55 protein-coding genes (2 of these 55 cut by a window edge) are annotated in these 56,652 nt (G+C 68.0%); 26 read left to right on the top strand and 29 right to left on the bottom strand.

Annotation, left to right across the window (positions count from 1 at the left end; all coding sequences use genetic code 11):
- From QZM67_RS28235 to QZM67_RS28220, 4 genes are all read right to left on the bottom strand, one after another.
- Positions 1–347 carry the 5' portion of a phosphatidylserine decarboxylase gene (locus QZM67_RS28235; protein WP_301808444.1) on the bottom strand. 298 nt of this gene lie to the left of the window's left edge, so only the first 347 of its 645 coding nucleotides appear in the window; its start codon is at positions 345–347; its stop codon lies off the left edge, out of view.
- A 127-nt stretch (positions 348–474) separates the two neighbouring features.
- Positions 475–1,491: a ketol-acid reductoisomerase gene (gene ilvC / locus QZM67_RS28230; protein WP_043188872.1), complete on the bottom strand. Its 1,017-nt coding sequence runs from the start codon at positions 1,489–1,491 to the stop codon at positions 475–477.
- A gap of 95 nt (positions 1,492–1,586) precedes the next feature.
- A complete protein-coding gene (gene ilvN / locus QZM67_RS28225) occupies positions 1,587–2,078 on the bottom strand; it encodes an acetolactate synthase small subunit (protein ID WP_160926171.1) in 492 nt (163 codons plus the stop codon).
- Between the two features lie 111 nt (positions 2,079–2,189).
- Entirely contained in the window at positions 2,190–3,953 is a 1,764-nt protein-coding gene (locus QZM67_RS28220) for an acetolactate synthase 3 catalytic subunit (protein WP_043188873.1), read from the bottom strand.
- Between the two features lie 354 nt (positions 3,954–4,307).
- Here QZM67_RS28220 and QZM67_RS28215 point away from each other — a divergent pair, with 354 nt between their 5' ends.
- From QZM67_RS28215 to QZM67_RS28165, 11 genes are all read left to right on the top strand, one after another.
- Positions 4,308–4,871, top strand: a complete 564-nt coding sequence (locus QZM67_RS28215) for an RNA polymerase sigma factor (protein ID WP_043188875.1) — start codon at positions 4,308–4,310, stop codon at positions 4,869–4,871.
- Positions 4,868–5,293, top strand: a complete 426-nt coding sequence (locus QZM67_RS28210; protein ID WP_043188876.1) for a DUF3619 family protein — start codon at positions 4,868–4,870, stop codon at positions 5,291–5,293. The genes QZM67_RS28215 and QZM67_RS28210 overlap by 4 nt, the downstream gene beginning before the upstream one ends.
- Positions 5,294–5,319: 26 nt before the next feature.
- Positions 5,320–6,078 carry a DUF3106 domain-containing protein gene (locus QZM67_RS28205; RefSeq protein ID WP_301808441.1) on the top strand — a complete coding sequence of 253 codons (759 nt, stop codon included), beginning with the start codon at positions 5,320–5,322 and terminating at the stop codon, positions 6,076–6,078.
- 6 nt (positions 6,079–6,084) lie between these two features.
- Positions 6,085–6,591 (top strand): RDD family protein, encoded by a 507-nt coding sequence (locus tag QZM67_RS28200; protein ID WP_301808440.1) that lies wholly within the window; start codon positions 6,085–6,087, stop codon positions 6,589–6,591.
- 225 nt (positions 6,592–6,816) lie between these two features.
- Positions 6,817–7,755, top strand: coding sequence for a UDP-2,3-diacylglucosamine diphosphatase (locus QZM67_RS28195; protein WP_043188880.1), 939 nt, complete (start codon positions 6,817–6,819; stop codon positions 7,753–7,755).
- Positions 7,756–7,784: 29 nt separating this feature from the next.
- Positions 7,785–8,819 carry a glycosyltransferase family 1 protein gene (locus tag QZM67_RS28190; protein WP_043188882.1) on the top strand — a complete coding sequence of 345 codons (1,035 nt, stop codon included), beginning with the start codon at positions 7,785–7,787 and terminating at the stop codon, positions 8,817–8,819.
- Positions 8,816–9,352 carry a diacylglycerol kinase gene (locus QZM67_RS28185; RefSeq protein ID WP_043188884.1) on the top strand — a complete coding sequence of 179 codons (537 nt, stop codon included), beginning with the start codon at positions 8,816–8,818 and terminating at the stop codon, positions 9,350–9,352. Before QZM67_RS28190 ends, QZM67_RS28185 begins: the two co-directional genes overlap by 4 nt.
- Positions 9,353–9,558: 206 nt before the next feature.
- Positions 9,559–10,302: a TetR/AcrR family transcriptional regulator gene (locus QZM67_RS28180; protein ID WP_043188886.1), complete on the top strand. Its 744-nt coding sequence runs from the start codon at positions 9,559–9,561 to the stop codon at positions 10,300–10,302.
- Positions 10,299–10,880 (top strand): TIGR00730 family Rossman fold protein, encoded by a 582-nt coding sequence (locus QZM67_RS28175; protein WP_301808436.1) that lies wholly within the window; start codon positions 10,299–10,301, stop codon positions 10,878–10,880. The genes QZM67_RS28180 and QZM67_RS28175 overlap by 4 nt, the downstream gene beginning before the upstream one ends.
- Before the next feature lie 22 nt (positions 10,881–10,902).
- Complete coding sequence (locus tag QZM67_RS28170; RefSeq protein ID WP_301808435.1) at positions 10,903–11,664, top strand: SDR family oxidoreductase; 762 nt, start codon at positions 10,903–10,905, stop codon at positions 11,662–11,664.
- Between the two features lie 229 nt (positions 11,665–11,893).
- A complete protein-coding gene (locus QZM67_RS28165; RefSeq protein WP_301808432.1) occupies positions 11,894–13,783 on the top strand; it encodes a glycosyltransferase family 39 protein in 1,890 nt (629 codons plus the stop codon).
- 163 nt (positions 13,784–13,946) lie between these two features.
- On the opposite strand, the gene QZM67_RS28160 is transcribed toward QZM67_RS28165, so the two are convergent.
- From QZM67_RS28160 to QZM67_RS28080, 17 genes are all read right to left on the bottom strand, one after another.
- Entirely contained in the window at positions 13,947–14,564 is a 618-nt protein-coding gene (locus QZM67_RS28160; RefSeq protein WP_301808428.1) for a DUF924 family protein, read from the bottom strand.
- Positions 14,561–15,292, bottom strand: coding sequence for an alanyl-tRNA editing protein (locus QZM67_RS28155; RefSeq protein ID WP_301808425.1), 732 nt, complete (start codon positions 15,290–15,292; stop codon positions 14,561–14,563). The genes QZM67_RS28160 and QZM67_RS28155 overlap by 4 nt, the downstream gene beginning before the upstream one ends.
- A 105-nt stretch (positions 15,293–15,397) precedes the next feature.
- The gene (locus QZM67_RS28150) at positions 15,398–15,808 is read right to left on the bottom strand and encodes a group II truncated hemoglobin (RefSeq protein ID WP_174961653.1); all 411 of its coding nucleotides are present in this window, start codon (positions 15,806–15,808) and stop codon (positions 15,398–15,400) included.
- 43 nt (positions 15,809–15,851) lie between these two features.
- Positions 15,852–18,467, bottom strand: a complete 2,616-nt coding sequence (locus QZM67_RS28145; RefSeq protein ID WP_301808422.1) for an ABC transporter permease — start codon at positions 18,465–18,467, stop codon at positions 15,852–15,854.
- Positions 18,464–19,081, bottom strand: a complete 618-nt coding sequence (locus QZM67_RS28140; protein ID WP_043188903.1) for a DUF4126 domain-containing protein — start codon at positions 19,079–19,081, stop codon at positions 18,464–18,466. Before QZM67_RS28140 ends, QZM67_RS28145 begins: the two co-directional genes overlap by 4 nt.
- A 212-nt stretch (positions 19,082–19,293) precedes the next feature.
- A complete protein-coding gene (gene sugE / locus QZM67_RS28135) occupies positions 19,294–19,614 on the bottom strand; it encodes a quaternary ammonium compound efflux SMR transporter SugE (protein ID WP_175023695.1) in 321 nt (106 codons plus the stop codon).
- 145 nt (positions 19,615–19,759) lie between these two features.
- On the bottom strand, positions 19,760–20,044 hold the full coding sequence (locus tag QZM67_RS28130; RefSeq protein ID WP_043188908.1) for a DUF333 domain-containing protein: 285 nt from the start codon (positions 20,042–20,044) through the stop codon (positions 19,760–19,762).
- A gap of 158 nt (positions 20,045–20,202) precedes the next feature.
- Positions 20,203–20,901, bottom strand: a complete 699-nt coding sequence (kdpE, locus tag QZM67_RS28125) for a two-component system response regulator KdpE (protein ID WP_043188911.1) — start codon at positions 20,899–20,901, stop codon at positions 20,203–20,205.
- On the bottom strand, positions 20,894–23,737 hold the full coding sequence (locus QZM67_RS28120; protein ID WP_301808417.1) for a DUF4118 domain-containing protein: 2,844 nt from the start codon (positions 23,735–23,737) through the stop codon (positions 20,894–20,896). The genes kdpE and QZM67_RS28120 overlap by 8 nt, the downstream gene beginning before the upstream one ends.
- Before the next feature lie 151 nt (positions 23,738–23,888).
- A complete protein-coding gene (kdpC, locus tag QZM67_RS28115) occupies positions 23,889–24,470 on the bottom strand; it encodes a potassium-transporting ATPase subunit KdpC (protein ID WP_301808414.1) in 582 nt (193 codons plus the stop codon).
- 25 nt (positions 24,471–24,495) lie between these two features.
- Positions 24,496–26,607, bottom strand: coding sequence for a potassium-transporting ATPase subunit KdpB (gene kdpB / locus QZM67_RS28110; protein WP_301808411.1), 2,112 nt, complete (start codon positions 26,605–26,607; stop codon positions 24,496–24,498).
- A gap of 54 nt (positions 26,608–26,661) precedes the next feature.
- On the bottom strand, positions 26,662–28,467 hold the full coding sequence (kdpA, locus tag QZM67_RS28105; protein ID WP_301808408.1) for a potassium-transporting ATPase subunit KdpA: 1,806 nt from the start codon (positions 28,465–28,467) through the stop codon (positions 26,662–26,664).
- Complete coding sequence (kdpF, locus tag QZM67_RS28100; protein ID WP_006752209.1) at positions 28,464–28,556, bottom strand: K(+)-transporting ATPase subunit F; 93 nt, start codon at positions 28,554–28,556, stop codon at positions 28,464–28,466. The genes kdpA and kdpF overlap by 4 nt, the downstream gene beginning before the upstream one ends.
- The gene (locus tag QZM67_RS28095) at positions 28,553–28,675 is read right to left on the bottom strand and encodes a hypothetical protein (RefSeq protein ID WP_256093628.1); all 123 of its coding nucleotides are present in this window, start codon (positions 28,673–28,675) and stop codon (positions 28,553–28,555) included. Before QZM67_RS28095 ends, kdpF begins: the two co-directional genes overlap by 4 nt.
- Before the next feature lie 192 nt (positions 28,676–28,867).
- On the bottom strand, positions 28,868–29,842 hold the full coding sequence (locus QZM67_RS28090; protein ID WP_175023690.1) for a quinone oxidoreductase: 975 nt from the start codon (positions 29,840–29,842) through the stop codon (positions 28,868–28,870).
- Positions 29,843–30,019: 177 nt separating this feature from the next.
- The gene (locus QZM67_RS28085; protein ID WP_043188929.1) at positions 30,020–30,412 is read right to left on the bottom strand and encodes a methylglyoxal synthase; all 393 of its coding nucleotides are present in this window, start codon (positions 30,410–30,412) and stop codon (positions 30,020–30,022) included.
- Between the two features lie 48 nt (positions 30,413–30,460).
- The gene (locus QZM67_RS28080; protein WP_043188931.1) at positions 30,461–31,240 is read right to left on the bottom strand and encodes an SDR family oxidoreductase; all 780 of its coding nucleotides are present in this window, start codon (positions 31,238–31,240) and stop codon (positions 30,461–30,463) included.
- A gap of 230 nt (positions 31,241–31,470) precedes the next feature.
- Between QZM67_RS28080 and upp the strand changes: the two genes are divergently transcribed.
- From upp to QZM67_RS28010, 14 genes are all read left to right on the top strand, one after another.
- Positions 31,471–32,121, top strand: a complete 651-nt coding sequence (gene upp, locus QZM67_RS28075) for a uracil phosphoribosyltransferase (RefSeq protein ID WP_043188934.1) — start codon at positions 31,471–31,473, stop codon at positions 32,119–32,121.
- Positions 32,122–32,338: 217 nt separating this feature from the next.
- Entirely contained in the window at positions 32,339–33,067 is a 729-nt protein-coding gene (locus QZM67_RS28070) for a YebC/PmpR family DNA-binding transcriptional regulator (RefSeq protein ID WP_011352741.1), read from the top strand.
- Positions 33,068–33,171: 104 nt separating this feature from the next.
- On the top strand, positions 33,172–34,449 hold the full coding sequence (gene purD / locus QZM67_RS28065) for a phosphoribosylamine--glycine ligase (RefSeq protein WP_175023689.1): 1,278 nt from the start codon (positions 33,172–33,174) through the stop codon (positions 34,447–34,449).
- A 117-nt stretch (positions 34,450–34,566) separates the two neighbouring features.
- Positions 34,567–35,490, top strand: coding sequence for an oxygen-dependent coproporphyrinogen oxidase (gene hemF / locus QZM67_RS28060; protein ID WP_175023688.1), 924 nt, complete (start codon positions 34,567–34,569; stop codon positions 35,488–35,490).
- A 28-nt stretch (positions 35,491–35,518) separates the two neighbouring features.
- Positions 35,519–36,220 (top strand): nicotinate-nucleotide adenylyltransferase, encoded by a 702-nt coding sequence (locus QZM67_RS28055; RefSeq protein WP_301808499.1) that lies wholly within the window; start codon positions 35,519–35,521, stop codon positions 36,218–36,220.
- Positions 36,221–36,224: 4 nt separating this feature from the next.
- Positions 36,225–36,671 (top strand): ribosome silencing factor, encoded by a 447-nt coding sequence (gene rsfS / locus QZM67_RS28050; RefSeq protein WP_043188944.1) that lies wholly within the window; start codon positions 36,225–36,227, stop codon positions 36,669–36,671.
- Positions 36,672–36,696: 25 nt separating this feature from the next.
- Complete coding sequence (gene rlmH / locus QZM67_RS28045; RefSeq protein ID WP_011352746.1) at positions 36,697–37,167, top strand: 23S rRNA (pseudouridine(1915)-N(3))-methyltransferase RlmH; 471 nt, start codon at positions 36,697–36,699, stop codon at positions 37,165–37,167.
- Between the two features lie 51 nt (positions 37,168–37,218).
- Positions 37,219–37,851 (top strand): nucleoside triphosphate pyrophosphatase, encoded by a 633-nt coding sequence (locus QZM67_RS28040; protein ID WP_301808401.1) that lies wholly within the window; start codon positions 37,219–37,221, stop codon positions 37,849–37,851.
- Positions 37,852–37,858: 7 nt separating this feature from the next.
- On the top strand, positions 37,859–39,328 hold the full coding sequence (gene rng, locus QZM67_RS28035; protein WP_043188949.1) for a ribonuclease G: 1,470 nt from the start codon (positions 37,859–37,861) through the stop codon (positions 39,326–39,328).
- A gap of 127 nt (positions 39,329–39,455) precedes the next feature.
- A complete protein-coding gene (locus QZM67_RS28030; protein ID WP_043188955.1) occupies positions 39,456–39,791 on the top strand; it encodes a YggL family protein in 336 nt (111 codons plus the stop codon).
- Positions 39,792–40,258: 467 nt separating this feature from the next.
- Positions 40,259–41,488, top strand: coding sequence for a collagen-like triple helix repeat-containing protein (locus QZM67_RS28025; protein WP_301808398.1), 1,230 nt, complete (start codon positions 40,259–40,261; stop codon positions 41,486–41,488).
- 368 nt (positions 41,489–41,856) lie between these two features.
- A complete protein-coding gene (locus QZM67_RS28020; RefSeq protein ID WP_301808396.1) occupies positions 41,857–42,825 on the top strand; it encodes a PRC-barrel domain-containing protein in 969 nt (322 codons plus the stop codon).
- A complete protein-coding gene (locus QZM67_RS28015) occupies positions 42,822–44,090 on the top strand; it encodes an MFS transporter (RefSeq protein WP_301808393.1) in 1,269 nt (422 codons plus the stop codon). The genes QZM67_RS28020 and QZM67_RS28015 overlap by 4 nt, the downstream gene beginning before the upstream one ends.
- A 41-nt stretch (positions 44,091–44,131) precedes the next feature.
- Positions 44,132–44,698 carry an aromatic acid exporter family protein gene (locus QZM67_RS28010; RefSeq protein WP_043188968.1) on the top strand — a complete coding sequence of 189 codons (567 nt, stop codon included), beginning with the start codon at positions 44,132–44,134 and terminating at the stop codon, positions 44,696–44,698.
- A 56-nt stretch (positions 44,699–44,754) separates the two neighbouring features.
- Here QZM67_RS28010 and QZM67_RS28005 read toward each other — a convergent pair whose 3' ends face one another.
- Positions 44,755–45,135 carry an RcnB family protein gene (locus QZM67_RS28005; RefSeq protein WP_301808391.1) on the bottom strand — a complete coding sequence of 127 codons (381 nt, stop codon included), beginning with the start codon at positions 45,133–45,135 and terminating at the stop codon, positions 44,755–44,757.
- Between the two features lie 142 nt (positions 45,136–45,277).
- Here QZM67_RS28005 and QZM67_RS28000 point away from each other — a divergent pair, with 142 nt between their 5' ends.
- Positions 45,278–46,042: a glycosyltransferase family 2 protein gene (locus QZM67_RS28000; protein ID WP_205824196.1), complete on the top strand. Its 765-nt coding sequence runs from the start codon at positions 45,278–45,280 to the stop codon at positions 46,040–46,042.
- Positions 46,043–46,063: 21 nt separating this feature from the next.
- On the opposite strand, the gene QZM67_RS27995 is transcribed toward QZM67_RS28000, so the two are convergent.
- From QZM67_RS27995 to dnaE, 7 genes are all read right to left on the bottom strand, one after another.
- Entirely contained in the window at positions 46,064–47,245 is a 1,182-nt protein-coding gene (locus QZM67_RS27995; protein WP_301808388.1) for a glycosyltransferase family 9 protein, read from the bottom strand.
- 69 nt (positions 47,246–47,314) lie between these two features.
- The gene (locus QZM67_RS27990) at positions 47,315–48,553 is read right to left on the bottom strand and encodes a glycosyltransferase (RefSeq protein WP_301808385.1); all 1,239 of its coding nucleotides are present in this window, start codon (positions 48,551–48,553) and stop codon (positions 47,315–47,317) included.
- Positions 48,550–49,779, bottom strand: a complete 1,230-nt coding sequence (locus QZM67_RS27985; RefSeq protein ID WP_301808497.1) for an O-antigen ligase — start codon at positions 49,777–49,779, stop codon at positions 48,550–48,552. Before QZM67_RS27985 ends, QZM67_RS27990 begins: the two co-directional genes overlap by 4 nt.
- A gap of 53 nt (positions 49,780–49,832) precedes the next feature.
- Complete coding sequence (locus QZM67_RS27980; RefSeq protein WP_301808494.1) at positions 49,833–50,963, bottom strand: glycosyltransferase family 9 protein; 1,131 nt, start codon at positions 50,961–50,963, stop codon at positions 49,833–49,835.
- 289 nt (positions 50,964–51,252) lie between these two features.
- Positions 51,253–52,323 (bottom strand): glycosyltransferase family 4 protein, encoded by a 1,071-nt coding sequence (locus tag QZM67_RS27975; RefSeq protein ID WP_301808383.1) that lies wholly within the window; start codon positions 52,321–52,323, stop codon positions 51,253–51,255.
- A 34-nt stretch (positions 52,324–52,357) separates the two neighbouring features.
- Positions 52,358–54,145: a lipid A export permease/ATP-binding protein MsbA gene (gene msbA / locus QZM67_RS27970; RefSeq protein WP_301808380.1), complete on the bottom strand. Its 1,788-nt coding sequence runs from the start codon at positions 54,143–54,145 to the stop codon at positions 52,358–52,360.
- 32 nt (positions 54,146–54,177) lie between these two features.
- Positions 54,178–56,652 carry the 3' portion of a DNA polymerase III subunit alpha gene (dnaE, locus tag QZM67_RS27965; protein WP_301808377.1) on the bottom strand. Its footprint extends 1,059 nt past the window's final position, so only the last 2,475 of its 3,534 coding nucleotides appear in the window; its start codon lies off the right edge, out of view; it ends in the stop codon at positions 54,178–54,180.

Raw genomic sequence — 56,652 nt, 5'->3', positions numbered from 1 at the left:
GGGAAGTACTCGACCTTGGAGATCGCGCCATCGACCGGCGAACGCTGCGAATGGACGTTGAAGACATTCATGAACACGCTGATCTTCAGCGCTTCGCGGTTCGCGTACGGGTCCTGCGCGGTCTCGACCGCCACGATGCGGCCGTCTGCCGGGCACAGCACCGCATTCGGCTGCGCCGGGATCGGGCGCTGCGGATCGCGGAAGAACTGGACGACGAAGACGAGCAGCAGCCAGAACGGCCACGCGAAGCCGAAGCCCCCGACGGCATGGATCAACAGCGCGACGACGGCTGCAATCGCGATGAACGGCCAGCCTTCGCGCGCGATGATCGGATGAGGATAGTTCATGGATTCGTTCTGTGTTCGGTGAATTGCAAAGCCCGTAGGATAGCAAAAGCCGCCCGGGGCACTGCTGCCTTCGGGCGGCTTTTTGGTACCGGCCCTCTATTCGAGGGGCCGGAACAGCTCACGGTGCTTAGTTCTTCGTCTGGTCGACGAGCTTGTTCTTCGCGATCCACGGCATCATTGCGCGCAGCTTCGAGCCGACCTGCTCGATCTGGTGCTCGGCCGTCAGGCGGCGGCGCGACTGCAGCGTCGGTGCGCCTGCCTTGTTCTCGAGAATGAAGCTCTTCGCGTACTCGCCCGTCTGGATGTCGGTCAGGCACTGCTTCATCGCCTTCTTCGTCTCTTCCGTGACGATGCGCGGGCCCGTCACGTACTCGCCGTACTCGGCGTTGTTCGAGATCGAGTAGTTCATGTTCGCGATGCCGCCTTCGTAGATCAGGTCGACGATCAGCTTCAGTTCATGCAGGCACTCGAAGTACGCCATTTCCGGCGCGTAGCCTGCTTCGACCAGCGTCTCGAAGCCAGCCTTGATCAGCTCGACGGTACCGCCGCACAGCACGGCCTGCTCGCCGAACAGGTCGGTTTCGGTTTCTTCACGGAAGTTGGTTTCGATGATGCCTGCACGGCCGCCGCCGTTCGCTGCCGCGTACGACAGCGCGATGTCGCGTGCCGCGCCCGACTTGTTCTGCGCAACCGCGATCAGGTGCGGCACGCCGCCACCTTGCGAGTACGTGCCGCGAACCGTGTGGCCCGGTGCCTTCGGCGCGATCATGATCACGTCGAGGTCGGCACGCGGGATCACCGCGCCGTAGTGGACGTTGAAGCCGTGCGCGAATGCCAGCGCCGCGCCCTGCTTGATGTTCGCGTGGACTTCCTTCGCATACACGTCGGCGATCTGCTCGTCCGGCAGCAGCATCATCACGACGTCGGCGCCCTTCACCGCTTCCGCGACTTCCTTGACCGACAGGCCGGCGTTTTCGGCCTTGCTCCACGACGCGCCGCCCTTGCGCAGGCCGACCGTCACGTTTACGCCGCTGTCCTTCAGGTTCAGCGCGTGTGCATGGCCTTGCGAGCCGTAGCCGATGATCGTGACTTGCTTGCCCTTGATGAGGGAGAGGTCAGCGTCTTTGTCGTAGAAAACGTTCATGATGGTTCCTTCGCTAATTCAAAAATTCAACAATTCGTTCGGATGGAGTACTGCGGGCCGGGACATGACGGCGCACCCGGCGTGCCTGTCTGGCATCACACCTTCAGGATGCGCTCGCCGCGTCCGATGCCGGAGCTGCCGGTGCGCACGGTCTCTAGGATCGCGCTCGCGTCCAGCCCCTGGATGAATGCGTCGAGCTTGTCGCTCGCGCCCGTCAATTCGATCGTGTAGGTCTTTTCGGTCACGTCGATGATGCGGCCGCGGAAAATGTCCGCCATCCGCTTCATTTCTTCGCGCTCCTTGCCCACTGCACGTACCTTGATCAGCATCAGCTCGCGTTCGATGTGTGCACCGTCGGTCAGGTCCACCACTTTCACCACCTCGATCAGGCGGTTCAGATGCTTCGTGATCTGTTCGATCACGTCGTCGGAGCCAATGGAAACGATGGTGAGCCGCGACAGCGATTGGTCTTCGGTCGGCGCCACCGTCAAGGTTTCGATGTTGTAGCCGCGTGCGGAAAACAGACCGACGACGCGCGACAACGCGCCCGGTTCGTTCTCCAGCAGGACGGAAATGATGTGTCTCATGTTCGCTTCTTCCAGAATGTGTCCGTGTCGATTCACCCGCGCCGCGCGCCGCCGCATGCCGCTCCGCCCTTCGTGAAGGCGGGCCGCAGGGGCCGGGCGCGCGTCGCGCCGTTACAGATCTTCCGATCCGAGCAGCATCTCGGTGATGCCCTTGCCGGCCTGTACCATCGGCCAGACGTTTTCGGTCGGATCGGTCTGGAAGTCGAGAAACACGGTGCGGTCCTTCAGGCGCAGCGCTTCCTTCAGCGCCGGCTCCACATCCGAGGTCTTTTCGATCCGCATGCCGACGTGGCCGTATGCCTCGGCGAGCTTCACGAAATCAGGCAGCGCATCCATGTACGAATGCGAATAGCGCTTGCTGTATTCGATCTGCTGCCACTGGCGGACCATGCCGAGATAGCGGTTGTTCAGCGAAATGATCTTCACGGGCGTGTCGTACTGCAGGCAGGTCGACAGTTCCTGGATGCACATCTGGATCGAGCCTTCGCCCGTGATGCACAGCACGTCGTCGTCCGGGTGCGCCATCTTGACGCCCATCGCTGCCGGCAGGCCGAAGCCCATCGTGCCGAGGCCGCCGGAGTTGATCCAGCGACGCGGCTTGTTGAAACGGTAGAACTGCGCCGCCCACATCTGGTGCTGGCCGACGTCCGAGCACACGAACGCATTGCCGTCCGTCAGCTCCCACGCCTTCTCCACCACGTACTGCGGCTTGATGATCTCGCTTTCGCGGTCGTACTTCAGGCAGTCCTTCGAGCGCCAGCCCTCGATGTCCTTCCACCATTGCGCGAGCGCCTCGGTGTCGGGGCCATGCTCGGCCGTCTGCAGCTGCTCGATCAGCTCCTTCAGCACTTCCTTCACGTCGCCGACGATCGGGATGTCGACCTTCACACGCTTCGAGATCGACGACGGGTCGATGTCGATGTGGATGATCTTGCGCGGACGCGACGCGAAGTGCGCCGGATCGCCGATCACGCGGTCGTCGAAGCGGGCACCGATCGCGATCAGCACGTCGCAGTGCTGCATCGCCATGTTCGCTTCGTAGGTGCCGTGCATGCCGAGCATGCCGAGGAATTTCTTGTCCGACGCACGATAGCCGCCGAGGCCCATCAGCGTGTTCGTGACCGGGTAGCCGAGCAGGTCCGCGAACTGGTTCAGTTCACGCGACGCGTCGGCGAGGATGATGCCGCCACCCGTGTAGATGTACGGACGCTTTGCCGTCAGCAGCAGCGACACGGCCTTGCGGATCTGGCCCGAATGGCCCTTCGTGACGGGATTGTACGAACGCAGCGACACGCTCTTGACGGGCTCGTACTGGCACGGCGTCTTCGAGATGTCTTTCGGGATGTCGATCAGCACCGGGCCCGGACGGCCGGTGCGGGCGATATAGAACGCCTTCTTGACGGTTTCCGCGAGGTCGCGCACGTCCTTCACGAGGAAGTTGTGCTTCACGCACGGACGCGTGATGCCGACGGTGTCGCACTCCTGGAAGGCATCCTGGCCGATCGCGGCCGTGGGCACCTGGCCGCTGATCACGACCATCGGGATCGAATCCATGTAGGCCGTCGCGATGCCGGTCACCGCATTGGTGACACCGGGGCCGGACGTCACGAGACAGACGCCGACATTGCCGGTGGAACGCGCATACGCATCGGCTGCGTGCACGGCCGCCTGTTCGTGGCGCACCAGCACGTGCTGAATCTTGTCCTGCTTGTAAAGCTCGTCGTAGATGTAGAGTACCGAGCCGCCGGGGTAGCCCCAGATAAATTCGACGTTTTCATCGGCCAGTGCCTTCATGAGCACGGTACCGCCGATGGAGTCGCTATCGGGAGGGGAAAGGGGTTCCGACGTGGAGAATTCCGCGCTGGGCATGTTCATTTTGACCTTTCGAATTTTCGGCAAAAAATTGATCGGGTGCTCTCTGCCGGGCTTGTGGCTCGGGTTCAAGCGGCGCGTCCAGTTTGAAGGGCAGGCTTCTTGGGCCAGCCTCAAATGAGACCATCACTTCATGTTGCGAATCATTGACGATAGCGGGTCGCGATTGGGTCGTCAAGCAAAATATCCCGCAGCGCATCATGGGTACCGCCCGGCACCCGTCGCCGCGGCTCGCGCGCAACGTGCGGCGCCCAACCCGGTGCCAAGCGGCACGAAAATTTGATAGCATCCGCGGGTTTTACGAAATTTTTCGACCTTTTACACCACGCAGCGGTCCGCAGCGCATACCTTCACGGAATGGCATCAGACAAGGAACTCGCCGACTTTCTGGCGGGCGTCGAAAGGCGCGCGTTCAAGCAGGCTGCGTACGCCGTGCGTGACGACGATGCGTCGCTCGACATCGTGCAGGACGCGATGATCAAGCTTGCGGAGAAGTACGGCGACCGGCCGGCGGCCGAATTGCCGCTGCTTTTTCAGCGGATCCTGCAAAACGCGATCCACGACTGGTTCCGCCGGCAGAAAGTCCGCAACACGTGGGTCACGCTCTTCTCGTCGCTAAACAACACCGACGACGACGACTTCGACCCCCTCGAAACACTCGAATCCGCGAACGACAACGTGGGCGTCGAGAGCAGCGAGCACCGCCTCGAACGAGAGCAGGTTCTGGCCCTGATCGACGAAGAAATCCAGAAACTTCCGGCGCGTCAACGGGAAGCGTTCCTGATGCGTTATTGGGAAGATATGGATGTCGCCGAGACTGCCGCCGCAATGGGGTGCTCCGAGGGCAGCGTGAAGACGCACTGCTCGCGAGCCACCCATACGCTGGCGCACGCGCTCAAGGCCAAAGGAATCACGCTATGAGCTCCGCTCCCGCAAATCGAGAACACGAATTCGCGCTGAAGGTGCGCCGCGCGCTGGACGAGCGCGCGGCCGACCTGCCTGCCGCGACCACCGACCGTCTGGCCGTCGCCCGCCGGGCTGCGCTCGCGCGCAAGAAGCCCGAACCCGCGACCGTGCCGGTGTTCGTGCCGGCCTTCGCCGGCGCGGCCGGTGCGTACGGCACGGCGCCCGCGAGCCGCCCGCAGGCGTCGTTCGCGCGCCGCCTGCTGCGCGCGTGGCCGCTGGCGCTGCTGCTCGCGGGGCTCGTCGGCATCGCCTACTGGGAAGACATGCAGCGCACCGCCGAACTCGCCGACATCGACGCGGCGATGCTCAGCGACGACCTGCCGCTCAACGCGTATCTCGATCACGGGTTCAACGCGTATCTGTCGCGCGCTCACTAACAGACAATAACGAGGGGATCGTACGGGTGAGTCAGAAGCGCGGCCTGGCCGTATTTTTCGGATGCGTAATCGCGATCGCCGTTTCCTACGTCGCCACGTACCCACGATTCCACCCGGCCCCCGCGACGCCCGCCGCCGCGGCCAGCAGCCCTGTCGCGCCCGCCTCGGCTGCGACCGGGCTGACCACCGAACTCCCCCCGCTGCCCCTGCCGTTGCCGGCCGCTACCGGCCCGCTGTCGTGGGCGCGCCTCACGCCGGCACAGCACGCGGCACTCGCGCCGTTCGCCGACCAGTGGGACGGCTTCAGCGACGCCCGCAAGCGCAAATGGCTCAAGATCGCGTCGCGTTTCGCGAAGTTGACGCCCGATGATCAAAAGCGCCTGCAGGACCGGATGACCGAATGGGCGCGGATGACGCCCGAGCAGCGCCGCGTCGCGCGCGAGAACTACCAGAGCGCGAAGGAGCTTTCCGCACAGGCGCGCGAGCGTGCGTGGAAGGCGTACCAGCAACTCCCCGAAGAGCAGAAGCAACGTCTCGCGGCCGCCGAGCGCCGCCGCCGGCCGAGCGTCGTCAGCGCACCGCCGACCGTCGCCGACCGTGACGTCCGCCGCCTCGTCAATTCGCGCGAACACGCGGCAAGCGGCACAGCCACCGCACCGGCGCCCGTCTCGGCCGCCGTCGCGCCGCCGGTGCCCGCGTCGTCGACGGCCGGCACCGCATCCGCACCGGCTGCCGTGGCGCCGGTGTCGCCCGCCGACGCACCCTCGCTGTTCAAGGGCTCCTGAGCGCCCGTGGCGAACGCCCGCGCCCCCGACACCCCGGCCGCCGCGCCGACCGTGCGGCGACGCCTCGCCGCGCTGCTCTACGAAGGCGTGCTGCTGTTCGGCGTGGTGTTCTTCGCCGGGCTCGCGTTTGGCCTCGCGACGCAGCAACGCAATGGCCTCGTCCATCACAACCTGCTCGCCGCCTGGATCGCGCTCGTGGTCGGCGCGTACTTCGTCTGGTTCTGGACGCACGGCGGCCAGACGCTGCCGATGAAGACCTGGCGGCTGCGGCTCGAATCGTCGAGCGGCCGGCCGCTGAGCGCGGGCCACGCGCTCGTCCGCTATGCGCTCGGCTGGCTGTGGTTCCTGCCGCCGCTCGCACTGCATCCGCTCCTCGGCCTGTCGGTGCCCGTCACGCTCGCACTCACTGCGGCGTGGATCGTCGCGTGGGCCGGCGCCGCCCGGCTACATGCCGGCCGGCAGTTTCCGCACGACCGGATCGCACGCACGCGCGTCGTCGCGATACCACGCTGACGCACCGCATTCGCCAGACGAAAACACTTTCCTGGGGCCACACCCACCCGCCCCGACAGCCTTGCCGGACAACGATCGGACGTTCCGTACGGCAGGTTACGCAACGTCCCGTCATTCACTGCTAAACACCCTACAGCGGTCGTAATAAGAACGTCTCGTGACTGTCACGGCACAGTCACGCCCGCATGGCGGAATGCCGGTAATGTCAACCGGCGCGAGTCATGCATGGGCCAGAAAACGTCCGCGACCTCCCTGTTCCGTCACCCCATCGGCGCCCGCGCCGCCACCGCTTTTCTGTCCGGTTCTGCCGCAACCGACGGGCTGGTGTCGCAAGACCCGCCTGCCGGGCACGCCACGCAGCATGAGGACCCCGATTCGTCCACCCATCGCTACCGCACCATCTGGCTGTCCGACATCCACCTCGGCTCGAGCGGCTGCCAGGCGCCGTACCTGCTCGACTTCCTGCGCCACAACGATTCGGAGTACCTGTACCTCGTCGGCGACATCATCGACGGCTGGCAGCTGAAGAAGGGCTGGTACTGGCCGCAGGCGCACAACGACGTTGTGCAGAAGATCCTGCGCAAGGCGCGCAAGGGCACGCAGGTCGTCTACATCCCCGGCAACCACGACGAAGGGGCGCGGCAGTTCTGCGACCTCGCGTTCGGCGACATCCAGGTGCGCGGCGAGGCATTCCACACGACGCTCGCCGGCAAACGTTTGTGGATCGTGCACGGCGACCTGTTCGACGGCGTGATTCAGCATGCGAAATGGCTCGCGTACCTCGGCGACACGCTCTACACGCTGATCCTCGTGCTGAACCGCTGGTTCAACCGGATCCGCAGCCGGCTCGGCTTCCAGTACTGGTCGCTGTCGCAGTACCTGAAGCACCAGGTCAAGAACGCCGTGAACTTCATCTCGCAGTTCGAGACGGTGATGACCGACGAGGCGCGTCGCCGCGGCTGCGACGGCGTCGTGTGCGGCCACATCCACAAGGCGGAGATCCGCGACATCGACGGCGTGCTGTACTGCAACGACGGCGACTGGGTCGAAAGCCTGTCCGCGCTCGTCGAGACGATGGAAGGCGAACTGAAGATCGTCTACTGGACGGTGATGCGCGCCGCACCGTCGGAGACCACGTCGCGCAAGGCCAAGGCCACTGCCTGACACACCCCTACTTACAGGACAAAGCCGCGATGAAGATCATGATCGTCACCGACGCGTGGGAACCGCAGGTCAACGGCGTCGTGCGCACGCTGAAGAGCACGTCGCGCGAACTCACCGCGCTCGGCCACCGCGTCGAAATGCTGACGCCGCTGGAATTCCGCACGGTGCCCTGTCCGACCTACCCCGAGATCCGCCTGTCGATCCTGCCGTATCGCAAGCTGCGCGCGCGGATCGATGCATTCGCACCCGACGCGCTGCACATCGCGACCGAAGGCCCGCTCGGCCTCGCCGCGCGACGCTATGCGCGTGCGCGCAAGCTGCCGTACACGACCGCGTACCACACGCGCTTTCCGGAATACGTGCAGGCGCGCTTCGGCATCCCGCTCGCCGCGACCTACCGCTTCCTGCACTGGTTCCACGGCCCGTCGCTCGCGGTGATGGCGCCGACGCCGGTCGTCAAGCAGGACCTCGAGAAATTCGGCTTCACGAACGTCGTGCTGTGGACCCGTGGCGTCGATCTCGACGTGTTCCGGCCGATGGAATCGAAGGTGCTCAATACCGCGCGGCCGATCTTCCTGTACGTGGGCCGCGTCGCGATCGAAAAGAACGTCGAGGCGTTCCTGCGCCTCGACCTGCCCGGCTCGAAGTGGGTCGCGGGCGAAGGCCCCGCGCTCGCGGAACTGAAGTCGCGCTATCCGGAAGCGAACTATCTCGGCGTGCTGTCACAGGCCGAGCTCGCGAAGGTGTATGCTGCGGCCGACGTGTTCGTGTTCCCGAGTCGCACCGACACGTTCGGCCTCGTGCTGCTCGAGGCGCTCGCCTGCGGCACGCCGGTGGCCGCCTATCCCGTGACGGGGCCGATCGACGTGCTCGGCGAAAGCGACGCCGGCGCGATGCACGAGGACCTGCAGGAAGCCTGTCTCGAGGCGCTGAAGATCGAACGCACGACTGCGCGCGCGTGGGCCGAACGCTTCTCCTGGCGCGCGGCATCCGAACAGTTCGCGTCGCATCTGAAGCCGCTGCCGAAGACCGCGTACTCGCCAGCCGAAGGTGCCGCCGTTTGAAACGAGACCTGAACGACAAGACCCCGCCCCCCGACGCCACGCCGCAACGGCACCGCCCGTTCGACGAGGACGAGCCGCACGCCGAAGCGGACGTGCACGCGCACGAGCCGCTCGGCCCCGACGATCAACTGACGCCGCTGCCGCCGAACCCGTACAAGCGCCACCGCGGCATCACGCGCGCCTGGTACGCCCTCAAGCATTCGCTGAACGGCTTTCGCGTCGCGATCCGCGAGGAGAGCGCGTTTCGCCAGGAACTCACGCTCGCCGCGCTGATGCTCCCGATCGGCGCATTCGCGCCGGTGCCGGCCGCCTCGCGCGCGCTGCTGATCGCGTCGGTGCTGCTGGTGCTGATCGTCGAGCTGCTGAACTCGAGCGTCGAGGCCGCGATCGATCGCATCTCGCTCGAGCGCCACGAACTCTCCAAGCGCGCGAAGGACCTCGGCAGCGCCGCCGTGACGGTCGCGCTGTTCGCGTGCGTGACGACGTGGGGCTTCGTGCTCGGCCCGGTCGTCGCACGCTGGCTCGGTTTCTAGACGGCTGCCCTGCGGGCACCCGGCGCACCGCCCGCGTGCGGCGCTGCACCATGCGCCGCGCGGGGGCGATGAATACGAAATGCCCCGATGTGGCGAAACCCCGGTTTATAATCGTCCGCTAGACATAGAACAGCAACCCGCGCCGGACGAATCACGCAGCATCGATTGCAGCGCCCGCCAGTCCGGCACACACAGGGCCGGACGACATGGAAGCGAAACCTCCCCGCCGCACCCGCGAACGGATTCTCGAGTTGTCGTTGAAACTCTTCAACGAGATCGGCGAGCCGAACGTCACGACCACGACGATCGCCGAGGAAATGGAAATCAGTCCAGGCAACCTGTACTACCATTTCCGCAACAAGGACGACATCATCAACAGCATCTTCGCGCAGTTCGAGCAGCAGATCGAACGGCGGCTGCGCTTTCCCGAAGATCATCGTCCAACCATCGACGAAACCTGGTCGTACCTGCAGTACATGGCCGATTTCATGTGGACCTACCGGTTCCTGTATCGCGACCTCAACGACCTGCTCGCCCGCAACCGCACGCTCGAGACACATTTCAAGCAGATCATCAGCCACAAGGTGCGCTTCGCGCACGACATGTGCGAGCTGCTCGTGTCCGACGCCGAGATGGTCGCGACGCCCACCGAGATCGAGGTCATCGCCACCAACATGGCCGTCATTTCGACGTACTGGCTGTCGTATCAGTACGTGATGCATCCGCGCAAGTACAACGACCAGGACGCGATCCGCGAGGAACTGCACCAGGTCAGCATGCACGTGATCTCCGTGATGGCGCCGTACCTGCGCGGCCGGTCGCGCCAGCTGTTCGACGACCTGGTCTCCGGCAAGCTGCCGAAGCGCCAGTTCACCGACTACCTGCCGCCGCGCGATGGTTCGCCTCGCGCCGCCGGCGGGCACACCCCCGCCAAGGATTCCAAGCAATGAAGGCAGTCTGCGTTTACTGCGGCTCGTCGTCCGGCGTGCGGCCCGTCTATGCCGACGCCGCGCGTGCCTTCGGTCGCGCGCTCGTCGACGCGGGCCTCACGCTCGTCTACGGCGGCGGCCGGGTCGGCCTGATGGGCGTGATCGCGGACGAAGTGATGGCGGCCGGCGGCCGTGCGGTCGGCGTGATCCCCGAACTGCTCGTCGACAAGGAAGTCGGCCATACGGGGCTGTCGGAACTGCACGTCGTGCCCGACATGCATCACCGCAAGAAAATGATGGCCGACCTCTCCGACGCGTTCGTCGCGATGCCCGGCGGCGCCGGCACGCTCGAGGAGCTCTTCGAGGTCTACACGTGGGCGCAGCTCGGCTATCACCGCAAGCCCGTCGCGCTCTACAACATCGATTCGTTCTACGATCCGCTGATCGCGCTGCTGCGCCATACGGTCGACGAGGGCTTCATGCGTCCGGCCTACTTCGACGCACTGTGCGTCGAGTCGGAACCCGCCGAGCTGATCGAGCGACTGCGTCGCTACCAGCCGCCCGCCCGCGACAAGTGGGCACCCGACGCAGCCAAGTAACCGTCACCGGAACCCGCACACGATGACCGCACCGTCCGACCGCAAGGCCGTCCTCATCACCGGCGCAAGCCGTGGCATCGGCCGCGCGACCGCCGTGCTCGCAGCCGAGCGCGGCTGGGACGTCGGCATCAACTACGCGCGCGACGCCGCGGCGGCCGAGCTCACCGCGCAGTCCGTCCGCAACGCGGGCGGCCGTGCGTGCGTCGTCGCGGGCGACGTCGCGAACGAAGCCGACGTCGTTGCGATGTTCGACACCGTCACGTCCGCATTCGGACGCTTCGACGCGCTCGTCAACAACGCGGGCATCGTCGCGCCGTCGATGCCGCTCGCCGACATGCCGGCCGACCGGCTGCGGCGGATGTTCGACACCAACGTGCTCGGCGCGTACCTGTGCGCACGCGAAGCCGCGCGCCGGCTGTCCACCGACCGTGGCGGCCGCGGGGGCGCGATCGTCAACGTATCGTCGATCGCCTCCCGGCTCGGATCGCCGAACGAATACGTCGACTATGCGGGGTCGAAAGGCGCGGTCGACTCGCTGACGATCGGTCTGGCGAAGGAACTCGGCCCGCACGGCGTGCGCGTCAACGCGGTACGCCCCGGCCTGATCGAGACCGAAATCCACGCGAGCGGCGGCCAGCCGGGCCGAGCGGCCCGCCTCGGGGCAAGCACGCCGCTCGGCCGCGCGGGCGAAGCACTGGAGATCGCCGAAGCGATCGTCTGGCTGCTTGGCGACGCGGCGTCTTACACGACGGGCGCCCTGCTCGACGTCGGCGGCGGCCGGTAATTCCGCACGGCGGGGCATCAAAAGCCGCCACCCGAAACGATCCGTCGTCACGACACCACAAATCTCCACAATTCCGTGACACGATCGGTAAACCACCGTAACAATTCCGTGGTCTACTAGCGGACATTCAGACCGGTGTCATCAACACCTGTCCGTGACCCCTTGATGTGCCCCTAATCGGTCCAGCCCATGTCGCCGGACCGGCTCGACTCGACCCGAGATTCCTTCCATGCCTGGAACCGCAGCGCCCAGCCGGCGACGCACGTCCGTGCCCGCTCCGGCCCCGCACACCCGCTCGCCCGCCGACGCCGATCACACTGCAACGCTCGACGCCGCCGGCACGCCGATCGCCGCCTCGACCGCTGCAACCAGCGCCATGCGCGAGCGTTCGCTCCTGCTTGGCTGGCGCGCGTGGCTGCTCGTCGCCGCCCTGATCTGCGCGTATACGCTGCCGGGCGTGCTCGGTCACGATCCGTGGAAGCAGGACGAAACCTACACGTTCGGCATCATCCAGCACATGCTCGAGACCGGCGACTTCGTCGTGCCGACCAATGCCGGCCTGCCGTTCATGGAAAAGCCGCCGATTTACGCGTGGGTCGCGACCAGCCTCGCCTGGCTGCTGCAGCGCGTGATGCCGCTGCACGACGCGGCGCGACTCGCGAGCGCACTGTTCGCCGCCCTCGCATTCGGCTTCATCGCGCGCGCGGCGCGCGTCGCCAGCCGCGCGGACTCCTGGTTCGACCCGCGCGTGATCGGCCCCGCCGTGTTGAGCGCGGGCACGCTCGTCGTCATCAAGCACGTGCACGACATGATGACCGACACCGCGCTGTTCGCCGGTACCGCAATCGGCTTCTGCGGGCTGCTCGAACTCGTGATGCAGCATGTCGCGCGCGCCCAGCAGATGCGGCACGGGCTGCCGGCCCGGCCGTCGGGCCGCTGGGCCGCGCCGCTCTTCGGCGCGGGCGTCGGCATCGCCTTCATGGCGAAGGGCCTGTTCGTGCCGCTCGTATTCGCAGCCACGCTCACGGCCGCACTCGTGATCTACCCGGCCTGCCGCACCCGCTCGTTCGCACGCGCGCTCGGCGTTGCCGCGCTCGTATTCGCGCCGTTCGCGCTGGTCTGGCCGACCGCACTGTTCCTGCGCTCCGAGACGCTGTTCATGACGTGGTTCTGGGACAACAACGTCGGTCGGTTCTTCGGCTTCTCGGTGCCCGAGCTCGGCGCGGAAAACGACAAGCCGCTCTTCATCGTCCGCTCGTTCCTGACCGTCGGCTTCCCGGTCGCGCCGCTCGCGATCGTCGCGCTCGCGCGCGGTGCCTGGCGCGACTGGCGCACGCCGGCGATCGCGCTGCCGGTGCTGTTCGCCAGCGTCGGGCTCGCGGTGCTGCAAGTGTCCGCGACGTCGCGCCAGCTCTACATCCTGCCGTTCTTCGCGCCGCTCGCGCTGGTCGCCGCGCAGGCGATCGAACGCCTGCCGAGCCGGCTGCATCTCGCATGGGATTACCTGAGCCGCGCCCTGTTCGGCACGGTCACCGTGCTCGCCTGGGCGATCTGGGCGGTGATGGCCGATCCGGCTGCATCGCACGCCTATCTCGCGCCGCTCGGCCGCTGGCTGCCGCTCGACTGGACGATGCCGATCGCCCCCCCGCTCGTGATCGGTGCGCTCGTGCTGACGGTCGGCTGGTTGACGCTGTTGCCGAAGCTGCGCACGACCGGCCTGTGGCGCGGCGCGCTGTCGTGGGGGGCCGGCGCACTCGTCGCGTGGGGGCTCGTCTATACGCTGCTGCTGCCGTGGCTTGACGTCGCGAAGAGCTACCGCTCGGTGTTCGACGACCTGAACGCGCATCTCGCGCTCGAATGGAACGACGGCGACTGCATGGCAAGCGTCGGTCTCGGCGAGTCGGAAGCGCCGATGCTGTACTACTTCTCCGGGATCCAGCACACGCCGATCGACGATGCGCAGGCTGCCCGCTGCACGTGGATGATCGTCCAGGGCAAGCAGACCATCGGTCCGGCGCCCGGCAGCGAGTGGAAACCGTTCTGGTCCGGCGCCCGCCCGGGAGACTCCGCGGAACTGCTGCGCGTCTACGTGCGCACGCCCGAACTGCACCTGCAGTGAAGCACGACGGCGCAACGCGCCGTCTCGTGCTGGCCTGGATACCTGGCGAAGGTTGAGCACAGCTGCCTGAACCCGGTGCGCGCCCTCCGCCAGCCGGTTTCCACGGTACCCGTGAATCCGCGGGTTCGCGCCCTCCCCCGCGTCACGCCGCCGGCCCGGATCGTCAGAACGAGGAACCGGGCTCGCGAAGAAACGCCGTCTCCTCGTCGCTCGACGCACGACCGAGAATCACGTTCCGGTGCGGAAAGCGACCGAAGCGCTCGACGACGGCCGCGTGCAGCAACGCAAAGCGGTGATAGCTCTCGCACCCTGCCTCGTCGCGGATGCCCGCGCACAGGCGCACGGCCTCGCGCTGGCTGTCGACCGACTCGTCGTGCTCGAACGGCAGATACGCAAACGCGCGGTGATGTCCGCTCGGCAATTGTGCGTCCCAGCCGGCCGCAACCATGCGGCGCGCGAGCGCGAGCGCCTTCGGATCGGCGGCAAACGCGCGAGGCGTACCGCGATGAATATTGCGCGAGAACTGGTCGAGCACGACGATCAACGCAAGCGCCCCCGACGGCGAGCTTGCCCAGCGATCGCATGCGCCGTCGCACGCGGCGTCGAGCACGGCGCCATAGCGCGTGCGCAGCACGTCGTCGAACGCCGCGCCGCCGTTGAACCAGACCTTGCGGGCCTGCCCGAATTCGGCCGAGCCTGGCTCGCCGAACCAGAAATCCAGAATCTCCCGCGCTTGCGGATCAAGCGCCGCCGCGCCCGCTTGGGTGGTGTCAATCGTCATGCAAACTCCAGTACGAGGCGCCGGGTGCGCGCGCTCTTCTTTTCCAGTTTCGCGACCCGCAGCGCGCCGATTTCGGACGTGTTGCGCACATGCGTGCCACCGCACGGCTGCAGGTCGACCTGCTCGATGCGCAGCAGCCGCACGCGGCCGAGGCCCATCGGCGGCTTCACGCTCATCGTGCGCACGAGTTCCGGCCGCTCGGCCATCTCGTCGTCGGTGATCCATTCGGTCGTGACCGGGTGCGCGCCGACCACCAAGCCGGCAAGGCGTCGCTCGACGTCGTCGCGGTCGATCGCGTCGGATGTCGCGAAATCGAGCCGCACGTAGTCGGCCGTCACGCTGCAGCCGTCCACCGCGTACGGCAGCACCGCGCACATCAGGTGCGCGGCCGTATGCAGGCGCATGTGGCGGTAGCGGCGCAGCCAGTTGATCTCCGCGACCACGCGGGTGCCGGGCACGAGCGCCGCGACGCGCGCCTCCTGCCCCGATGCGGGCACGTGCATGGCGTCGTCGGGCGTCGCGCCGTCGAACTTCGCCTTGCGCGTATCGGCAATCGCGATCGTGCCGCCGTCGGGCAGCGTCAGCGTGCCGGTGTCGCCGGCCTGGCCACCGCCGAGCGGATAGAACACGGTGCGGTCGAGCCGGATGCCGTCGTCGCCGACGGCCAGAACGACCGCGTCGCATTGCGTGAGGTACGCGTCTTCGCGAAACAGCGCTTGTGTCGTCATCGGGCGAGCCTCGTATCGATTGGGGGAAGCGGCCAGTGTCGCGCCGCGCGGCGCGCGCGCCCAGACGCAGATCGTCCCGCGCGCGGACGGCGGCGTACCGGTCGATCAACCGGGCCGGTTGCGCATCCAGTCGGCCGTGTCGTAGAACGAGTGCATGAGCCGCTCGCGCAGCGGCTCGGGCAGTCCGATGTCGTCCATCGCCCACGCCATGCAGCGCAGCCACTGGTCGCGCTCGACCGACGCGATCGGGAACGGCAGGTGCCGCGCGCGCAGCCGCGGGTGGCCGAACCGGCTGATGTAGTGGTCGGGGCCACCCATCCAGCCGCACAGGAACCAGAACAGCTTGTCGCGCGAACCGTCGAGCGAAGCCGGGTGCAGCGCGCGAATCTGCGCGAACTCGGGCTCGAGGTCCATCAGGTCGTAAAAGCGGTCCACCATTTCGCGCACGCGGGCTTCGCCGCCCACGAGCTCGAATGCCGTCGGCTGCGACGGCGCATCGTCATTCACATCGGTCATACGGATAGTCGGAAAACGGGATATTCAAGGCCGCCGGCAATGCTCAGGCATCGCGCAGCGACTGCAGCGCGGGGCGCCGCAGCACATTATGCAGGCTCAGCCAGCCGGCCGCACCGGCGCACGCGACGCCGGCCGCGATGCCGGCCGGCACGAGCCACGGATCGACGGCAAGCTGGAAGTCGAACACGCGCGACGCGAGCACCCAGCCGACCGCGATCGCGCCCGCCGATGCCAGCGCGCCGGCCAGCGCGCCGACCACGACGAATTCCGCGCGCTGCACCGCGTTGACCTGCGCGCGCGACGCGCCGAGCGCACGCAGCAGCGCCGCCTCGCGCACGCGCTCGTCGCGCGTGCCGGCAAGCGCGGTGTACAGCACGAGCACGCCGGCCGCGAGCGTGAACACGAACAGGAACTGCACCGCACCGACCACCTGCAGCATCATCCGCTGCAACTGCGCGAGGATCGGCGCGACGTCGATCGCGGTCAGGTTCGGGTAGCGCGCGATCAGCGGATCGAGCAGCGCGGCGTTCGAGGCCGGCAAATGGAAGCTCGTCAGGTACACGGCCGGGAAATCCTTCAGCGCCGGCGGCGGCATCAGCACGAAGAAATTGACGCGGAACGAGCCCCAGTCGAGCTTGCGCACGCTCGTGATCGGCGCGTCGACCGTGAGCCCCGTCACGTCGAAGCGCAGCACGTCACCCGGCTTCACGTTCAAGGTCTTCGCGAGGCCGGCCTCGATCGAGATCTGCGGCGTGGCCGAGGTGCCGAACCAGTCGCCTTCGACGATCCGGTTGTCGGACGGCAGCTCGGTCGTATAAGACAGGTTGAACTCGCGGTCGACGAGCCGGCGCGCCTCGTCGGACGGGTACGCGTCCGGATTCACCGGCTTGCCGTTGATCGCGACGAGGCGGCCGCGCACCATCGGCGCGGGCACCGCGTCACGCACGCCGTGCGCGGCCAGATAGGCCGCGACGTCGGCGCGCTGGTCGGGCTGGATATCGATCAGGAACTGGTTCGGCGCATCGGGCGGCGTCGACTGCCGCCAGCCCGCGACGAGATCGTTGCGCGTGATCGCGATCAGCAGCAGGCACATCAGGCCGAGCGCAAGCGCGGTGATCTGCAGTGCGCTGGCCGTGCCGCGCCGGTGCAGCGACGCGAGCGCGTAGCGCCAGCCGACGCCCGCGGCCACGCGCGCGTTGCGCACCGCACGCGCGGCGGCGAACAGCACGAGCCGCGCGATCAGCGCGAAGCCGACCAGCGCGCCGGCGAAACCGCCCGCGACGATCAGCCCGAGCTTCAGGTTGCCGGCGGCCACGATCAGCAGCCCCGCGAACAGCACGACGCCGATCGCATACGCGGCCCACGCGGTGCGCGACGCGTCGCCCCACTCGCGTCGCAGCACGCGCACCGGCGGCACGCGCGTGAGCGGCACGAGCGGCGGCAGCGCAAAGCCGAGCAGCAGCACGAGCGCGGCGCCCATGCCGATCAGCGCCGGCCACAGCGTGGGCGGCGGCAACGCGACATCGATCAGGCTGCCGAGCGCGGCCAGCAACGCCCAGTGGCCGCCGTAGCCGAGCACCGCGCCGGCGGCGCCGGACACGATTCCGATACCGGCGAATTCGAGCGCGAACAGCGCACCGAGCGTGCGGCGGCTCACACCGAGGCAGCGCATCGTCGCGCAGCCGTCGAGGTGGCGCCGCATGTAGCGCTGCGCGGCCATCGCGATCGCGACCGCCGCGAGCAGCGCGGTGAGCAGCGCGACGAGCGTCAGGAAGTGGCGTGCGCGATCCAGCGTCTGCCGCACCTGCGGCTGGCCTTCCTGCAACGACTCGAGACCGGCGCCGCGCAGCTTCCCGCCGTCGACGCGCGCGTGCGCATACGCTTCGAAGCGCGCGACGGCCGGCTGCTCGCCGGCGACCAGCAGCCGGTACGTGACGCGGCTGCCGTAACCCGTGAGTCCCGTCGCGGCAAGCTCGTCCGCGCGCATCATCAGCCGCGGCGAAAAATTGACGAACGAAAAACCGCGATCGAGTTCGCGGGAGATCGATGCGGCGACCTTGAACGTGCGCAGCCCGACGCGCACCGTATCGCCGGCCTTCAGGTGCAGCGCGTCGAGCAACGCTGGATCGGCCCACACGGTGCCGGGCGCGGGAATCTCGGCGGCCTTCTGCGCGGTGGCGGCACCGGCCGGCAGGATCTCGACCGCGCCGCGCAGCGGATAACCGGGAGACACCGCCTTCACGGCCGCGAGGCGCGATGGCGCCGCGTCGGTCGCCTGTCCGCCCGTGGCGGACGCGATCATGCTCGGGAAGATGGCAGTCGTCGCGGTACGCAGGCCGAGCGCGCGGGCCTGCCGGTCGAACGACGGATCGACGGGGCGATCCGCCCGCACGACGAAATCGGCGCCGAGCATCTGGCGCGCGTCGCGCTCGAGCCCCTGGCGCAGCCGATCAGCGAGGAAGCCGACGCTCGTCAGCGCCGCGACCGCGAGCACCAAGGCGAGGACGAGCAGCGTCAGCTCGCCCGCGCGCCAGTCGCGCGCGGTCATGCGCGCGGCCTGGCGAATCAGGTCGCGCAGGCCGAAGCGGCCGGCATGCGCGGACACGTCATGGCCGGGTTGCCCGGCGGGCGGCTGCGCCGCGTGTTGCCGCCCCTTCAATCGTGTTTTCCCCCGATCGAGTTGAGCCGCGACACCATGTGGTTCGCCATGCCGCGAAAGCCGCCCGAGACGCCGCGCCACAGGCGCGGGAGCGCCCATGCCGACGCCGCGATGAACGCAGCGAGCAGCACGAGGAACGCGAGGGGAACGAAGAACGCGAGCGCGAGCCCGCCGACCACGAGACCGTCCTCGGTCGACGATGCGATCCAGTTAGAAATCGGTTCGGGAGACAGGTTGATCATCGCGCGCGTGCCGGCCTTCGCCACGTGCGCGGCGCCAGCCAGCGAGCCGCCGGCGAGCCCCGCGACCGCGAGCACGGTCGGATCGGCATGGCCGAGCGCGCCGGCTGCGAGCACGGCACCGGCCGGGATACGGATGAAGGTATGCACGGCATCCCACAGCGAGTCGAACGCGGGGATCTTGTCGGCAAGGAATTCGGTGACGGTGAGTACGGCCGCGGCGCCGATGACCCACGGCGACATCAGGACGGCCAGCGTGTCGGGCAAGTGAAGCCAGCCGAACCGCGCCAGCACGCCGGCGATCAGCACCGTCAGGTACAGGCGCAGGCCGCTCGCCCACGCGAGCCCCGCGCCGAGCGAAATGGCTTCGATCATGGCCCTCTCCTTGCACTTTCCGTGCGCTTTGCCGATTGATCGGATCGGGTCGGACAGACTGGCCGCGCGGCGCGTGGCGACCGGCTCCGCGTGCCGCGAGAAGCACGACGGAATTCAGGCCCGAATGCGTTCCATTATAGACAGGCTATCCGGGTGACCGGCGCAATTCCGCGGTGCGGCACACGGGGCGTGTGCGCACCCGGATGCCGTCGTCAGGCGGCCGACGACAGCTTGAGGCCGATCAACCCCGCGACGATCAGCGCCGCGCTCGCGACGCGCGCGATGGTCAGCGCCTCGCCCATCATCACGATGCCGAACACGAACGCACCGACCGCGCCGATGCCCGTCCACACCGCGTACGCGGTGCCGAGCGGCAACTGTCGCATCGCGACCGCGAGCAGCCCGAAGCTGGCCAGCGCCGTCACGATCGTAAACGCCGACGGACCGAGCTTCGTAAAGCCGTCCGACGATTTCATGCCGGCCGCCCAGGCCACTTCCAGCAATCCGGCAATGAACAACAATCCCCACGCCATCTCGACGCACTCCGTATCGGATGGGGCCGTCCCCGTTGAATCGAATGACCCGGGGTCGTCCCCGGGCGGCGCCGAGTATAACAAGATGCTTACGGACGCGGCGCGTCGCCGGCGGCCGATCGGGGGCCCGATCGGCCGGGCCCGGTCAGTTCGATACGCGCTTCGGCGTCACGCCGCCGACGCAGCGATCATCGCGGTACAGCGCCCACTCCTCGCACACGCGGCCATCCTTGAACACGCACATGCCGACCTGCCCGCTCGACAGGTTGCGGATCGTGTGGCGGCCGCCGAGCTTGGCGCAATTGACCGACGCAGGATTGGCCATCGCCTGCTGGGACGACGACGGCTGCTGCCCGGGCGGCAGCGGTTGGGCGAACGCGCCAGACGCAGCAAGCGCCAGCGCACAGATGACGACCAGACGGACGGACATTGCACGCTCCTCGTTTTCGTTCGCGGAACGGTCAGGATAACGGGGAATGAGCGCCGGGTGTGCAACGCGCGCGTCGGCCGCGAGACTGTCGCGCCAGCGCAACCGTGCCGGTGCGCGACGTCACGCGCACGGGCGCCGCTGCGGCCCGGCGAGACCCGTCATGCGGCCCCGACGAGCCGGTAGCCGACGCCCGTCTCGGTGACGATGTACTCGGGCTGCGCCGGGTCGCGCTCGAGCTTCTGGCGCAGGTGCGCCATGTAGATGCGCAGGTAGTGGTGGCTTTCGACGTGCGACGGCCCCCACACGTCACGCAGCAGCTGCCGGTGCGTGAGCACGCGTCCCGCGTGCCGCACGAGCGTGGCGAGCAGCCGGTACTCGAGCGGCGTCAGGTGCACGATCTCGTTGTCGCGCCACACCTGGCGCAGCGCGAGATCGACGGTCACGGTGCCGAAGTTCACCTTCGGCGACTCGTTCGCGCCGCCCTGGTTGCGCCGGCGCAGTTGCGCGCGGATCCGCGCACGCAGCTCGGACACGCCGAACGGCTTGGTCAGGTAATCGTCGGCGCCCGCGTCGAGCGCCGCGACCTTCTCCTCTTCCTGCGTGCGCGCGGACAGCACGATCACCGGCACCTCGGACCAGCCGCGCAGTTCGCGGATCACGTCGAGGCCGTCGGTATCGGGCAGGCCGAGGTCGACGATCACGAGATCGGGCTTGCGCGTCGCCGCGTCGATCAGCCCCTGCTTGCCCGTCTCGGCCTCGAACACCGCGATGTCCTCCTCCTCGAGCGCGGCGCGCACGAAACGGCGGATCTGCTTTTCGTCCTCGATCAGGACGACGGTCAGGCTGGGTTCACTCATGGTCTGGCAATGATTCGGATGGGGACGACGCGCCCGGCACATCGGGTTCGTCGTCGAGTACGGCAGGCGCGGCCGGCGGTGTCTCGACCGGCAGCGTGAACCAGAAGCGCGCGCCCGTCACGTGGCCGTCGGGCGCCGTGCGGTTGAGTGCGCCGATTTTACCGCCGTGCGCTTCGACGATCGCGCGGCAGATCGCGAGGCCGAGCCCGATGCCGGGCGTCGCCGATTCCTTCTCGCCGCGCGTGAACTTGTCGAAGATCCGCGTTTCCATCCCGGTCGGCAGGCCGGGACCATAATCGTCGACGAGCACGCGCACGAATGGCAGCCCGTCGTCGGTCATGCGCTCCGCGCCAATCTCGATCGGCGTATCGGCCGGCGTGTACTTGGCCGCGTTCTCGAACAGGTTGGTGAACAGGCGCTCCATCAGCACCGCGTCCATCTGCAGGAGCGGCAAATCGGCCGGCAGCACGACGCGCGCGGGATGGCGTGCAAGCACGCGCCTGCATGCGGCGAGTGCGGCGCCGACGGTTTCCTCGAGCAGCGACCACTGGCGCTTCAACTGCAGGCTGCCGGCCTGCAGCCGCGCCATGTCGAGCAGGTTCGTGACGATGCCCGTCATCCGCAGCGCCTCGTCGTGGATCGCGTCGACGAGTTCGCCCTCGCGCTGCGCGAAACGCTCCGCCGCCGCCACGTCGCCGCCCTGCGCGGCCGCCCGCCCGTTCGCAAGCATCGACGAGAAGCCGACGATTGTCGTGAGCGGCGTGCGCAGGTCGTGCGAGATCGCCGACAGCAGCGAGTTGCGCAGCCGCTCGGATTCCATGCTCACCAGCGCGTCGCGCGCGATCTCGACGTAGTGCACGCGTTCGAGCGCGAGCGCGATCTGCGCGGCGAATGCGTCGAGCATCCGCTGCTGTTCCGGCACCTCGAGTTCGCGCGGCTCGCGCGACGCGACCGCAAGCACGCCGCGCGTGCGCATCGGCGCCTTCAGCGGCAGGTACAGTGCAACCGTCGCCGGTAACGTGTCGGTGCCGCGGCCAGCCGGCTTCTGCTGGTCATAGACCCACTGGCCGACGTCGCTGTCCAGATCGGCGCCCGTCAGCGTGACGGCTGCATCGGGCTCCTCGATCTTCTGCCGCACCTTGTCCGCGCTGTCGGGCAGCAGGAACGCGACGCGCGCGCGGAACACCTCGCCCACATGGCGGCTGCCGATCTCGACGATCTGCTCGGTCGTCAGCGCCGCGCCCAGCTCGCGCGCCATCGCGTAGATGGCGCCGGTGCGCCGCTCGCGGCGCTGCGCGACGCTCGCCTGGCGCGTCAACGTCGACGTCAGGTGGCTGATCACGAGCGACGTCAGCAGCATCCCGAAGAAGGTCAGCAGGTATTGCGTGTCGCTGACCGAGAACGACATGCGCGGCGGCACGAAGAAGTAATCGAACGCGGCCACCGACAGGAACGACTGCAGCACGCCCGGGCCGCGCCCGAGCCGGACGGCCGAGAACACGACGCCAAGCAGGTACAGCATCACGAGGTTCGTGAGGTCGAGCCGCTCGGACACGAGGCTCGCGACGACCGTGATCGCCGCGCAGATCGCGGCCGCGTACGCGTAATGTCGCGGCGGCGAGCGATGCGTGCCGAACTGCGCGAACGCATCGCGCCAGTCGCGCGCACGCGCGTCGAGCGGCGCGGCACGCGCCTCGTCGCTCGCGGACGCACGGATCAGCATCAGGTCGACGTCGCCCGCGCGTTCGGCGAGCTGTTCGCCGAACGGTCGCGCGAGGCGGCGCATGAGCCCGGCCTTCGGCGAGCCGCCCGCGACGACCTTCGACACGTTGCGCACCTTCGCATAGCCGATCAGCGCGGCAACCGCGTCGGCGCCGGCGAGCGTGGCCGTTTCCGCGCCAAGCTCGGCCGCGAGCTTCAGCGCGTCGAGCGTGCGCTGCCGCTGCGCGTCGGGCAACCGCTGCAGGCGCGGCGTCTCCACATAGACGGCGATCCAGTCGGCCTTCAGGCTCGCGGCGAGCCGCGCGGCCGCGCGCACCAGCGTCGGCGCCTCGGGGCCGGGCCCGACGCACACGAGCAGCCGCTCGCGCGCCTGCCAGATGCGCTGGATCGAGCGGTCCGCACGGTATTCGCGCATCTGCGCGTCGACGCGATCGGCCGTGCGCCGCAGCGCAAGTTCGCGCAGCGCGATCAGGTTGCCCTTGCGGAAGAAGTTGCGCACCGCGCGCTCGGCCTGCTGCGCGAGATAAACCTTGCCGTCGCGCATCCGCTCGAGCAGTTCCTCGGCCGGCAGGTCGACGAGCGTGACTTCATCGGCTGCGTCGAACACGCGGTCGGGCACCGTCTCCCACACGCGGATGCCGGTGATCGCGCCGACCACGTCGTTCAGGCTTTCGAGATGCTGGACGTTGACGGTCGTATACACGTCGATGCCCGCGTCGAGCAGCTCGTACACATCCTGCCAACGCTTCAGGTGCCGTGCGCCCTGCACGTTCGAGTGCGCAAGCTCGTCGACGAGGATCAGTTGCGGCTGGCGCGCGAGCGCGCCGTCGAGATCGAATTCGGCCAGCGTGCGGCCGCGATAGTCGATGCGCGCGAGCGGCAGCACGTCGAGGCCGTCGAGCAGCGCGGCGGTTTCGCTGCGCCCGTGGGTCTCGACGATGCCGACGACGACGTCGACGCCTTCCTGCAGGCGCTGGCGCGCGGCCTGCAGCATCGCGTAGGTCTTGCCGACACCGGCCGATGCGCCGAAGAAGATCTTGAGCTGGCCGCGCCGCTGCTTTTCTTCGTCACGCTGCAGCTTGTCGAGGAGTTGGTCTGGGTCGGGACGATTCATGCGTCAGATAGGCGGAGCGCCCGGATGCGCGCGAGTACGAGCATTGTTGTTCCAAATCGCCGCAAAAGGCAAAGACGGCGCATGCGCCGTCGGGAATAGTCGCATCCGGCGCGGATCGGGCCGCGCCGGATGCCGGTTGCCTTACGTTCGCTCAGTGCGCGGCCTGCGCCGCGTCGAGCGCGAGGTTCAGCTTCAGCACGTTCACGCGCGGTTCGCCGAGCACGCCGAACTGGCGGCCCTTCGTGTTCGCGGCGACGAGCTGCGCGACCGCGTCGGGCGCCAGGTTGCGCGCCTTCGCGACGCGCTCGACCTGGTACGCGGCGGCGGCCGGCGTGATCTCCGGATCGAGGCCGCTGGCCGACGCCGTCACGAGGTCGACCGGCACGGGCTTCGACATGTCGGTGCCCGCGTCGCGCAGCGCGGCGATGCGCCCCTTCACCTGGTCGGCGAGCGACGGGTTCAGCGGGCCGAGGTTCGAGCCGCCGGAGCCGGTCGCGTTGTACGGCATCGGCGTCGTGGCCGACAGCCGGCCCCAGAAGTACTTCGGCGCATCGAACTGCTGGCCGATCAGCGCGGAGCCGACCGCCTTGCCGTCCTTCTCGATCAGGCTGCCGTTCGCCTGCGACGGGAACACGGCCTGGCCGAACACGGTCATCACGGCCGGGTAGGCGAGCCCCGTCACCGCGGTCAGCACGGCAAAGATCACGACGAGCGGACGAATCAACGTTTTCATGATGTTTCCTTCAAGTACGGCCGGCTCAGGCCCAGCCGAGTGCAGCGAGCGTCATGTCGATCAGCTTGATGAACGGGAACGGCAGCAGCACGCCGCCGAGGCCGTACACGAGCAGGTTGCGGCGCAGGAGCGACGCGGCGCCGAGCGGCCGGTACGTGACGCCCTTCAGCGCCAGCGGGATCAGCGCGACGATGATCAGCGCGTTGAAGATCACCGCCGACAGGATCGCGGATGCCGGCGACGTCAGGTGCATGATGTCGAGCACGCGCAGCTGCGGGTACGTCGTCACGAACGCGGCCGGGATGATCGCGAAATACTTCGCGATGTCGTTCGCGATCGAGAACGTCGTCAGCGAACCGCGCGTCATCAGCATCTGCTTGCCGATCTCGACGATCTCGATCAGCTTCGTCGGGTTCGAGTCGAGGTCGACCATGTTGCCGGCTTCCTTCGCCGCCTGCGTACCGGTGTTCATCGCCACGGCGACGTCGGCCTGCGCGAGCGCCGGCGCGTCGTTGGTGCCGTCGCCCGTCATCGCGACGAGGCGCCCTGCGGCCTGGTGCTCGCGGATCGTCGCGAGCTTGGTTTCCGGCGTCGCTTCCGCGAGGAAATCGTCGACCCCCGCTTCCGCCGCGATCGCCGCGGCCGTCAGCCGGTTGTCGCCCGTCACCATCACGGTCTTGATGCCCATCTTGCGCAGTTCCGCGAAGCGCTCCTTGATGCCACCCTTCACGATGTCCTTCAGCTCGATCACGCCGAGCACGCGCGCCGCGCCTTCATGCAGGTCGGCCACGACGAGCGGCGTGCTGCCGCGGCGCGCGACTTCATCGACCGCGCGGCGCACTTCTTCCGGGAAGCGGCTGCCGTGCGTCTCGACGTAGTTGCGGATCGCGTCGGCCGCGCCCTTGCGGATCTCGCGGCCCGGCGCCCCGGAGGAAGTCCCCTTGGGGGACAGGTCGACGCCGCTCATCCGCGTCTGCGCGGAGAAGCCGATGAACGTCGCATGCAGTTGCCCCATGTCGCGCTGGCGAATGTTGAAGCGCTCCTTCGCGAGCACGACGATGCTGCGGCCTTCCGGCGTTTCATCGGCGAGCGACGACAGTTGCGCGGCATCGGCCAGCGCTTCCTCGGTCACGCCCGGCGCCGGCACGAACGTCGATGCCTGACGGTTGCCCAGCGTGATCGTGCCGGTCTTGTCGAGCAGCAGCACGTCGACGTCGCCAGCGGCTTCCACCGCACGGCCCGACGTCGCGATCACGTTCGCCTGCATCATCCGGCTCATCCCGGCCACGCCGATCGCGGACAGCAACCCGCCGATCGTCGTCGGAATCAGGCACACGAGCAGCGCGACGAGCGCGGTGATCGTCACCACGTGGCCGGCCTTCATCGCCTCGACCGAGAACATCGAGAACGGCAGCAGCGTTGCGGTGGCCAGCAGCATCACGATCGTCAGCGCGACGAGCAGGATCGTCAGCGCGATCTCGTTCGGCGTCTTCTTGCGCTTTGCGCCTTCGACCATCGCGATCATCCGGTCGAGGAACGCCTCGCCGGGGTTCGCGGTGACCTTGACGACGATCCAGTCGGACAGCACGCGCGTGCCGCCCGTCACCGACGAGAAGTCGCCGCCCGATTCGCGGATCACCGGCGCGGATTCGCCGGTGATCGCCGATTCGTCGACCGACGCGACGCCATCGACCACCTCGCCGTCGGCCGGGATCACGTCACCCGCTTCGACGAGCACGACGTCGCCCTTGCGCAGTTCGGTCGCGGTCGTGACGCGGATCGGCGACTTCGGATGCGGCTCGTTGAGCTTCTTCGCCATCACGTCTTTCTTCGCGCTGCGCAGCGACGCGGCCTGCGCCTTCGAGCGCCCTTCGGCGAGCGCTTCGGCGAAGTTCGCGAACAGCACGGTGAACCACAGCCACAGCGCGATCGCGAGGATGAAGCCCGCGGGCGCCTCGGCCTGGCCGGCAAGCGCCGCGATCCACAGGATCGTGGTCAGGATGCTGCCGACGTACACGCAGAACATCACCGGATTGCGGAACTGCGTGCGCGGCGTAAGTTTCTTGAACGAGTCCACGATCGCCGGGCGCAGCAGCGCCGGATCGAACATGGACCGTGTTGCGGAATGTTGAGTCATTGCGATCTCTTCAATCTCTTCAGTCTTTTCAATGTGTCGCCATACGGGCGCGCGTTACGCGCCCAGCCACATCATCAGGTGCTCGACGCCGGGGCCGAGCGCAAGCGCCGGCACGTAGGTCAGCGCGCCCACCAGCAGCACGGTGCCGAGCAGCAGCACGACGAACAGCGGACCGTGCGTCGGCAGCGTGCCGCTCGTCACCGCGATGCGCTTCTTCGCGGCGAGCGAGCCGGCGATCGCCAGCACCGGCACGATCGTGCCGAAACGGCCGAACCACATCGCGATCGCGGTCATCCAGTTGTAGAACGGCGTGCCGACCGTCAGGCCCGCGAACGCGCTGCCGTTGTTGTTGGCGGCCGAGCTGAACGCGTACAGGATTTCCGAGAAGCCATGCGGGCCCGGGTTCGCGATGCCGGCCTTGCCCGCATCGGCGAGCACGGCGATCGACGTGCCGACCAGCACCAGCAGCGGCGTGAGCAGCACGACGATCGACACCATCTTCATCTCGTACGACTCGATCTTCTTGCCGACGTATTCCGGCGTGCGGCCGATCATCAGGCCGGCGACGAACACTGCGAGCAGCGCGAACACGAGCATCCCGTAGAGACCGGAGCCGACCCCGCCGTAGATCACTTCGCCGAGCTGCATCAGCAGCATCGGCACGAGGCCGCCGAGCGGCGTCAGCGAATCGTGCATCGTGTCGACCGCGCCGCACGACGCGGCCGTCGTCGCGACCGTGAAGATGCCGGTCTGCGCGATGCCGAAGCGCGTTTCCTTGCCTTCCATGTTGCCGCCCGGCTGCAGCGCGCTCGTCGACTGGTCGACGTGCAGCGCGGCGAGCGTCGGGTTGCCGCCCTGCTCCGCGCTCACCTCGACACCGATCGCGATCGCGAACGCGACCGTCATCGCCGCGAGCACCGCGATGCCCTGCCGGCGGTCGCCGATCACGCGGCCGAACACAAGACACAGCGCGGCCGGGATGATCAGGATCGAGAAGATCTGGACGAAGTTCGCGAACGGCGTCGGGTTCTCGTACGGGTGCGCGGAGTTCGCGTTGAAGAAGCCGCCACCGTTGGTGCCGAGCATCTTGATCGCTTCCTGCGACGCGACCGGGCCCATCGCGAGCGTCTGCTTCGTGAGCTGGGTCGGCACCGTCACCGGGTTGCCCTTGTCGTCCTTCACCGGATTGCCCTGCGCGTCGAGCTTCGGCGCCGCGTAGGTGCTCGTCTGCAGCACCGGCACGTCCTCGTACGCCTTCATGTTCTGGATCACGCCCTGGCTCATCAGCAGCGCGGCGATGACCACCGACATCGGCACGAGCACGTACATCGTCACGCGCGTGAGGTCGACCCAGAAGTTGCCGATCGTCTGCGCGGTATGACGTGCGAAGCCGCGGATCAACGCGATCACGACGACGATGCCGGTTGCGGCCGACAGGAAGTTCTGCACGGTCAGGCCGAGCATCTGCGTCAGGTAGCTGACGGTCTGCTCGGGCGTGTAGTCCTGCCAGTTCGTGTTGGTGACGAAGCTGACGGCCGTATTGAACGCGCCGTCGACCGTCATCGCGCCGAACTGCTGCGGGTTGCCGGGCAGGAAGCCCTGCAGGCGCAGCAGGCCGTAGAGGAACAGCGCGCCGAGCGCGTTGAACGCGATCGTGGCAACCGCGTACTGCTTCCAGTTCATCTCGCTGCCGGCGTCGACGCCGGCGACACGGTACAGCGCGCGCTCGAGTGGCCCGAACACGCGCACGACACGCGAGCTGCCGTCCATCACCGCGGACAGGTAGCGTGCGACCGGAACGGCCGCCGCCAGCAGCACGACGATGAAGAGCACCGTTTGAAAGAGATTGTTCGCGTTCATTCAATGTCCTCCGCGCGCAGCAGCGCAAAGACGAGATACGCGAACAGCAGGGCCGTCGAGGCGCCCGCCAGCCAAAGCATCCAGGTCATGCTCGCCCCCCGCGACCGTATTGCACGAGCTTGTCGCAACCGGCAATCAAACCGAGGATCAGCGCGGTGAAGAGCACCAGTGCGCCGATGAAAACCCCATCCATTTTTCTGTTCTCCATCGTCGAAATCAGACGACTAGAACCTTATGGGAACGCACGTAAAGGACGGGTCAAAGGTATCGGGGCGGGTATAAAAAACGCGTAAACGTGGAATTCGGGGAAGGACGGCGGGAACCGGAAGGCAGGACGGACGGCGCGGCGGCGCCGCCCGGAAAGGCGCGTGCCGGCGTGGCGCCGGCACGAGGGGACGGGTCAGGGAACGAGGATCGTCGAGCCGGTGGTCTTGCGCGCTTCGAGATCTTCATGCGCGCGGGCAACTTCCGCGAGCGGATAGCGCTGGTTGATGCTCGTCTTCACCTTGCCCGACAGCAGCACGTCGAACAGCTCGGCGGCAGCGGATTCGAGATCGGCGCGCTTCGCGATGTACGAGAACAGCGTCGGGCGCGTAAAGAACAGCGAGCCGCGCGACGAGAATTCCTTCGAGTCGATCGGCGGCAGCGGGCCCGACGCATTGCCGAAGCTGACGAACAGCCCGAGCGGCGCGAGGCTGTCGAGCGAGCCGATGTAGGTGTCCTTGCCGATCGAGTCGTAGACGACCGGCACGCCCGCACCGTTCGTGATCTCCTTCACGCGCTGCGTGAAGTTCTCGCGCGTGTAGACGATCGGATGGTCGCAACCGTGCGCCTTCGCGAGCGCGGCTTTCTCGTCGGAGCCGACCGTCCCGATCACGGTCGCGCCGAGCGCCTTCGCCCACTGGCATACGAGCAGGCCGACGCCGCCGGCTGCCGCGTGGATCAGGATCGTGTCGCCGGCCTTCACCGGATACGTGCGGCGCAGCAGGTAGTGCGCGGTCAGGCCCTGCAGCATCACCGACGCCGCGTCGTCGTAGCTGATGCCGTCCGGCAGCTTCACGAGCCGCTCGGCCGGCATCACGCGCTCCTGCGCGTACGCGCCCGGCGGCTGCCCGACGTACGCGACGCGGTCGCCCGCCTTGAGCGCCGTCACGCCTTCGCCGACGGCCGTCACCTCGCCCGCCGCCTCCATCCCGAGACCGCCGGGCAGCGATTGCGGGTAAAGGCCGGTGCGGAAATAGACGTCGATGTAGTTGAGGCCGACCGCATGCTGCCGGATGCGGACTTCACCCGCCTTCGGTTCGCCGACCTCGACATCGACCCACTTCATCACGTCCGGGCCGCCCGGCTGGTCGTATCGGATTGCTTTCGGCATCGTTTCGCTCCTCGTTTCTGATTCGGTCAGGGAAAAATCCGGGTCGCCGATACGCGAACCGGCCGATTCAGGCGGGAACCGGGCAGCAGGCGCGCGTCGCGACGCACGATTCTCGCCCGACGCCGCCAACCGTGCATGGCCCTGCCGCCAGCAGGGGCAATCGGGCGCGAACAGCCCCTAGCAGACGTCCTGCATGTTGCGCGCCAGATCGTCGAGCAGCATCCGCGCGGTGGCGACGTTCGTCGCGACCGGCACGTCGTGCACGTCGCACGCGCGCACGAGCGCGGTGATGTCGGGGTCGTGCGGCTGCGCGGTCATCGGGTCGCGCAGGAACACGACGATGTCGATGCGGCCGTCGGCCAGTTCCGCACCGATCTGCAGATCGCCGCCGAGCGGCCCCGACAGCTTGCGCTCGACCTCGAGCCCGTGCGCGTCCGCGATGCGGCCGCCCGTCGTGCCGGTCGCCACCAGCCGGCATTGCGCGAGCGTCGTGCGGAATTCGCCCGCGAGCGCGACGATCTCGTCTTTCTTCGCGTCGTGCGCAATCAATGCGATGCGGGGTTTGCTCATCTCCAGATCCTTCGTTTGAGGTTGTCGTCGTGAAAGGCGGTGCGCTCGTCAGAACGTGCCCGGATACGCGCCGCCGTCGAGCAGCCAGTTCTGCCCGGTGATGTAGCCGGCATGCACGCTGCACAGGAACGCGCACGCCGCGCCGAATTCCGCACGTGTGCCGAGACGGCCGGCCGGAATGTCCTTCGTGCGCCGCGCGCGCAGCTCGTCGACCGTCACGCCCTGCGCCTTCGCCGACGCGGCGAGCGTGGTCGCGATCCGGTCGGTGTCGAACAGGCCCGGAAGCAGGTTGTTGATCGTCACGCCCTGCCCCGCGACCTTGCGCGACAGCCCCGCGACGAAGCCGGTCAGCCCCGAGCGTGCGCCGTTCGACAGCGCGAGCACGTCGATCGGTGCCTTCACGGCCGAGCTCGTGATGTTGACGATCCGGCCGAAGCCGCGCGCGATCATCCCGTCGAGGGTCGCGCGGATCAGCTCGATCGGCGTCAGCATGTTCGATTCGAGCGCGCGGATCCAGTCGTCGTGCGAGAAGTCGCGGAAGTCGCCGGGCGGCGGCCCGCCGGCATTCGTCACGAGAATGTCCGGCTGCGGGCAGGCGGCGAGCGCGGCCGCGCGCCCGTCCGGCGTCGTGATGTCGCAGGCGACCGAAGTCACCGACACGTTCGCGCCGGCGCGGATCTCCTCCGCGGTTTCCTCCAGCGTGTCGCGCGTGCGCGCGACGATCACGAGGTTCACGCCCTCGGCGGCCAGCGCTTCCGCGCAGCCGCGTCCGAGCCCCTTGCTGGCCGCGCACACGAGCGCGGTCTTTCCTGCGATGCCGAGATCCATCGTCGATTCCTTGGTGGCGACACGCGCCGGCGCGGCCCCGGCGTGCCGGCGCATGGACCCCGGGCGGGTCAGGCGGGCAATCGGGCGGGCGCGGGCGCGCGGATTGTCGTGAGACGTCGATATTATCCGGATCACGCGGCGCGCCTTGGTAAAATTGCGGCCATAAGCGCGCGGCCGGCTTGCGCCCGCCGCCGCCCCCGATCCTCTTTTGCCGCCAAGGCGCCCCCGTCATGAAACAGGACAGCCGTTTCCCGAATCTCTTCATCACCGATCACCCGCTGATCCAGCACAAGCTCACGCACATGCGCGACAAGGACACGTCCACGCGCACGTTCCGCGAGCTGCTGCGCGAAATCACGCTGCTGATGGGTTACGAGATCACCCGCAACCTGCCGATCACGACCAAGCGGGTCGAAACCCCGCTCGTCGAGGTCGACGCGCCGGTGATCGCGGGCAAGAAGCTGGCGATCGTGCCGGTGCTGCGCGCCGGCATCGGGATGTCGGACGGCCTGCTCGACCTGGTTCCGTCCGCACGCGTCGGCCACATCGGCGTGTACCGCGCCGAGGATCACCGCCCGGTCGAGTACCTGGTGCGCCTGCCGGATCTGGAAGACCGCATCTTCATCCTGTGCGACCCGATGGTCGCGACCGGCTACTCGGCCGTGCACGCGGTCGACGTGCTGAAGCGCCGCAACGTGCCGGCCGCGAACATCATGTTCGTCGCGCTGGTCGCCGCGCCCGAAGGCGTGCAGGTGTTCCAGGACGCGCACCCGGACGTGAAGCTGTTCGTCGCGTCGCTCGATTCGCACCTGAACGAGCACGCGTACATCGTGCCGGGCCTCGGCGACGCGGGCGACCGCCTGTTCGGCACCAAGAACTGACGCACCGGCACGCCCGCGCGGCGCGCGGCCTGGCACGCGACGCCTGCCCGGCCGTTCGGCCATGCGCGGCGGCCCCGATCCGGCGGTCGCCGCGTGATAAAATCTCGATCCACTCGACACGCGCGGCCCCGCGGCTTCATGCCCGCCGAAACGGCCGCCGATTCAACGACACATTGAAACAATCGCCCGCGCTGCGCGCCCGGGCACGGAGAAAGGTATGGCTGGTCATTCGAAATGGGCCAACATCAAGCATAAGAAGGCAGCGGCCGACGCGAAGCGCGGCAAGATCTGGACCCGCCTGATCAAGGAAATCCAGGTCGCGGCGCGCCTCGGCGGCGGCGACGTCAACTCGAACCCGCGCCTGCGTCTCGCGGTCGACAAGGCGGCCGACGCGAACATGCCGAAGGACAACGTCAAGCGCGCGATCGATCGCGGCGTCGGCGGCGCGGATGGCGCGAACTACGAGGAAATCCGTTACGAAGGCTACGGCATCAGCGGCGCGGCGATCATCGTCGACACGCTGACCGACAACCGCACCCGCACGGTCGCGGAAGTCCGCCACGCGTTCTCGAAGTTCGGCGGCAACATGGGCACCGACGGCTCGGTCGCGTTCATGTTCGATCACGTCGGCCAGTTCCTGTTCGCACCGGGCACGTCGGAAGACGCGCTGATGGAAGCCGCGCTCGAAGCCGGCGCGAACGACGTGAACACGAACGACGACGGTTCGATCGAAGTGCTGTGCGACTGGCAGGCATTCTCGGCGGTGAAGGACGCGCTCGAAGCCGGCGGCTTCAAGGCCGAACTCGCCGAAGTGACGATGAAGCCGCAGAACGAAGTCGAATTCACCGGCGACGACGCGGCGAAGATGCAGAAGCTCCTGGACGCGCTCGAGAACCTCGACGACGTGCAGGACGTGTATACGAACGCCGTCATCGTCGAGGAATGATGTGCCGGCCGCCGTGCTCCTGTCGCGGCGGCGGCCCGACCGAATCCGCGGCCGGCGCGCCTGAGCGTGCCGGCCGCCCTGTTTTCTAGTCTGCGGGGAATCCCATGAAACTACTCGTCGTCGGTTCCGGCGGCCGCGAACATGCGCTGGCGTGGAAGCTCGCGCAGTCGCCGCGCGTCCAGATGGTCTACGTCGCGCCCGGCAATGGCGGCACGGCGCAGGACGAGCGTCTGAAGAACGTCGACATCACGGCGCTCGACGAACTCGCCGATTTCGCGGAACGCGAAGGCGTCGCGTTCACGCTCGTCGGGCCGGAAGCGCCGCTCGCGGCCGGCATCGTCAACCTGTTCCGCGCACGCGGCCTGAAGGTCTTCGGCCCGACCCGCGAAGCCGCGCAGCTCGAGAGCTCGAAGGATTTCGCGAAGGCGTTCATGAAGCGCCACGGCATCCCGACCGCCGAGTACGAGACGTTCTCCGACGTGGCCGCCGCGCACGCGTACATCGACGCGAAGGGTGCGCCGATCGTCGTGAAGGCCGACGGCCTCGCGGCCGGCAAGGGCGTCGTCGTCGCGATGACGCTGGAAGAAGCACACGAAGCCGTCGACATGATGCTGTCGGGCAACAAGCTCGGCGACGCCGGCGCGCGCGTCGTGATCGAGGAATTCCTCGATGGTGAGGAAGCGAGCTTCATCGTGATGGTCGACGGCAAGCACGCGCTGGCACTGGCATCCAGCCAGGACCACAAGCGCCTGCTGGATGAAGACCGCGGCCCGAACACCGGCGGCATGGGTGCGTACTCCCCTGCCCCGATCGTCACGCCGCAGATGCACGCACGCGTGATGCGCGAGATCATCATGCCGACCGTGCGCGGGATGGAGAAGGACGGCATCCGCTTCACCGGCTTCCTGTATGCGGGCCTGATGATCGACAAGGAAGGCAATCCGCGCACGCTGGAATTCAACTGCCGCATGGGCGACCCGGAAACGCAGCCGATCATGGCGCGCCTGAAGAGCGATTTCTCGAAGGTCGTCGAGCAGGCGATCGCGGGCACGCTCGACACGGTCGAGCTCGACTGGGACCGCCGCACCGCGCTTGGCGTCGTGCTGGCCGCGCACGGTTATCCGGACGCGCCGCGCAAGGGCGACCGCATCAACGGAATCCCGGCCGAAACCGAGCAGGCGGTTACGTTCCACGCGGGCACGACGCTCGACGGCGACAAGCTGACGACGGCCGGCGGCCGCGTGCTGTGCGTGGTCGGCCTCGCCGATTCGGTACGTGAAGCGCAGCAGCATGCGTACGAGACGATCAACCAGATCAATTTCGAAGGCATGCAGTACCGCCGCGACATCGGCTTCCGCGCGCTCAACCGCAAGAGCGCTTAAGTCGCAATCGCCGCCCCGCCCTCGCGCGGCGGCGGCCCCTCTGCCGGGGTTCGATAGAATGCCCGGCAGAAGCTTTTTTTACGGCCCCCGCTTCGGGCGGGGGCACCCAGTCCAGACATGACCGATTCGACCTACGACGTAGCGCGCGTGCGCACGTACCTCCAGGGCCTGCAGACACGCATCGCCGACGCGCTCGGCGCGCTCGACGGCACGCCGCTCGCGACCGACGCATGGCAGCGCGGGCCGGACGAACGCCTGCGCGGCGGCGGCTGCACGCGGATTCTCGAAGGCGGCCGCGTGTTCGAACGCGCGGGGATCGGCTTTTCCGACGTCGCGGGCGATGCGCTGCCGCCGTCGGCGAGCGCGGCGCGCCCGCAGCTCGCGGGCCGCGGTTTCGAGGCGCTCGGCGTGTCGCTGGTGCTGCACCCGCGCAATCCGTACTGCCCGACCGTGCACATGAACGTGCGGATGCTGATCGCGACGAAGCCGGGCGAAGAGCCCGTATTCTGGTTCGGCGGCGGCATGGATCTGACACCGGTTTACGGTTTCGAGGACGACGCCCGGCATTTCCACCAGACCTGCAAGGATGCGCTCGATCCGTTCGGCGTCGAGCTCTACCCGCGCTTCAAGAAATGGTGCGACGAGTATTTCTTCCTGAAGCACCGCAACGAGATGCGCGGCATCGGCGGGATCTTCTTCGACGATTTCTCGGAGCCCGGTTTCGAACGCTCGTTTGACATGATGCAAAGCGTCGGCGACGCGTTCCTGCAGGCCTACCTGCCGATCGTCGAGCGCCGCGCGGAGCTGCCGTACGGCGAGCGCGAGCGCGACTTCCAGGCGTACCGCCGCGGCCGCTACGTCGAATTCAACCTCGTGTTCGACCGCGGCACGTTGTTCGGCCTGCAAAGCGGCGGCCGGACCGAGTCGATCCTGATGTCGATGCCGCCGGTCGCGAACTGGCGCTACAACTGGCAACCCGAACCGGGTTCGCCGGAAGCGCGCCTGTACAGCGACTTCATCGTGCCGCGCGACTGGGTCTGACCCCTGCTTCAAGAGAAAGGACGCGTTTCTGGACACCACCGCCCGCCCCGCCCCGCTGCCGCGTCGTATCGGCCTGCTGGGCGGCACTTTCGACCCGATCCACGACGGCCATCTCGCGCTCGCCCGCCGGTTCGCCGAGCTGCTCGGCCTGACCGAACTCGTGCTGCTGCCCGCCGGGCAGCCGTACCAGAAGCACGACGTGTCGGCCGCCGAGCATCGGCTCGCGATGACGCGCGCGGCCGCCGGCTCGCTGTCCGTGCCGGGCGTGACCGTGACCGTCGCCACCGACGAGATCGACCACACCGGCCCGACCTACACGGTCGAGACGCTCGCGCGCTGGCGCAAGCGGATCGGCCCTGACGCGTCGCTGTCGATGCTGATCGGCGCCGATCAGCTCGTGCGCCTCGACACGTGGCGCGACTGGCGCAAACTGTTCGATTACGCGCACATCTGCGTGTCGACGCGCCCGGGCTTCGACCTCGGCGCGGCGCCGCCGGACGTCGCGCAGGAAATCGCCGCGCGGCAGGCCGGCGCCGACGTGCTGAAGGCCACGCCGGCAGGCCACCTGCTGATCGATACGACCCTTTCGTTCGACATTGCCGCGACCGACATCCGCGCCCACCTGCGCGAATGCATCGCGCGCCATGCGCAAATGCCCGACGCGTCGGCCGAGCATGTGCCGGCCGCCGTATGGGCCTATATTCTTCAACATCGCCTCTACCATTCCTGAATCCATGGATATTCGCAAACTGCAGCGCGTGATCGTCGACGCCCTCGAAGACGTCAAGGCGCAAGACATCAAGGTGTTCAACACCAGCCACCTGACCGAACTGTTCGACCGCGTGGTCGTCGCTTCGGGCACCTCCAACCGCCAGACCAAGGCCCTCGCGTCGAGCGTGCGTGACAAGGTCAAGGAAGCCGGCGGCGACATCGTCAGCTCCGAGGGCGAAGACACCGGCGAATGGGTGCTCGTCGACTGCGGCGACGCGGTCGTGCACATTCTGCAACCGGCCCTGCGCCAGTACTACAACCTCGAGGAAATCTGGGGCGACAAGCCCGTGCGGATGAAGCTCGGCGGCGGCAAGGGGAACGGTTTCGCCACGGCCAGCGAAAGCGACGAGGACGAAGAGGAAGCCGCGCCCGCACGCCCGGCGCGCAAGACGGCCGCCCGCCGCCGTTGAGCCCCGAGTCGTTACGCATCTCCCGATGAAGCTTTTCATCCTTGCGGTCGGCCACAAGATGCCGGGCTGGATTGCATCCGGCTTCGACGAATACACGAAGCGGATGCCGCCCGAGCTGCGCATCGAGTTGCGCGAGATCAAGCCCGAACTGCGTTCGGGCGGCCGCAGCGCCGAAAGCGTGATGGCGGCCGAGCGCCAGAAGATCGAGGCCGCGCTGCCGAAAGGCGCGCGCCTCGTTGCGCTCGACGAGCGCGGCCGCGACTGGACCACGATGCAGCTCGCGCAGGCACTGCCCGGCTGGCAGCAGGACGGCCGCGACGTCGCCTTCGTGATCGGCGGTGCCGACGGGCTCGATCCGGAACTGAAAGCCCGCGCCGACACGCTGCTGCGCATCTCGAGCATGACGCTGCCGCACGGGATGGTGCGGGTGCTGCTCGCCGAACAGCTTTACCGGGCGTGGAGCATCACGCAGAATCACCCCTACCACCGCGCATGACGTGTCGTCCTCGAGACGCGCGACACGCGCGCTCACCGAGATAACGACACCATGCCGTCCAGCACGTCCCCCGCGCTTTTCCCGACTCTTTACCTCGCTTCGCAAAGTCCGCGCCGCCAGGAGCTGCTGCAGCAGATCGGCGTGCGCTTCGAGCTGCTGCTGCCGCGCCCCGACGAGGACGCCGAGGCGCTCGAGGCCGAGCTGCCCGGCGAAACCGCCGATGCCTACGTGCGGCGCGTGACCATCGCGAAGGCCGAGGCTGCGCGTGCGCGCCTCGTCGCGAGCGGCAAGCCCGCCTCGCCGGTGCTGGTCGCCGATACGACCGTCACGATCGACGGCGCGATCCTCGGCAAGCCGGCCGACGCCGACGACGCGCTGGCGATGCTGACGCGCCTCGCGGGCCGCGAACACGCGGTGCTGACCGCCGTCGCGGTGATCGATGCGGACGGCGAACTGCTGCCGCCCGCGCTGTCGCGCTCGTCGGTGCGCTTCGCAACCGCATCGCGCGACGCGTATGCACGCTACGTCGAATCGGGCGAGCCGTTCGGAAAGGCCGGCGCGTATGCGATCCAGGGACGCGCGGCCGAATTCATCGAGCGAATCGACGGTTCCCATTCAGGTATCATGGGTCTGCCCCTTTTTGAGACTGCCGCGCTGCTCCGCACCGCGCGCGTCGCCTTCTGAACCCACCATGAACGAAGAAATCCTGATCAACCTCACGCCGCAGGAAACGCGGGTCGCACTCGTCCAGCAAGGCGCGGTGCAGGAGCTTCACGTCGAGCGCACGCTGTCGCGCGGGCGGGTCGGCAACATCTATCTCGGCAAGGTCGTGCGCGTGCTGCCCGGCATGCAGTCGGCGTTCATCGACATCGGCCTCGAACGTGCGGCGTTCCTGCACGTCGCCGACATCTGGCATCCGCGCCTCGCGGGCGAGCCGCAGTCGGGCGCGCCGCACCAGCCGATCGAGAAGATCGTGTTCGAGGGCCAGACATTGATGGTCCAGGTGATCAAGGATCCGATCGGCACGAAGGGCGCGCGGCTGTCGACCCAGGTCAGCATCGCGGGCCGCACGCTCGTCTATCTGCCGCAGGAGCCGCATATCGGCATCTCGCAGAAGATCGAGAGCGAGGCCGAGCGCGAGGCCGTGCGTGCGCGTCTGACGGCCGTGATCCCGGCGGACGAGAAAGGCGGCTACATCGTGCGCACGATCGCCGAGGATGCCACCTCCGACGAGCTCGCGGGCGACGTCACATACCTGCGCAAGACGTGGGCGACGATCGTCGCGCAGGCGCAGCGGCTGCCGGCGACGAGCCTGCTGTACCAGGATCTCGATCTCGCGCAACGCGTGCTGCGCGATTTCGCGAACGACGACACGACGCGCATCCAGGTCGATTCGCGCGAGACCTACCAGCGCCTCTCGGAATTCGCGGGCGAGTTCACGCCGGCCGTGAGCCCGAAGCTGCACCACTACACCGGCGAGCGGCCGCTGTTCGACCTGTACAACATCGAGACGGAGATCCAGCGCGCGCTGTCGCGCCGCGTCGACCTGAAGTCGGGCGGCTACCTGATGATCGACCAGACCGAAGCGATGACGACGATCGACGTGAACACCGGCGGCTACGTCGGTGCGCGCAACTTCGACGACACGATCTTCAAGACCAACCTCGAGGCCGCGCACACGATCGCGCGGCAGCTGCGGCTGCGCAACCTGGGCGGGATCATCATCATCGACTTCATCGACATGGAGAACGCCGAGCATCGCGACGCGGTGTTGTCCGAGTTGAAGAAGGCGCTGTCGCGCGACCGCACGCGCGTGACGGTCAACGGCTTCTCGCAGCTCGGGCTCGTCGAGATGACGCGCAAGCGCACGCGCGAATCGCTCGCGCACGTGCTGTGCGAGCCGTGCCCGACCTGCCAGGGCAAGGGCCAGGTGAAGACGTCGCGCACCGTGTGCTACGACATCCTGCGCGAGATCCTGCGCGAGTCGCGGCAGTTCAACCCGCGCGAATTCCGCGTGATCGCCGCGCAACAGGTGATCGACCTGTTCCTCGACGAGGAATCGCAGCATCTCGCGATGCTGATCGACTTCATCGGCAAGCCGGTGTCGCTGCAGGTCGAGTCGAACCTGAGCCAGGAGCAGTACGATATCGTGCTGATGTAACGTTCCGTCCATCCGCCGCCGGCATCGCCGCGCGGCGCTTCGATGCGGCACCCGGGTCGCCCGCGCATGTCGCGCCGGCACCCGCCGCCGCCCTTTCACCCTCCCCTTTTCGCATTCACCACACACCATGAGCCAAGGCCACAACCGCCGCCAGCGCAAGAAACTCCACATCGGCGAATTCCAGGAACTCGCGTTCAACGCCACCGCGCATTACCGCAACGAAATGACCGACCTCGAGCGCGGCGAACTGATCGACGCGTTCATCGACTTCGTCGAAGCGAACGGGCTGCTGACCGTCGCGTCGGCGGACGAAGGCATCGGCGCTTACGTGATTTCCGGCGCGCCGCGCGGCACGACGACCGACGCCGATCGCGAGCTCGTGCGCGGCTGGCTGGCCGCACGGCCGGAACTGTCCGACGTCAAGGTCAGCGAATTCAGCGACGCGTGGTATCCGGAAGCCTGAGTTTCCGGTTTCATCGCCCCTCCCGCAGCGCCCGCGCCTGCCCGCCGCCACGGCGGGCCAGGCCGGCGCGGCACCTCCCTCCGCCCCCCTTCGCCAACGCGCGACACCGCGCCAGCGGCACCCACTCACACGATTCGCGCCGCGTCGACAGTGATTACCCCGATTTCCGCAGTGAATCGGACGCTTACTTCAATTTAACGATCATTAAAAGACGGCTCGCATCGGCGGATCTACTCTGATCGCCAGGAATCCGGTGTTTTCCGGCGCGATCGGCAAGCAAGACGAAAGAATGCAAACCGCCCGCCCGACAGGTGTTCCGGATTCCGATACAGGCGAAAACGCGACACGGCGACAGGTCAATCAGGGAGACAACCAACAATGCGCCAGCCGCTTCCCCATCGCAGCGACGACACATCGGCGCACGCGAAGGCCGCCTGACCCCACTCTCCAATGAATACGAGGAAGACATGGATACGCCGATCACCCATCAGGCAGGACTCCGAATGATCATGATTGCGGCTGGCGTCGCAGCGCTGATGTCGCTGTCCGCGTGCGGCGGCTCCGGCTCGCTGAGCCAGGGCACCGGCGGCGCAGGATCGGGTTCGGGCGACACGACGGCCACGACCGGCGGCACGAGCAACGGCTCGGGCAGCGGTTCCGGCAGCGGCTCGACCGTCGGCAGCACGGGCAGCGGCAGCGGTTCGGGCACCGGCTCGGCGGGCAGCGGCGCATCCGCCAACGCGCTCGGCCAGACGATCGACTCGTCGAGCAACATCGTGACGGCCGCGGGCGGCGCGGTATCCGGCGTCGGCACGACGATCGCCGGCCAGTCGCTGCCCGGCACCAATGCGTCGACCACGCAAGGTCTCGGCACGGTCGTGCAGGATGCCGGCGCGGCCGTCACGTCGCTCGGCACCGGCCTCGGCTCGGGGCTCGGCCAGCTCGGCGCGTCGTCGAACCCGGTCGGCACGACGGTCGCGAGCACCGGCGGCGTGGTCACCAACCTCGGCAACGCGGTAGCCGCGACCGGCGGCGTCGTGTCGAGTCTCGGCGCCAGCGGTTCGGCGCTGGCACCGCTCGCGCCCGTCACATCGCCGGTCGGCAGCGCGATCACGACGCTGGGCAACACGCTCGCCGGCGGCGGCGCGACGCTCGGCACTCAGCTGTCCACCGGCCCGGTCGCGCAGATCACGGGCGCCGCCAGCTCGGCGATCACGCCGATCACGTCGACGGTCGGCTCGGTCACGCAGACCGTCGCGTCGAGCACGCCGCTCGGCGCGCCGCTCACGAACCTCGTGACGACGGTCGGCAACGGCGTCGCGAACGCCGGCACGACGATCGCGAAAACCGGCGGGAATCCGGTGACGACCGGCGTCGGCAACGTCGTGACTGCGACCGGCAACACGGTGGCCACCGCCGGCACGACGCTGCTGGGCGGCGGTGGCGCCGCGACGAGTCCGCTCGCGCCGGTCACGGGGCTTTTGTCGACGGGCGCACTCAGCGGCGCGACGGGCGGCAGCAACCCGGCCGGTGCGCTTACGTCGGCGGTCGGCACCGTGACGGGAGCGGTGTCGGGCGCGGCCGGCGGCTCGCCCGTCGCGGGGCTGACGGCCGGAAGCGGCAGCGGCGCGCTCTCGAAGACCGGCGGCGGCGTGCTCGCGCCCGTAACGACGACGCTCGGCGCGCTGGTCAAATAAGCGGCCGGCAGGTACGGCGCCCGCATCGTCGACGATGATCGGGCGCCGTGCCTCTGCCTCTGCCTCTGCCTCTGCCTCTGCCTCTGCCTCTGCCTCTGCCTCTGCCTCTGCCTCTGCCTCTGCCTCTGCCTCTGCCTCTGCCTCTGCCTCTGCCTCTGCGGAAGCCTCAACCTCGACCCGCATCTGCCCGCTTCCCCCTCCCCGCGATCCCTACCTTTTCCCGACAGTTCGCCTCCAGCAAGCCATCGAAATCGGTCCTGAAAGCAAGACACGTTAAAATCTCACCTCGCGTGGTGCGCCGCCCGCACCCGCCATCCATCGCCAGCCGCGTGCCCTCGGGCCGCCCCCGACCCATGGAGTGAGTGTCAATGAGCGGCGGACTTCCGTTTCCCGCATCCCGCAAGTCGTTTCCGTCCTCGACGGTCTTCCTGATTCTCGCCGCCGCCGCGCTGCTGTCCGGCTGCGGGCTGCTGCCGGTCCAGAATCCGCCGGCGCCGATCAGCGAGGCGCTCGTCGAGCCCGTCGAGGAAACCGCCGGCGAACCGCTGACGATGCCGCCCATGCCGGCCCCAACGCGCCCGGAGGAACCGGAAGCGCCGAAGAAGCCGCACCACGAAGTCACGCGGCCGAAGCCCGTGCAGCGGCCCGAATCGCCGACACCGCCGCCGCCTCCGCCCGCGCCGATCGTCGCGACGCGCCCGCTCGACCGCACCCAGATCCATGCGCTGCTCGACAGCGAAGTGGCGCGACGCAACGGCAAAGTGATCGGCCGCGCGGTCGACATGGTGACCGACGCGAGCGGCAAGCCGCGCGAGATGATCGTCAACCTGCAGGGCTTCATGGGCGTCGGCGACCGCAAGGTCATCTTCCCGTGGAACGTGTTCCGCTTCACCCCGGGCGGCAAACAGGAGCCGATCGTGCTCGACGTGCCGTCGGGCGACCTGCCGCCGGCCGCACGGCCCAAGGCCGTGCCGCTGTCGGGTTCGGCTGCGGCCTCGCCCGCAACGAGACTCGCGCTGCTCGACAGCGACGTCGAGCGCCCGAACGGCACGAAGATCGGCCGCGTCGTCGACGTGCTGATCGATCGCGCCGCGCAGCCGCAGGCTGTCGTGCTCGACCTCGGCGGCCTCGTCAACACCGACCGCCGTTCGATCGCCGCGAGCTGGGGCGCGCTGCGCTTCGTCACGCGCGACAAGGCGCTGCGCCCGCAGCTCGACCTGAACGACGCACAGATCAAGGCGTCGCCGCCCTACGCGGCCGACAAGCCGATCGTCGCGGTCTACCCGCCCGTTACCCCGGCACCGATGCCGGCTTCGTCTGCGAGTGCGACCCGATGACGATCAAGCATTCCGTCAGCGTACGCAGTCTCCGGTCCCTCGACTGGCTCAACTTCTTCGTTGCAAACGTTCAAACAGGGTTCGGTCCGTTCATCGCGTCCTACCTCGCGTCGCACAAGTGGACGCAGGGCGAGATCGGCATGGTGCTGTCGATCGGCACGATCAGCGCGATGGTCAGCCAGGTGCCGGGCGGCGCGGCCGTCGACGCGCTGAAGAACAAGAAAGGCGCGGCCGCGTGGGCCATCGCGGCGATCATCCTGTCGGCGGTGCTGCTCGCGTCGAGCCCGACGATCGTGCCGGTGATCGCCGCCGAGGTGTTCCACGGCTTCGCAAGCTGCATGCTCGTGCCGGCCATGGCCGCGATCTCGTTCTCGCTCGTCGGCCGCGCCGACCTCGGCGACCGGCTCGGCCGCAACGCACGCTGGGCGTCGATCGGCAGCGCAGTCGCGGCGGGCCTGATGGGACTCACCGGCGAATACTTCTCCGCGCGAGCAGTGTTCTGGCTGACCGCCGTGCTGGCGCTGCCCGCGCTGTTCGCGCTCGCGATGATCCAGCCGACGCACGAGGTGATTCCGCAGTCGTCGAAGCCCGACGAGCACGACAACCACGACGAAGCCGGCGAACGCGAAACGCTGCTCGAACTGCTGCGCGACCGCCGGATGCTGATCTTCGCGGCGTGCGTGGTGCTGTTCCACCTGTCGAACGCGGCGATGCTGAACCTCGCGGCCGGCGAAGTCACGGCCGGGATGGGCGAGAACGTGCAGCTCGTGATCGCCGCGTGCATCATCGTGCCGCAGGCGATCGTCGCGATGCTGTCGCCGTGGGTCGGCCGCTCCGCGCAACGCTGGGGGCGCCGGCCAATCCTGCTGCTCGGCTTCTCGGCACTGCCGGTGCGCGCGCTGCTGTTCGCCGGCGTGAGCAGCCCGTACCTGCTGGTGCCCGTGCAGATGCTCGACGGCATCAGCGCGGCGGTGTTCGGCGTGATGCTGCCGCTGATCGCGGCCGACGTCGCGGGCGGCAAGGGTCGCTACAACCTGTGCATCGGGCTGTTCGGGCTCGCGGCCGGGATTGGCGCGACACTCAGCACGGCCGCGGCCGGCTACGTCGCCGATCACTTCGGCAACGCGGTCAGCTTCTTCGGGCTTGCCGCCGCGGGCGCGCTCGCGGTATTGCTGGTCTGGCTCGTGATGCCGGAAACACGCGTCGAGAACGGCGACGCGGCCGCCGACGAACGGGCCGCCGCCTCGCCCGAACAGGCGCACTGAGGCCCGCGCGCCACCGTTACCCGCTTCTTGGCCAACGCATGATGGATACGATCAGGACACTCAACGAAGCCCGCCAGCAGATCCAGCAGTCGATCTTCGATCTGTTCAAAGGGCTGTCATTCAGCGAGCGGCTCGCGCAAGGCGGGCTGATGGCGCTGCAGGCCGTGTGCGGCGCGTGCCTCGCGTATGTGATCGGCCGCGCACTGCACACCGAGCAGGCCGTATGGGCGGCGATCACCGCGATCGCCGTGACGCAGCACAACTACTCGGACACGATGTCGCTGTCGCGCGACCAGTTCATCGGTGCGATGGTCGGCGGCGTGCTCGGCTTCGCCGGCGCGGCGCTCGGCGGCGACCGCCTGGTCGCGTATGCGATCACCGTCGCGGTCGTGATCGTCTGCTGCTGGTGTCTGAACGTGGGCAGCGCGGCACGGCTCGGCGGCGTGACCGCGACGATCGTGCTGCTGTTTCCGGGCAACGGCCCGCTGTGGGACATTCCGCTGATGCGGCTCGGCGAAGTGACGCTCGGCACCGTGTGCGCGCTGGGCGTGTGCTGGATGATGGCGCAGATCGAGCGCCGCTGGTTTCGCCGCGCAGCGGCAAAGTAACGCGGCTGCCCGGCACGCATCGCGGCATCGCGATACGTACCGGGCGATCGGCAGGATCAGTCGCCGATTCTCAGCACGATGCCGGAGCCGATCTGCACCAGCAGGTGATCGCCGCCGACGCCGACCCATTGATAGCCGCGCGGCGGCTGGCTCAGGTGATAGCCGCGCCAGTCGTCGATCACGTACTGGCGATCACGGAATTCGGGGGGCAGCCGGTCGCCCTTGTGCCACTCGCGGCGCGGCTGGTCGGCCCAGCGCGGCGGTACGTCTTCAACGCGGCCGGACCCTTTGCGCATGTCGTGCTTGTCATGACCGTACGCATGGCCATTGCCATGATCGCGCACCTGGTCGTCCTGTTGTGCACTGGCTAACGTCGGCGCCGCCAACGCGGCGGCCACGAACAAAACGGCAAGAATCGGGTGCTTTGTTACCATCATCCACCTCCCGTCGAACCGTCGGCGCCGGGATGACGCCGCGGCCGTACAAGGCTAGCACACCTCGCCAGGCCCGCCAGTCGCGCGGCTTCACGCACGAGGCAGCGGGTATACTCTCGCTCACCTTCGATCCGTACGATTTTTCATGGCTGAACCTACGCTCGGCGTCGCCATCATCGCCCACAACGCGGCCCGCCGGCTCGCACAGTGCCTCGACGCACTCGCCTTCGCGGACGACATCGTCGTCGTCGACGGCGGCAGCACCGACGACACCGTCGAGATCGCCCGCGCGCACGGCGCTCGGGTGATCGTCGCCGCCGACTGGCCGGGCTTCGGCCCGCAGAAGAATCGCGCACTCGCGGCACTGTCGACCGACTGGGTGCTGTCGATCGACACCGACGAAGTCGTGTCGGACGAACTGGCCGCATCGATCCGCGCGGCGCTGCGCGCGCCGCAGGCCGACATCTATGCCATCGACCGGCTGTCGGCCTTCTGCGGGCGCTGGGTACACCATAGCGGCTGGTACCCGGACTGGATTCCGCGTCTGTTCCGGCGCAGCGCGGCGCGCTTCTCCGACGACCTCGTCCACGAGCGCCTCGTGTACGACGGCCCTGCCGCACGACTCGACGGCAAGCTGCTCCACTATTCGTACGACGACATCGAATCGGTATTGCGAAAGCTCGACGCGTACTCGAGCGCCGGCGCACGCCAGCGGCGCGCGGCCGGCGAACGCGCCGGCATCGGCAAGGCCATCCGGCGGGGCTTGTGGGCATTCGTCCGCACCTACTTGCTGCGGCGCGGGTTCCTCGACGGCCGGGCGGGATTCATGATCGCGGTATTCAACGCGGAAACGGTCTACTACCGCTTCCTGAAGCTGGCGCACGACAGTACGCCGCCGTCCGGCCGCTGAAGCCGGACGCCTCGCGATCCTTCAGCGGTCGCGCGTCAGCGACGATGTGTCGATGACCGACGTACGCGGCGCCTCGACGGCCGGCCGGCCATCGACGAGCGCCGCCGCGACCTCGATCACACGCTGCGACGAGAGCTCCGTCAGGCAGCGGCTCCAGCTTTCCAGGTGGCGATCGCACCCTTCGAGCTTGCACGGCACGCAGTCGCCCTCGCCCTGCATCAGGTACACGTTGCCGCGCTGACCGGACCCGCGCAGCGGCCACGGCTCGTCGTGCGCCGGCCAGTTCGCCGGCCACGGACCCCAGCGCACCGGATTGGAAGGTCCGAACAGCGCGAGGGTCGGCGTGCCGCATGCCGCGGCGACGTGGGTTGCGCCGGTATCGGGCCCGACGAACAGGCGCGCGCGACGAATCAGTTCCGCCGTTTCGCCGAACGTCAGGCGTCCGACAAAATTGGCGACCGGCTCCTGCGCCGCGTCGACGATGCGGCGCGCATAGTCTGCCTCCGCAGGCGCCGGGCCGCCGGTCAGCGCGACGTCGAAGCCGCGCCCGCGTGCCCAGCGGATCAGGTCGACCCAGCCGTCCTCATGCCATTGCTTGTAGCGGAACATCGGCGACGGATGCAGCACGATAAACGGCCGCTCGCCGGACAACCCGCCCGGGGCGTGCAGCATCGCGTCGAACCGGGCCACGCGCTCGGGATCGGCGCCGATACCCGGTGCGACGACCTCCGCGCAGGGCGTCACGCCGAGCGCCTCGGCGATCGCAAGACTGCTCGTCACGGTATGCACGTCGCCGTGGCGATCAAGTGCGATGCCGTCGAGCATGAAGCGGATCAGCCTCGTCACGCGCGCGGGATCGACGAGCCCGACGCGCCGGCGGCCGCCGAACCACGCATAGAAGCGCGCCCGGTCGGAGCCGATCGCCGCACAGGCGAGATCGTAGCGACGCCAGACACGCAGTGCGTCGGCGAGGCGCTCGCGCGGCTTCGCGCGCTGCGCGACGACGATCACGCGACGGATGTCGGGGTTGTGCTCGAGCACGCCCTCGGTCCCCTTGAACACGATCATGTCGATCTGCGCATCGGGCCAGCGGCGTTTCAGCGAGCGGACGAGCGGCGTGGCCAGCAATACGTCGCCGATCCGGCGCGTACAGGAAACGAGAATGCTGCGTGGCGGCGTATCGAGCCTGAGGGGAACGGTCACGGTAGGAACGGTCTGGGAACAGCTTGTCATTCTAGCGAAATCGCTGCAAAACGAAGCACGCGGCGCATCTCAGCGCGGCGCGCACAGCGCCTCGGCGAGCGCCGCCATGCGCCCGCTCGCCGCCGGCACGTCGAAGCCGGCGATCTTGTCGGACGCGCGCTGCACCAGCGCGGCGCGCAGCGTCGCGTCGGTCGACACGCGCTCGAGCGCGACCGACATCGCGTCGACGTCCCCGACCGGCACGAGCAACCCCGCGTCGCCCCCGTCCAGCAGATCATGCGGCCCGGTCGGGCAATCCGTCGAAACGACCGGCGTACCGAGCGCCATCGCCTCGCCCAGCACCATGCCGAATCCTTCGTAGCGACTGCTCAGCACCAGCGCATCGGCCGCCCGCACGTACGGGAACGGATTCGCACAATAGCCGACGAAATGGACGGCGTCGCGAACGCCCAGCTCGACCGCGAGCCGTTCGAGCATCGCGCGATCCGGGCCGTCTCCGACCAGCACCAGCGCTGCGGCATCGGGCCGGCGCGCACGCCATTGCGCATACGCACGCAGCAGCGTGCGGTGATCCTTTTGCCCTTCGTCGAGCCGGGCAACCGACACGACGAACCGGCCGGCCGGCCGCTCGAATTCGGCATCGGCGTGGCGACGGATCGCGTTCACGTCGATCACGTTCGGCAGATCGGCGATCCGCACACCCGACCCCGCGAAGATCTCCTCGGCCTCGCGCCGCATCGCGGGCGTGAGCATCGCGATCGCCGCATAGCGCGAATACTGTCGCGTGCGCCGCGCCATGTACGCGCGGCTCTTGTTGCCGAAGCGCGCGACGAAGCTGTAATGGCTCACGCCGAACCAGGGCGCAGCGCCGCGACCGGCGATCCGCCGCAGCGAGAAGTCGAAATCGCAGACGACGTCGAAGTCGGCCGCCAACCGCAGGAAGCGACGCGCGACGAGCGAGCGGATCGCCGCGTGCGTCATCAGCTTGTGCATCAGCTTCTCGCCGAAGCGCAACCGGCGGCGGCGCTCGACCTGATGCAGGACATGCGACCAGCGCGCGTGCGCCAGCACGTGGACCGGCACGTCGGCGGGAATCGCGCCGCTGCGTCGCAGCGCATCGAGATCGTCGGTCGGAAAGGCAACCGACAACGCGGGCGCGAACTGGCGGCGGTCCAGCGCGTTCAGCCATGAAACCAGCGCGGTTTCGGTGCCGCCCCGCCCGAAGTCGTCGATATGGAACAGCAACCGCACCGGCTTGCCGTCCGCGCTCGGCGTGGCCGCTTGCGCGCGGCTCCGCACGGTGCTCACGAGCCGCTCCCCGGCTGCGCCCGGCGCACGCCGGCGCGTCGCTCGCCATACCCGAGCAGCAGCCCGGCAAATGCCCAGAATGCGAGGATCGTCGTCTGCCACATGAAATCGTCCACCAGGTTCTTCGTGACCATGCCGGCGACGAGCGCGATGCCGCCCGCCGCGATCGACGGTTCAACGTGCCTCAAGCGCCAGAATGCGACGACGAGCGTCGCCAGCAACAGCACCTGCAGCGCCAGGCCGATGCGCCCGGCCTGCAGCCACGTGTTCAGGAAAAGATTGTGTGCGTGCGTGAGCGCCTGCGGTTCGAGTGCCAGCAACTCCGGCGGCATCTCGCTGCGGTAAGCCATGCCCGGCAGCGGTTTGCCGAAACCGATGCCGATCCATTCGTGGCGGCTGCCCTGCTCTTCGTAGAACTTCCACAGCTTCGGCCGCGTGTCCGACGACAACGTGTCGCCGACCCCGGTCATGCCCGGCGGCACATAGAGCCGTACACCGGCAATCGAGATGTCGCGCGACGCGGCCAGCGGCGGCGGCGCATCGTGATAGCGCAGTCGTGCGCTGATTTCGAGGGTGCCGACGGCCCCGACACCGACGACGGCCACAGCCAGCACCGCCAGCAGCAGATGGTGCCGGTACAGCGGGAACAGGCCGATCAGCAACGTGACTGCGGCGGCCGGCCAGAAGAAGCGGTTGAGGGTGGCAAGCCCGACCATCACGCACAGCACGATGCCCGTCACGCCGGCCCAGCGCCAGCCGCGTTTCGACACGAAGAACGCACAGAACAGCGCCATCGCAAACGCGGCGAGCGTACTCGTATGGCCGACTCGCGCATAAAAGCGCATCGGGATGGTCAAGGGGGTCGGCGGCTGCAGCTTGCCCCAGTAGATCACGCTGATCGCGGCGAGCAGCGCACACGCAAGCCACACGGCCAGGGTGATGCGTTCCGCGCGTTCGACCCGCGTGCCGAACAACCAGAAGCCCCAGAACGACAGCAGCGGATACACGACCTCGTCGAACCACGCGTGCCTGCTGACGTCCGGAAACATCGACCAGCGCACGGCGGCAAAACTCCACGCCGCCCAGGCGACGATCGGGACGAACAACGGCCACCGGAACAATGCCGGCCGCCCGCGCGCGCAGGCGGCCGCGACCAGCGCGATACCGATCAGCGCCATGCTGCTGTTCACGAACGCCGCCAGGTGCCCGAACATGACCGCGAACATCAGGACGGGGCAGCCAATCCATAAAAGACGCTCGATACGCGCCGTAGTAACAGTCATCGAACTTGCACCAGAACTTGTTGCAGCGCATTGCGCACCGCGTCTACCGACAGCCCGCTCATACACGCCGCGCAGCCGTCATGCCACGCGACGCACGTCGTGGCGTCGCGGTCACATCGCCGGACCCACCGAACGTGGCGCCGGAAAATATAGGGTTGATCGCGGCACGGCATGTCCGCAATCGTCACGGCGACGAACGGAACGTCGCGCCAATAGCGCCCGGCACCGTGGACAACCGCGCTGCCGGGCCCGAACAGCGCGACGGTCGGCACGCCGATCAATCGCGCGAGATGCGCGACGCCCGTATCGGGGCAGACGACCGCGCGTGCGGCCGCATACAGGTGCCAGAGATCCGCGAGGCCGAGTTTCCCGGCAAAGTTCGACTGCCCGGCGTGCGGCCCGATCTCGTCGATCAGTTCGGCTTCGCTCTTGCCGCCGCTCCACACCACCCGATGGCCGGCCGCCTCGATGTCGGCCGCCAGGTCGCGCCAGCGCTCGACCGGCCAGCGCTTGACCAGCGTGCTCGCGCCCGGATGCAGCACCACGTACGGCCGCTCGCGAAGCACCGCGGGCAGCTCGGTGCTCGCGGCCGGCGCCGGCCAGTCACCCGGCCGGTACGTGCGCGGCGACGGACCGTCGATCAGGTCGGCGGTCAGATCCCCCCATGCGGCGGGCTCGTCGGGATAGGGGCGGCACTCGTCGACCGGCCAGTTCTTCCAGGCCGGAGAATCGCCGTCATGCGCGACGATCCAGCGGCACCCCGCGCCGAGCGCGAGCCAGCTGTGGCGGTTGTCCGCCGCAACGATGCCGAGATCGTAAGGCCCCGACGCCAGCAGCCGGCGCACCGACACGGGATCGCGCGGATCGAAGGCCAATGCCTCTACGCCAAACGGTTCGCCGGTGTACAGCGGTGCAACCGCCTTCGGACATGCGAGCACGATGCGCGCGGCGGGATGCTGTTCGCGCAACTTCGCCAGCAACGGTGTCAGCAACAGCGTATCGCCGAGCAGCAGGTGATGCGCGACGAAAATGCTCGCCGGCTGCAAGGGCCTGCGCCGCAGCGGCTTGAACAGCAATCTCGGCAGAGCCCGCGCGAAGATGTGGATACGTCCGGGAAAACGGCTCATCGGTTTACGGCGGGCGTCTCGATGGCAGGACTCGCAGTGAGCATCAGCCTGACGAACGGCCAATTCGTCACACGAATCGTCATGATCATTGTGGATTGAGTAAGTGCTTGCGCGGGGCAAATCGCGCCGCCGGGCAACCCGTTCGGCGCACCGGAGCGGAAATCGCGAGCCGGGCCGCCAAACACCGGCCTCCAGCCGGTAAACAGGCCGCCAGAGTATACCATCGCCCCCTCGCACTTCCGAACTGAAAGCCAGCCGACAGGCTGGCCATCGCGTGGCCGGGATGCCGTTACGCCGACGTACTCCCGCGGGCCGTGCGAGCCAGTGCGAGCAACTGCTCGACATGATGGCGCACGCCCGGGTCGTATCCCACCGCATCGTGTGCGACGGCCGCCCGGTCGACGGCTTGCGCCCCGCTCGCCGCCGTCGCCAGCACCGCGCGCAGCGCATCGACATCGTCCGCCGCGAACGTGAGCTTCGCATGCTCCGCGATCACATCGTGGCAACCCAGCGTCGGCGGCAGGATCACCGGCGTGCCGCACATGACCGACTCGATGCCGACCAGCCCGAACGGCTCGTATTTCGATGCAAGGATCGTGTAATCCGCTGCCCGGTAGCCGTCCTCGATGTCCTTCACGTAGCCGATGTAACGCAGTTGCGCCGAGGTCCGCTCGGGTGGCCGGCCGGCCACCGCGACGACGATCGACGCGTCCGTGCCATTCAGCGCGGCCTCGATCAGCGGCAGGCCCTTGCGCACGTGACTGCTCGATGGAAACAGCAGGACGACCTCGCGCTCGTCGAACCCGAAGCGGCGCCGCAACGCCGCCCGGTCGCTGTCGCCGATCGGTGTGAAGCGCTGCGCGTCGACCGGCGGATACAGCATGCGGATCTTCGCATCGTCAACGCCGTACAGCGTGCGCAACTCGTCGCGCATCATCTGCGAATGGGCGACGACGTAGCGCGCGGCCGCATATTGCCGACTCTCGAGCGCGATCTGGCGCCGGTCGAAATAGCCCGGCGCCCGGCCGATCGCGCGCAGGAAGCCGCGATGCGTGCCACCGCAAATCGCGATCTCGGCGCCAACGACCCGGTTGCAGCCGATCAGGACATCGACGTTCGCGGCGCGCCGCGCACTGCGCAGCCGCCACGAAAACCATTCGTCGCGCAGCTTGCCGGGCAGGAACGACACGTCGATCCGATGCGGCTCGACGAGCCGCGCCTCGGGAATCGACGCATCGATCGACCGCGCGAAGAACGCCGGCGTCACCCCCGCCGCCGCCATTCCTCGTGCGATATCGATCGCGTAGCGCTCGAGGCCGCCGCCGTGTTTCAACGCATTGGCCGACAGGCCGATCTTCATCGCGGCACTCCCGCGATACGAACCGGCGCGACGCTCACCCGGCCTCCTGCTGGAACTGGATCCGGTGCAGGTGCGCATACAGGCCGCCGGATTCGAGCAGCTCCGCGTGGTTGCCGCTCTCGACGATGCGGCCGCCATCCATCACGAGAATCCGGTCCGCGCGCTCGATCGTCGACAGCCGGTGCGCGATCACCAGCGTCGTACGGCCCTTCATCAGCGTCTCGAGCGCCGCCTGCACATGGCGCTCGGATTCGGAATCGAGCGCCGACGTCGCTTCGTCGAGAATCAGGATCGGCGCATCCTTGTAGATCGCGCGGGCGATCGCGAGGCGCTGGCGCTGGCCACCGGACAGGCGCATGCCGTTGTCGCCGACGAGCGTGTCGAGCCCGTCGGGCATCGCCTCGACCGTGCTGAGCAGGTTCGCCGCGCGCAGCGCCGCGATCACGCGCTCGCGGTCGGGCGTCTGCCCGTACGCGACGTTGCTCGCGATCGTGTCGTTGAACAGCACGACATCCTGGCTCACCATCGCGATCTGGCCGCGCAAGTCGCGCAGCTGGTACTCGGGCAACGCAACGCCGTCGACGAGGATCTCGCCGGAGGTCGGATCGAAGAATCGCGGCAACAGGTTGACGAGCGTCGTCTTGCCGCTGCCCGACGGGCCCGCGAGCGCGATCATCTCGCCGGGCGCGACGTCGAACGACACGCGATCGAGCGTCGGCTTGCCGGTACCTGCGCCGTACGCGAACGACACGTCGCGGAACCGGATCCGGCCCGTCGCCTTCTCGAGCGGCTTGCCGCCGCCTTCGGGCTCGCGCGGCTCGTCGATCAGGCCGAAGATCAGCTCGGCCGCCGTCATCCCGCGCTGCAGCGGCTGGTTCACGTCCATCAGGTGCTTGAGCGGCGAAATGATCAGCAGCATCGCGGTGACGAACGCGACGAAACCGCCGACCGTCGTCTGGTCGTTGGACGACTGCACGACCGCGATCGTCAGCACGACCGCCAGTGCGATCGACGCAAGAAACTGCGTGAGCGGCTGCGCGAGCCCGCCCGACACGATCATCCGCATCGAATAGCCGCGCAGGCGCCGGCTCAGCTCGTTGAAGCGGCCGATTTCGTACTGCTCGCCGTTGTGGATCTTGACGACCTTGTAGCCGCCCACGGTTTCCTCGACGATGTACGCGAGCTGGTTCGTCAGCATCTGGTGCTCGCGGTTCAGCCGGCGCAGGCGCCGGTTGATCTTGCCGACGAGCCAGCCGATGCACGGCAGCAGCACCGCGACGATCAGCGTGAGGCGCCAGTTCAGGTAGAACAGGTAGCCGAGCAGAAAGAGCACCGTCAACGAATCGCGCACGAGCGTGATCAGCACGCCCAGCAGGACGTTCAGGACCTGGTTGACCTCGAAGACGACCGCGTTGATCACCGTGCTCGCGGTCTCGCGCTGGAAAAACGACACGCCGGTGTGGATCATCCGGTCGAACATCTGGATCCGCAAATCGAGCAGGATCCGGTTCGATACGTATTGCAGCAGGTAGTTGGACGCGTACTGCGCGGCGGCCCGCACGAGCGCGAGACCGACGACCGCGATCGGCACGTAGAGCTTCGCGCTCACGTCGCCCTTGGTGCCGAAGCCGCGATCGAGCAGCGGCTTGAGCAGCGCCGGGATCCCGGCTTCGGTTGCCGCGACCACGGCCATCGCGAGGACGCCGGCCACCATCACCCACACGAGCGGCTTCAGGTAAGGCCACAAACGGCGTGCGACGACCACGGGCGACGACGCGTCTTCGCCGCCCAGGGGTTTGCTAAGAGTAGGCTTGACGCTCAAGATGCCCTCAAGGAATTCGAACCGGATGACATTCAGTAGACAATTTCGGCCGAGCTGCCGTCGAACGCCGCGCGCAGTTCCGCGAGCAGCACGTCGCTCGGCTTCACGCGCCACGCGTCGCCGAGACGCATTTCGCCCTGTGCCCGCGCGTTGCTGTAGTGGACCTGCACCGCGAGCCCGTTCGGCAGCGGCGCCTGCGGGCGGCGACCGCCATCGCGCCCGCCGCCGCGCGGCGCAGGCGCTTCAACCGCGGGCGCGGCGGCCGGGTCGTCCTTCGATACGTGCGGCTCGAGCACGCGGCGCAGCGCGACTGCGTCGGCGTTGCCGTTCATCGTCAGCCGCACGGCCTGTGCATAGCGGCTGCGTGCCCGCTCGAGATCCATCACCGTATCGGCCGTGAAGCGGATGCCGCCGGTAAACGCATCGTTGCGCGCCTGCCCCTGCACGATCAGCAACTCGTCTTCCTTGAACAGCGCCTTGTTCGCCTCGAACTGCTCGTTGAAGATCGTGATCTCGCACTGGCCCGAACCGTCGTCGAGCAGCGCGATCAGCATCTTGCCGCGCTGGGTCATCTGCGTGCGCAGCGACGCGATGATGCCGGCCACGATCTTGTCGCGCCCTTCCTTCAGGTCGCCGACCTTCTGCCGGACGAAGCGGCGCACCTCGTCGCGATACGCGTCGAACAGGTGGCCGGACAGGTAGAAGCCGAGCGCGCCCTTCTCTTCCTGCAGGCGGCGCTTGTCGTCCCATGCGGGCTCGTCGACGAGCGCATGCGCGTGCGGCGACTCGGCCCCCATGTCGAACAGGCCGGCCTGCATCGCGTTCGCCTCGGCCTGATCGGCCGCTTCCATCGCCAGCGGCACCGACGCGATCAGCTGCGCACGGTTCGTATTCAGCGAATCGAATGCGCCGGCGCGGATCAGCGCCTCGACCGTGCGGCGGTTGACGACGCGCCGGTCGATCCGCTCGCAGAAATCGAACAGGTCGGTGAACGCCTTTTCCTCGCGGGCGCGCAGGATTTCCTCGATCGCGTTCTGGCCGCTGCCCTTCACCGCGCCGAGGCCGTAGCGGATCGTGCGCGAGCGCTTGCCGTCGGCTTCGGCGACCGGCTCGAAGCGGTAATGTGACTGGTTGATGTCGGGCGGCAGCACGGCGAGGTTGTTCACGACGCAATCGTCGAACAGGATCTTCACCTTGTCGGTGTCGTCCATCGCGAGCGTCATGTTGGCCGCCATGAATTCGGCCGGATGGTGCGCCTTCAGCCACGCGGTGAAGTACGCGAGCAGCGCATAGGCGGCCGCGTGCGACTTGTTGAAGCCGTAGCCCGCGAACTTCTCCATCAAGTCGAAGATTTCGTCGGACTTCTCGCGTGTGAGGCCGTTCTTCGCCGCACCCGCCGCGAAGATCTCGCGGTGCTCGGCCATCTCCTCGGCCTTCTTCTTGCCCATCGCGCGGCGCAGCAAGTCCGCGCCGCCGAGCGAGTAGCCGCCGATGATCTGCGCCATCTGCATCACCTGCTCCTGATAGACCATGATGCCGTAGGTCTCTTTCAGGACGGGTTCGACGCGCGGATCGGGATACTCGACCTTCTCGCGGCCGTGCTTCCGTGCGCAGAAGCTCGGAATCAGGTCCATCGGGCCCGGACGGTACAACGACACGAGCGCGATGATGTCCTCGAAGCGGTCGGGCTGCGCATCCTTCAGCATGCCCTGCATCCCGCGGCTTTCCAGCTGGAACACTGCGACCGTGTTGGCCTTCTTCAGGATCTGGAACGAGGCGGGATCGTCGAGCGGCACCTGCGCGAGCGACCAGTCGGCCTTCGACGGATCGAGGCGGCGAATGTAGCGCTCGGCCCAATCGAGGATCGTCAGCGTCGTGAGACCCAGAAAGTCGAACTTCACGAGGCCGACGGCTTCGACGTCGTCCTTGTCGTACTGGCTGACGACACCGCCTTCGTCGCCCTGCGTGTACAGCGGGCAGAAATCGGTCAGCTTGCCGGGCGCGATCAGCACGCCGCCCGCGTGCATCCCGACGTTACGCGTGAGCCCTTCGACGCGCTGTGCGAGGTCGAGCAGCTGGTGCACTTCGTCCTCGTGGTCGTAGCGCTCCTGCAGCTGCGGCTCTTCCTTCATCGCGTCGGCGATCGTCACGTGCTTGCCCGGCTTGAACGGGATCAGCTTCGCAATGCCGTCGGTGAACATGTAGCCGAGGTCGAGCACACGGCCGATGTCGCGCACGGCCGCCTTCGCGGCCATCGTGCCGAAGGTGGCGATCTGGGACACGGCGTCCGCGCCGTACTTCTCCTTCACGTACTGGATCACGCGATCGCGGCCGTGCTGGCAGAAGTCGATGTCGAAGTCGGGCATCGACACGCGCTCCGGATTCAGGAATCGCTCGAACAGCAGGTTGTAGCGCAGCGGGTCGAGGTCGGTAATGCCGAGCGCGTACGCAACCAGCGAACCGGCGCCCGAGCCACGGCCCGGGCCGACCGGCACGCCGTTGTTCTT

It is taken from the genome of Burkholderia sp. AU45251, assembly GCF_030482905.1.
GTDB classification, from domain to species: Bacteria; Pseudomonadota; Gammaproteobacteria; order Burkholderiales; family Burkholderiaceae; genus Burkholderia; species Burkholderia aenigmatica.
This window is presented reverse-complemented; position numbering and strand designations above follow the sequence as displayed.

Bases quoted from the DNA above. Each gene is read 5' to 3' on its own strand.
- QZM67_RS28220 (WP_043188873.1), bottom strand. From the start codon at position 3,953: ATGAACATGCCCAGCGCGGAATTCTCCACGTCGGAACCCCTTTCCCCT.
- QZM67_RS28010 (WP_043188968.1), top strand. From the start codon at position 44,132: ATGGATACGATCAGGACACTCAACGAAGCCCGCCAGCAGATCCAGCAG.
- upp (WP_043188934.1), top strand. From the start codon at position 31,471: ATGAAACAGGACAGCCGTTTCCCGAATCTCTTCATCACCGATCACCCG.
- ilvN (WP_160926171.1), bottom strand. From the start codon at position 2,078: ATGAGACACATCATTTCCGTCCTGCTGGAGAACGAACCGGGCGCGTTG.
- kdpC (WP_301808414.1), bottom strand. From the start codon at position 24,470: ATGAAAACGTTGATTCGTCCGCTCGTCGTGATCTTTGCCGTGCTGACC.
- QZM67_RS28095 (WP_256093628.1), bottom strand. From the start codon at position 28,675: ATGGAGAACAGAAAAATGGATGGGGTTTTCATCGGCGCACTGGTGCTC.
- QZM67_RS28175 (WP_301808436.1), top strand. From the start codon at position 10,299: ATGAAGGCAGTCTGCGTTTACTGCGGCTCGTCGTCCGGCGTGCGGCCC.
- QZM67_RS28150 (WP_174961653.1), bottom strand. From the start codon at position 15,808: ATGACCGATGTGAATGACGATGCGCCGTCGCAGCCGACGGCATTCGAG.
- QZM67_RS28070 (WP_011352741.1), top strand. From the start codon at position 32,339: ATGGCTGGTCATTCGAAATGGGCCAACATCAAGCATAAGAAGGCAGCG.
- sugE (WP_175023695.1), bottom strand. From the start codon at position 19,614: ATGGCGTGGGGATTGTTGTTCATTGCCGGATTGCTGGAAGTGGCCTGG.
- QZM67_RS28160 (WP_301808428.1), bottom strand. From the start codon at position 14,564: ATGACGATTGACACCACCCAAGCGGGCGCGGCGGCGCTTGATCCGCAA.
- QZM67_RS28020 (WP_301808396.1), top strand. From the start codon at position 41,857: ATGAGCGGCGGACTTCCGTTTCCCGCATCCCGCAAGTCGTTTCCGTCC.
- rsfS (WP_043188944.1), top strand. From the start codon at position 36,225: ATGGATATTCGCAAACTGCAGCGCGTGATCGTCGACGCCCTCGAAGAC.
- QZM67_RS28005 (WP_301808391.1), bottom strand. From the start codon at position 45,135: ATGATGGTAACAAAGCACCCGATTCTTGCCGTTTTGTTCGTGGCCGCC.
- QZM67_RS28155 (WP_301808425.1), bottom strand. From the start codon at position 15,292: ATGACGACACAAGCGCTGTTTCGCGAAGACGCGTACCTCACGCAATGC.
- QZM67_RS28030 (WP_043188955.1), top strand. From the start codon at position 39,456: ATGAGCCAAGGCCACAACCGCCGCCAGCGCAAGAAACTCCACATCGGC.
- QZM67_RS28180 (WP_043188886.1), top strand. From the start codon at position 9,559: ATGGAAGCGAAACCTCCCCGCCGCACCCGCGAACGGATTCTCGAGTTG.
- kdpF (WP_006752209.1), bottom strand. From the start codon at position 28,556: ATGACCTGGATGCTTTGGCTGGCGGGCGCCTCGACGGCCCTGCTGTTC.
- QZM67_RS28190 (WP_043188882.1), top strand. From the start codon at position 7,785: ATGAAGATCATGATCGTCACCGACGCGTGGGAACCGCAGGTCAACGGC.
- QZM67_RS27985 (WP_301808497.1), bottom strand. From the start codon at position 49,779: ATGTTCGCGGTCATGTTCGGGCACCTGGCGGCGTTCGTGAACAGCAGC.
- QZM67_RS28165 (WP_301808432.1), top strand. From the start codon at position 11,894: ATGCCTGGAACCGCAGCGCCCAGCCGGCGACGCACGTCCGTGCCCGCT.
- QZM67_RS28085 (WP_043188929.1), bottom strand. From the start codon at position 30,412: ATGAGCAAACCCCGCATCGCATTGATTGCGCACGACGCGAAGAAAGAC.
- kdpE (WP_043188911.1), bottom strand. From the start codon at position 20,901: ATGAGTGAACCCAGCCTGACCGTCGTCCTGATCGAGGACGAAAAGCAG.
- QZM67_RS28140 (WP_043188903.1), bottom strand. From the start codon at position 19,081: ATGATCGAAGCCATTTCGCTCGGCGCGGGGCTCGCGTGGGCGAGCGGC.
- QZM67_RS28210 (WP_043188876.1), top strand. From the start codon at position 4,868: ATGAGCTCCGCTCCCGCAAATCGAGAACACGAATTCGCGCTGAAGGTG.
- kdpB (WP_301808411.1), bottom strand. From the start codon at position 26,607: ATGACTCAACATTCCGCAACACGGTCCATGTTCGATCCGGCGCTGCTG.
- QZM67_RS28080 (WP_043188931.1), bottom strand. From the start codon at position 31,240: ATGGATCTCGGCATCGCAGGAAAGACCGCGCTCGTGTGCGCGGCCAGC.
- QZM67_RS28130 (WP_043188908.1), bottom strand. From the start codon at position 20,044: ATGTCCGTCCGTCTGGTCGTCATCTGTGCGCTGGCGCTTGCTGCGTCT.
- QZM67_RS28120 (WP_301808417.1), bottom strand. From the start codon at position 23,737: ATGAATCGTCCCGACCCAGACCAACTCCTCGACAAGCTGCAGCGTGAC.
- QZM67_RS28040 (WP_301808401.1), top strand. From the start codon at position 37,219: ATGCCGTCCAGCACGTCCCCCGCGCTTTTCCCGACTCTTTACCTCGCT.
- QZM67_RS28195 (WP_043188880.1), top strand. From the start codon at position 6,817: ATGGGCCAGAAAACGTCCGCGACCTCCCTGTTCCGTCACCCCATCGGC.
- ilvC (WP_043188872.1), bottom strand. From the start codon at position 1,491: ATGAACGTTTTCTACGACAAAGACGCTGACCTCTCCCTCATCAAGGGC.
- hemF (WP_175023688.1), top strand. From the start codon at position 34,567: ATGACCGATTCGACCTACGACGTAGCGCGCGTGCGCACGTACCTCCAG.
- QZM67_RS28000 (WP_205824196.1), top strand. From the start codon at position 45,278: ATGGCTGAACCTACGCTCGGCGTCGCCATCATCGCCCACAACGCGGCC.
- QZM67_RS28170 (WP_301808435.1), top strand. From the start codon at position 10,903: ATGACCGCACCGTCCGACCGCAAGGCCGTCCTCATCACCGGCGCAAGC.
- QZM67_RS28015 (WP_301808393.1), top strand. From the start codon at position 42,822: ATGACGATCAAGCATTCCGTCAGCGTACGCAGTCTCCGGTCCCTCGAC.
- QZM67_RS28215 (WP_043188875.1), top strand. From the start codon at position 4,308: ATGGCATCAGACAAGGAACTCGCCGACTTTCTGGCGGGCGTCGAAAGG.
- QZM67_RS27975 (WP_301808383.1), bottom strand. From the start codon at position 52,323: ATGAAGATCGGCCTGTCGGCCAATGCGTTGAAACACGGCGGCGGCCTC.
- purD (WP_175023689.1), top strand. From the start codon at position 33,172: ATGAAACTACTCGTCGTCGGTTCCGGCGGCCGCGAACATGCGCTGGCG.
- QZM67_RS28090 (WP_175023690.1), bottom strand. From the start codon at position 29,842: ATGCCGAAAGCAATCCGATACGACCAGCCGGGCGGCCCGGACGTGATG.
- rng (WP_043188949.1), top strand. From the start codon at position 37,859: ATGAACGAAGAAATCCTGATCAACCTCACGCCGCAGGAAACGCGGGTC.
- rlmH (WP_011352746.1), top strand. From the start codon at position 36,697: ATGAAGCTTTTCATCCTTGCGGTCGGCCACAAGATGCCGGGCTGGATT.
- QZM67_RS27980 (WP_301808494.1), bottom strand. From the start codon at position 50,963: ATGAGCCGTTTTCCCGGACGTATCCACATCTTCGCGCGGGCTCTGCCG.
- kdpA (WP_301808408.1), bottom strand. From the start codon at position 28,467: ATGAACGCGAACAATCTCTTTCAAACGGTGCTCTTCATCGTCGTGCTG.
- QZM67_RS28025 (WP_301808398.1), top strand. From the start codon at position 40,259: ATGGATACGCCGATCACCCATCAGGCAGGACTCCGAATGATCATGATT.